Annotated in this window: 31 protein-coding genes and 2 tRNA genes (1 of these 33 only partly in view); 25 read left to right on the top strand and 8 right to left on the bottom strand. The window is 47.5% G+C overall.

The genetic code is table 11. The annotated features are described in order from the left end of the window. Nucleotides 1–4: 4 nt before the first annotated feature. The 10 genes from BM607_RS05130 (at nucleotide 5) to nth (ending at nucleotide 9,485) form a co-directional block, all read left to right on the top strand. Nucleotides 5–80 (top strand) — tRNA-Asn (locus BM607_RS05130). 57 nt (nucleotides 81–137) lie between these two features. After that, a tRNA-Asn gene (locus BM607_RS05125) sits at nucleotides 138–213 on the top strand. 208 nt (nucleotides 214–421) lie between these two features. Next, nucleotides 422–2,326, top strand: a complete 1,905-nt coding sequence (locus tag BM607_RS05120) for a GGDEF domain-containing protein (RefSeq protein WP_071939802.1) — start codon at nucleotides 422–424, stop codon at nucleotides 2,324–2,326. Nucleotides 2,327–2,451: 125 nt separating this feature from the next. Further along, entirely contained in the window at nucleotides 2,452–3,030 is a 579-nt protein-coding gene (gene rsxA, locus BM607_RS05115; protein ID WP_006081543.1) for an electron transport complex subunit RsxA, read from the top strand. Between the two features lies 1 nt (nucleotide 3,031). Further along, entirely contained in the window at nucleotides 3,032–3,646 is a 615-nt protein-coding gene (rsxB, locus tag BM607_RS05110; protein ID WP_006081542.1) for an electron transport complex subunit RsxB, read from the top strand. Then, nucleotides 3,640–6,144, top strand: a complete 2,505-nt coding sequence (gene rsxC / locus BM607_RS05105) for an electron transport complex subunit RsxC (protein ID WP_071939801.1) — start codon at nucleotides 3,640–3,642, stop codon at nucleotides 6,142–6,144. The genes rsxB and rsxC overlap by 7 nt, the downstream gene beginning before the upstream one ends. 26 nt (nucleotides 6,145–6,170) lie before the next feature. Continuing rightward, nucleotides 6,171–7,220 carry an electron transport complex subunit RsxD gene (rsxD, locus tag BM607_RS05100; protein ID WP_006081540.1) on the top strand — a complete coding sequence of 350 codons (1,050 nt, stop codon included), beginning with the start codon at nucleotides 6,171–6,173 and terminating at the stop codon, nucleotides 7,218–7,220. Between the two features lie 56 nt (nucleotides 7,221–7,276). Then, complete coding sequence (gene rsxG / locus BM607_RS05095) at nucleotides 7,277–7,915, top strand: electron transport complex subunit RsxG (protein WP_006081539.1); 639 nt, start codon at nucleotides 7,277–7,279, stop codon at nucleotides 7,913–7,915. After that, nucleotides 7,908–8,606 carry an electron transport complex subunit E gene (locus tag BM607_RS05090; protein WP_006081538.1) on the top strand — a complete coding sequence of 233 codons (699 nt, stop codon included), beginning with the start codon at nucleotides 7,908–7,910 and terminating at the stop codon, nucleotides 8,604–8,606. Before rsxG ends, BM607_RS05090 begins: the two co-directional genes overlap by 8 nt. A gap of 237 nt (nucleotides 8,607–8,843) precedes the next feature. Then, nucleotides 8,844–9,485, top strand: a complete 642-nt coding sequence (nth, locus tag BM607_RS05085) for an endonuclease III (protein WP_006087317.1) — start codon at nucleotides 8,844–8,846, stop codon at nucleotides 9,483–9,485. A gap of 11 nt (nucleotides 9,486–9,496) precedes the next feature. Here nth and BM607_RS05080 read toward each other — a convergent pair whose 3' ends face one another. Then, nucleotides 9,497–9,754, bottom strand: a complete 258-nt coding sequence (locus BM607_RS05080) for a hypothetical protein (protein ID WP_006087316.1) — start codon at nucleotides 9,752–9,754, stop codon at nucleotides 9,497–9,499. A 463-nt stretch (nucleotides 9,755–10,217) separates the two neighbouring features. On the opposite strand from BM607_RS05080, the gene gloA reads away from it, so the two are divergent. Further along, nucleotides 10,218–10,628 carry a lactoylglutathione lyase gene (gene gloA / locus BM607_RS05075; RefSeq protein WP_006087315.1) on the top strand — a complete coding sequence of 137 codons (411 nt, stop codon included), beginning with the start codon at nucleotides 10,218–10,220 and terminating at the stop codon, nucleotides 10,626–10,628. A 158-nt stretch (nucleotides 10,629–10,786) separates the two neighbouring features. Here gloA and msrQ read toward each other — a convergent pair whose 3' ends face one another. Further along, a complete protein-coding gene (gene msrQ, locus BM607_RS05070; RefSeq protein WP_012089125.1) occupies nucleotides 10,787–11,455 on the bottom strand; it encodes a protein-methionine-sulfoxide reductase heme-binding subunit MsrQ in 669 nt (222 codons plus the stop codon). Nucleotides 11,456–11,501: 46 nt separating this feature from the next. Next, complete coding sequence (gene msrP / locus BM607_RS05065; protein WP_006081531.1) at nucleotides 11,502–12,536, bottom strand: protein-methionine-sulfoxide reductase catalytic subunit MsrP; 1,035 nt, start codon at nucleotides 12,534–12,536, stop codon at nucleotides 11,502–11,504. Nucleotides 12,537–12,800: 264 nt separating this feature from the next. On the opposite strand from msrP, the gene rmuC reads away from it, so the two are divergent. From rmuC to recD, 9 genes are all read left to right on the top strand, one after another. Continuing rightward, on the top strand, nucleotides 12,801–14,360 hold the full coding sequence (gene rmuC / locus BM607_RS05060; RefSeq protein WP_006087313.1) for a DNA recombination protein RmuC: 1,560 nt from the start codon (nucleotides 12,801–12,803) through the stop codon (nucleotides 14,358–14,360). Nucleotides 14,361–14,521: 161 nt separating this feature from the next. After that, the gene (locus tag BM607_RS05055) at nucleotides 14,522–16,447 is read left to right on the top strand and encodes a transglycosylase SLT domain-containing protein (RefSeq protein WP_071939891.1); all 1,926 of its coding nucleotides are present in this window, start codon (nucleotides 14,522–14,524) and stop codon (nucleotides 16,445–16,447) included. Nucleotides 16,448–16,686: 239 nt separating this feature from the next. Continuing rightward, nucleotides 16,687–17,391: an EAL domain-containing protein gene (locus tag BM607_RS05050; protein WP_071939800.1), complete on the top strand. Its 705-nt coding sequence runs from the start codon at nucleotides 16,687–16,689 to the stop codon at nucleotides 17,389–17,391. 185 nt (nucleotides 17,392–17,576) lie between these two features. Beyond that, nucleotides 17,577–18,488 (top strand): AAA family ATPase, encoded by a 912-nt coding sequence (locus BM607_RS05045; RefSeq protein WP_071939799.1) that lies wholly within the window; start codon nucleotides 17,577–17,579, stop codon nucleotides 18,486–18,488. Between the two features lie 99 nt (nucleotides 18,489–18,587). Next, nucleotides 18,588–19,685, top strand: a complete 1,098-nt coding sequence (locus tag BM607_RS05040; RefSeq protein WP_006081525.1) for a DUF58 domain-containing protein — start codon at nucleotides 18,588–18,590, stop codon at nucleotides 19,683–19,685. Then, on the top strand, nucleotides 19,682–21,907 hold the full coding sequence (locus tag BM607_RS05035) for a DUF3488 and transglutaminase-like domain-containing protein (protein ID WP_071939798.1): 2,226 nt from the start codon (nucleotides 19,682–19,684) through the stop codon (nucleotides 21,905–21,907). Before BM607_RS05040 ends, BM607_RS05035 begins: the two co-directional genes overlap by 4 nt. A gap of 155 nt (nucleotides 21,908–22,062) precedes the next feature. Continuing rightward, nucleotides 22,063–25,875 carry an exodeoxyribonuclease V subunit gamma gene (gene recC / locus BM607_RS05030; RefSeq protein ID WP_071939797.1) on the top strand — a complete coding sequence of 1,271 codons (3,813 nt, stop codon included), beginning with the start codon at nucleotides 22,063–22,065 and terminating at the stop codon, nucleotides 25,873–25,875. Next, nucleotides 25,872–29,666: an exodeoxyribonuclease V subunit beta gene (gene recB / locus BM607_RS05025; RefSeq protein ID WP_087486478.1), complete on the top strand. Its 3,795-nt coding sequence runs from the start codon at nucleotides 25,872–25,874 to the stop codon at nucleotides 29,664–29,666. Before recC ends, recB begins: the two co-directional genes overlap by 4 nt. Then, nucleotides 29,663–31,897, top strand: a complete 2,235-nt coding sequence (gene recD / locus BM607_RS05020) for an exodeoxyribonuclease V subunit alpha (RefSeq protein WP_071939796.1) — start codon at nucleotides 29,663–29,665, stop codon at nucleotides 31,895–31,897. The genes recB and recD overlap by 4 nt, the downstream gene beginning before the upstream one ends. 10 nt (nucleotides 31,898–31,907) lie before the next feature. On the opposite strand, the gene BM607_RS05015 is transcribed toward recD, so the two are convergent. Further along, nucleotides 31,908–32,366 (bottom strand): GNAT family N-acetyltransferase, encoded by a 459-nt coding sequence (locus tag BM607_RS05015; protein WP_071939795.1) that lies wholly within the window; start codon nucleotides 32,364–32,366, stop codon nucleotides 31,908–31,910. Between the two features lie 413 nt (nucleotides 32,367–32,779). Here BM607_RS05015 and BM607_RS05010 point away from each other — a divergent pair, with 413 nt between their 5' ends. Next, nucleotides 32,780–33,793: a D-alanine--D-alanine ligase gene (locus BM607_RS05010; protein WP_071939794.1), complete on the top strand. Its 1,014-nt coding sequence runs from the start codon at nucleotides 32,780–32,782 to the stop codon at nucleotides 33,791–33,793. Nucleotides 33,794–34,013: 220 nt separating this feature from the next. On the opposite strand, the gene BM607_RS05005 is transcribed toward BM607_RS05010, so the two are convergent. From BM607_RS05005 to BM607_RS04990, 4 genes are all read right to left on the bottom strand, one after another. After that, entirely contained in the window at nucleotides 34,014–36,263 is a 2,250-nt protein-coding gene (locus tag BM607_RS05005) for an EAL domain-containing protein (RefSeq protein ID WP_071939793.1), read from the bottom strand. A gap of 149 nt (nucleotides 36,264–36,412) precedes the next feature. Then, nucleotides 36,413–37,627, bottom strand: coding sequence for an RsmB/NOP family class I SAM-dependent RNA methyltransferase (locus BM607_RS05000; protein ID WP_006081516.1), 1,215 nt, complete (start codon nucleotides 37,625–37,627; stop codon nucleotides 36,413–36,415). A gap of 144 nt (nucleotides 37,628–37,771) precedes the next feature. After that, nucleotides 37,772–39,043, bottom strand: a complete 1,272-nt coding sequence (locus BM607_RS04995) for a sugar MFS transporter (protein WP_012089111.1) — start codon at nucleotides 39,041–39,043, stop codon at nucleotides 37,772–37,774. Between the two features lie 133 nt (nucleotides 39,044–39,176). Further along, complete coding sequence (locus tag BM607_RS04990; RefSeq protein ID WP_071939792.1) at nucleotides 39,177–40,799, bottom strand: alpha-glucosidase; 1,623 nt, start codon at nucleotides 40,797–40,799, stop codon at nucleotides 39,177–39,179. 496 nt (nucleotides 40,800–41,295) lie between these two features. On the opposite strand from BM607_RS04990, the gene BM607_RS04985 reads away from it, so the two are divergent. The 4 genes from BM607_RS04985 to BM607_RS04970 form a co-directional block, all read left to right on the top strand. Further along, on the top strand, nucleotides 41,296–44,022 hold the full coding sequence (locus tag BM607_RS04985) for a TonB-dependent receptor (RefSeq protein WP_071939791.1): 2,727 nt from the start codon (nucleotides 41,296–41,298) through the stop codon (nucleotides 44,020–44,022). Nucleotides 44,023–44,150: 128 nt separating this feature from the next. Further along, the gene (locus BM607_RS04980; RefSeq protein WP_071939790.1) at nucleotides 44,151–45,650 is read left to right on the top strand and encodes a tryptophan halogenase family protein; all 1,500 of its coding nucleotides are present in this window, start codon (nucleotides 44,151–44,153) and stop codon (nucleotides 45,648–45,650) included. Nucleotides 45,651–45,750: 100 nt separating this feature from the next. Continuing rightward, the gene (locus tag BM607_RS04975) at nucleotides 45,751–48,084 is read left to right on the top strand and encodes a glycoside hydrolase family 13 protein (protein ID WP_087486477.1); all 2,334 of its coding nucleotides are present in this window, start codon (nucleotides 45,751–45,753) and stop codon (nucleotides 48,082–48,084) included. Further along, nucleotides 48,081–50,271: the 5' portion of an alpha-amylase family protein gene (locus tag BM607_RS04970; protein WP_071939789.1), read on the top strand. Its footprint extends 83 nt past the window's final position; the window shows 2,191 of its 2,274 coding nt (coding positions 1–2,191); the start codon lies at nucleotides 48,081–48,083; its stop codon lies beyond the right edge, outside the window. The genes BM607_RS04975 and BM607_RS04970 overlap by 4 nt, the downstream gene beginning before the upstream one ends.

The following is a 50,271-nucleotide window of genomic DNA, read 5'->3' as shown; positions in this document are numbered from 1 at the left end:
CGATTCCCCTGTAGTTCAGTCGGTAGAACGGCGGACTGTTAATCCGTATGTCACTGGTTCAAGTCCAGTCAGGGGAGCCAATTTCACACTGAGTAAAGGCAAGTAGGACAAAGCGGTAAAGATAAGTTGTAAACGATTCCCCTGTAGTTCAGTCGGTAGAACGGCGGACTGTTAATCCGTATGTCACTGGTTCAAGTCCAGTCAGGGGAGCCATTTTATTCTTCGTTTTAATCTCAATTCTTTGCTTCTTCTGGCTTCTAGCCAAGCTATTCTTTTCCGTTTTGTTTTTAAGCAAATACAGTTACACTGTTAGCAGCTTGTTGAACAAATTTATGAGTATCTTCACACAGATAGCGGTTTTTAAGTATTCTTAGCTTAAACTTATCTTGTTCGAACTCACCAAAATCTAGAGCGGATTTTTATGGCCATGTCAAAATCATATCCAATTTTTTTACTGCTTATTTTCTTAGGTCTCTTTGCTTGGGTGTATCAAAGCGAAAACAGCCAATTGCAAGTCCAACAGCAGCAAGAACTCGATAGCTTTAAATCTAGCTTAAGCCGCTACCAACAATGGCAGGGTAACGGTGTAGAACTCTTTAAAAAACTTTCTGAAAACTACTCATTCCAGTTCTTCCAATATATTGATGATACCGACGGCCAACTGAGCCATACCGAAGGAAGCTTAGACAGTCAACATCCCCACCCTTTAGCGAGTTTATTTTCCATCGAACTCAGCCACACACAAAAATTGGCATCGGGTCGTTTACAGGTCAAGCTCAGTGCAAACCAAGCCATTGATACTGCAATTAGTAACACTCAAAAACTCGGTGTCATGTTGCTAGTGACTTACCTTATTCTGCTATTAGTGTTTATTCTATTAATGTCGAAACTCAGAGCTGCGGTACGTTATGCTGCTGATTATATTTCAAAAATACCCGAGTTAGGCTTTTCTGCCGTCGCAGCTTCGAAACTGACTGGCGAGCTCACCCCTATTGGTATCTCCCTAGAAGAATGTCGCCTGCAACTTAAAGCCCAAATCGATAAGCTCAATCAAGAAAATGAAAAACTGCATAAAGCAGCCTATCAAGACGCCGTCACAGGTTTTGGTAGTCGCCAACGTTTCACCCAAAAATTAGAAACCATTAGTCATCCCGATATTCCTCAACTTGGGCTGATGGCAATGGTTAAAGCGACTGAGCTGACCCCCATTAATCAAAAACAAGGCCGTTCAGCGGGTGATGATTATCTTTCGAGTGTAGCTAATTGCATCCGCAAAGCCTGTAGCAAATATGCAGATGCTGAATGTTTTAGGGTATCGAGTGCCGATTTTGCGGTGTTTATTCCCGATGTCATGCTAAAAGATGCACCGAAATTTTTAGACCAATTAAAAATTTACCTCGATGAATATCTGCAAATGACAAAAGCAGAATCCGTCGCCCATATAGGCTTAGTCCCCTATCGCCAAGGTACCGAAGCGGTTAATTTACTGACAATTGCCGATACCGCGGTCAGCATAGCTCAGACCCTTGGCCCCAATAGCTATCACATTCAAGAGAAACTCAATGGTGATGAGCAGTTTGGTGACGATCGTTGGAAGATGGCGATTCATGATTTAGTGACACGCCAAGCATTGAAATTCTACCAGCAGCCTATTCAGCCGTGTCGTACCGATGTAGAGGTTTACCGTGAGTTGTTGGCGCGTTTTTACAATAGCGAAGGCAAGTTCTTACCTACCACCACAGTGATTGCTATGGCTGAACGTCACGGTATGAGCTCAGAATTAGATAAACTGGTTGTGATCAGTGCATTAAAGATGCTTAAGGAAAACCCGACTATTACCGGTAACTTTGGTATCAATATCAGCGCATTTTCAGCCCATCAAGACATGTTTGTCGCTTGGCTAAAAGACATACTAGGTAAGCAAAAATACATAGCATCGCGTTTAGTCTTTGAGATCAACGAGTCCGGCATGCAGTCTAACTTAGGGGCGAGTTATAAGTTTGTTCGCGAAGTACACAGTGTTGGTTCACGGGTGTCGATTGAGCGTTTTGGCATGAGCTTTACCTCCTTCAAATTCTTCAGCGAAGTGCGCCCCGATTACATTAAGCTCGATGGCAGCTACACGTCTAACATAGATGAAGACAGCAACAATAAGTTCTTTGTACGTATGATGGTGGATGTCGCCAGACGAATTGGCATTCGGGTCATCGCAACCAGTGTCGAACGCCAAGAAGAAAAATTAACACTCGAAAAACTCTTAGTCGATGGATTGCAGGGCTATTACATCGCACAGCCCCAAGCCATGGCCATTACAGATCAGATTTAATACTTTAATGGGTTAATTCATCGCCAAAATTTACAGTAAAGATGGTTAACCCTGCATTCTATATGTTGTTTATGCATACGGAAAAGTCGATAATACGGCCAAGATCCGTTTAGAAAAGTATTAGGATGACTGAATATCTCCTCTTGTTGATCAGTACAGTGCTGGTCAACAATTTCGTTTTAGTGAAATTCTTAGGCCTGTGCCCTTTTATGGGGGTCTCCAGCAAATTGGAGTCCGCTATTGGCATGTCTATGGCGACCACTTTTGTGCTGACGTTAGCCTCTATTCTCAGTTATCTCGTCAACCAGTATCTATTATTACCCTTTGACCTGAGTTATCTGCGAACCATGAGCTTTATTTTAGTGATTGCCGTTGTGGTGCAATTTACTGAAATGGTCGTGCAAAAGACCAGTGCCGCTCTGCACCGTGCCTTAGGAATTTACCTGCCGCTTATCACGACTAACTGCGCGGTATTGGGCGTAGCCTTATTAAACGTGAATGAGAAGCACGATTTTATCCAATCGGCTATCTATGGCTTTGGTGCTGCGTTAGGCTTCTCATTAGTGTTAATTCTCTTCTCGGCGATGCGCGAGCGTTTAGCGGCCGCCGATGTCCCCTTACCTTTCAAAGGCGGCGCGATTGCGATGATCACCGCAGGTCTTATGTCCCTCGCCTTTATGGGATTCACAGGATTGGTTAAGTAAGATGTCCGGAATTTTAATTGCAGTCATATTGTTGACCCTATTGGCATTAGTCTTTGGGGTATTGCTCGGTTTTGCCGCCCTTAAATTCAAGGTCGAAGGCAATCCGATTGTCGATGAGCTTGAAGCTATCCTGCCACAAACCCAATGCGGTCAATGCGGTTACCCAGGTTGTCGCCCCTATGCTGAAGCCATTGCCAATGGTGATAAAGTCAATAAATGCCCCCCTGGCGGCACAGCCACCATGGAAAAGCTGGCGACCCTAATGGGCGTCGAGCCAGAGCCGCTGAATGCCGAAGCACAATCTCAAGTGAAAAAAGTGGCCTACATTCGCGAAGATGAATGTATTGGTTGCACTAAATGTATTCAAGCCTGCCCTGTGGATGCGATTATCGGTGCCGGAAAGCTCATGCATACCGTGCTGACAACCGACTGCACGGGCTGCGATCTCTGCGTTGAGCCTTGTCCTGTCGATTGTATTGATATGATCCCAGTCACCCCAAATCTTAAAAATTGGAACTGGCGCTTAAATGCTATCCCAGTGACGCTCATCCAAGAAAACAGTATTCAAGAAACCAATATTCAAGAGACAAAGTCTGAAGAGGAAAAGCGGTGTTAACTTTATTAGATCAATTAGATAAAGGAACCCTTTGGCGATCACCCGGTGGAATACATCCTCCTGAAGTCAAATTCCTCTCCAACGCGACGCCGATTGGCCAACTGCCCTTAGCCTCTACGTACTTAGTGCCCGTCCCTCAAGTCGGTGAAAACTGCACGCTTGCGGTGAAGGTTGGCGATAGCGTCTTAAAAGGCACGCCGTTAACGCAAGGCACCTCGATTTGGCATTTACCTGTGCATGCGCCAACATCGGGCACTATTGTTGCTATCGAACCAAGGGCGAGCAACCATGCCTCTGCATTGCCGGTTAACACTTGCGTTATCGCAGCCGATGGCAAAGACACCTGGTGCGAGTTGGTACAAAATCAACTTGATGACTTAAGTCATCAGCAAATCGTCGATAAGGTTCGCTCAGCGGGTATTGCGGGTATGGGCGGCGCAGCGTTTCCGACTCACATCAAGCTTAATCCGGTCAGTGAAATCGATTTAGTCATCATCAACGGCGTCGAGTGCGAACCTTATATCAGCGCCGATGACAGATTAATGCGCGAATATAGCCAAGATATCCTCGCGGGTATTGGCATAATTCATCGGCTATTAACGCCAAAACGCATTGTTATCGCCATTGAAGACAATAAACCTGAAGCAGCCAAAGCCATGCAAGCTGCTGTCAGCCAATGCGGACTCCCAGCGGGCAGCATTCGGGTGACGGTTATCCCGACAAAATACCCTTCTGGCGGTGAAAAGCAGTTAATTCAAATCATTACTGGCCGCGAAGTGCCCTCGGGCGCCATTCCCGCCAAACTCGGTATCGTGGTACATAACGTCGGCACTGCCTTTGCGATTCATCAAGCCGTCACCCAAGGCAAGCCGCTGATTGAACGCGTTGTGACTGTGACAGGCAAAAATGTCAGCAAACCGGGGAACTACTGGTTACCGATAGGCACACCCGTTGATCACGTACTGACTGCAACTGAATTCACGCCAGAGCCTGACCAAAAGGTGATTATTGGCGGGCCTATGATGGGCCATGCGTTAGCGAATATCCAAGTGCCTATTTTAAAAGGTACCAACTGTATTCTGGTGCCAAGCAGCCAAGAAATTGGTAGCACGCCCGAAGAAAAAGCCTGTATCCGCTGCGGCGAATGCGCCACTGCCTGCCCTGCACTCTTGTTGCCACAACAACTCTTTTGGCACGCCAAGGCCGAAGAATACGATAAAGCCGCCAGTTTCAATCTAAAGGATTGTATTGAATGCGGTTGTTGTAGTTACGTTTGCCCGAGTGATATTCCATTAGTCGAGTATTACCGCATTGCCAAATCTGCACTCAAACAAGCCGCCGATGAGAAGCAGCAAGCAGAGCGCGCCAAACAGCGCTTCGATGCCCGCTTAGCGCGTCTTGAAGAAGAAAAACTGGCCCGTGAAGCTAAGGCGAAAGAAGCCGCAGAGCGCCGACAAGCAACTATGACTGGCACGGATAAAAATGCCGTCGCCGAAGCCATGGCACGGATCGCCGCGAAAAAAGCCGCAGCGGCACAATCAGCAACTGAAGTGTTGTCGAATGAAGAATCATCGAATCATCAATCAAACGTCACAAGCACTGATACGACAGACGCGCCCAAGGGTAAAGCTGCCGTTGCCGCAGCCATCGCCCGCGCTAAGGCGAAGAAAGCCGCCCAAGTGAATGCCAATGGTGCTAATACAAATGGTGCTGATACAAACAATGTGGTGAATGTTGATGCCAGTGATGAATCCTTCTTAGCAACAGATGCAATCGCGCAAGAAGCGCCGTTATCTCAGAAGGACAAAGTCGCCGCGGCCATTGCTCGCGCCAAAGCTAAAAAGGCCGCTCAGCAAGCCGATACCGCGCCGCTTGAAACGGCTGACAGCACACCAGAAGCCAGCGCTGCCGATGATAAAAAGGCCAAAGTAGCCGCCGCGGTTGCCCGTGCTAAAGCGAAAAAAGCCGCGCAACAAGCTGAGACAAATACTGAAAATGGTTTAAGCCAGACCGCGACTCCAGCAGTTGATTCCACAGCTAGCGTTCAAGCAGATGTGAATGCTGATGCAAAAACCGCTGTTAATGCAGTCGCTACTGATATTGAAGTTAGCATCACTGACGTTAGCGTTAACGACGCTGAAGCGATTAAAAAGGCCAAAGTGGCCGCCGCTGTTGCTCGTGCTAAAGCGAAGAAAATAGCAGCTGCATCAGCAGAGTCTAAAACTGATGCTGAAATAGAGTCCGTTGACGAGATCCAAACTGAAGATAACGTGGCATCGCCCTCGATAGCAGCAACGCTTGATACTGCAACAACTGAAGCTGATGCCATTTTGCCATCGGTGGAATCCACTGCAGAGCCCATTGAAACGGCGCCTTTATCGAGTGATGAGCTTAAAAAAGCGCGGATTGCTGCGACCATCGCCAAGGCAAAAGCCAAAAAAGCGGCACTCGCCCAAGAAGCCAACGCTTCGAGCGACTCAAGTGTGACTAATGATTAAGAACAGAATGATTAAAAGGGAACACAATGGCGTTTAAAATAGCCTCATCACCCCATGTAACGCGAAACTTGCATACCTCAACGGTCATGCAAAGGGTGATTTTATGTTTACTGCCGGGCCTTGTCGTGCAATGTGCCTTTTTTGGCTGGGGCACACTTGTGCAAGTCCTGCTGGCGATCCTCGTCGCTTTAAGCTGCGAAGCCGCTGTGATGAAACTTCGCAATCGCAATATCAAAGCGAGCCTTAGCGATAACAGCGCCATGCTCACCGCCATCTTAATTGGTGTCGCCATTCCGCCCCTCGCCCCTTGGTGGATGATCGTCATGGGCACCGCCTTTGCGATCGTCATAGTTAAGCACCTCTACGGCGGCTTAGGCCATAACCTATTCAACCCAGCAATGGCGGCATATGTATTGCTGTTAGTCTCGTTCCCTGTGCAAATGACCACCTGGATAGCACCGAGCACCGTTGCACTGCATTCACCCAGCCTTGTTGAAAGCTTGCAACTTATCTTTAATGTTGGCGCGCACGTGAATATGGAGCAGTTCCGCTTAGGCATTGATGGCATGACAATGGCGACGCCACTCGATACCCTCAAAACCGATTTATCCATGGGATTAACCACCACAGAAAGTCTCACCAAAGCCATTTTTGATGGCAGTACAGGCGTAGGTTGGTTCTGGGTGAACTTGGCCTATCTTGCTGGCGGTTTAGTGTTACTTAAACTAAAAGCCATTCGCTGGCACATCAGCACTGGCGTGTTATTAGGGCTCTTTGTGGCATCGAGTATCGGTTTCTTACTGTCACCCGATACCCAAGCCAGTCCACTGATGCATCTGTTTTCTGGCGCGACCATGTTAGCGGCGTTTTTTATCGCCACCGATCCCGTTACAGCCGCAACCAGTCCCCGTGGTCGCATTATCTTCGGCGCGTTAATTGGTGTGTTGGTGTATATCATCCGCACGAAAGGCGGTTACCCTGACGCCTTCGCCTTTGCCGTGTTACTGGCCAACCTCTGTGCGCCCTTTATTGACTATTACGTGCGTCCACGTACCTATGGTCATTCAACGAGCTAAGGTCATGCTAAGCGATAACATCATTCTGCGGGCAACGAGAGCTTAAGGAAAAAGAGTTGAAAAATCCGATGATTAAAAATGGTTTTTTATTGGCATTGTTTGCCTTGATTTGTACTGGGCTCGTCGCCGCTGTCAATCAACAAACTGTTGATAAAATTAAGCAGCAAGAACAGCAAGAATTAATGCGAGTGTTACATCAATTAATCCCTGATGAGATGCACGATAACGAGCTAACGGCTCAATGTACTTTGCTGCTGGATAAAGACGCATTAGGAACCGACAGCCCAATGCCCGCCTATATAGCCACCAGTGCAGGCAAACCTGTGGCCATCGCCATTGAAGCTATAGCGCCCGATGGCTATAACGGCAACATCAAATTGATTGTGGGTATTAGCACTAAAGGTGAAGTCCTAGGCGTTCGCACCTTAGCTCACCAAGAGACACCTGGGCTCGGTGATAAAATCGATCTGCGTAAATCCAATTGGGTCTCTCAGTTTGTCGGTAAAGTGTTAGGCTCGGCAGATGACAAACAATGGTTGGTTAAAAAAGACGGTGGCGATTTTGATCAATTTACCGGCGCGACTATCACCCCGCGCGCTTATGTCAAAGCAGTCAAAAACGCAGTATGGTATTTCAACAATAACCAAGCGCAAATTTTCAGTCTGCCGCTAAATTGTGAGGCCAACCATGACTAATTATCGCGAAATTGCTTGGCAAGGTCTGTGGAAGAATAACCCTGGCCTAGTGCAACTGTTAGGCTTGTGCCCCCTGCTTGCGGTCACAGCGACGATCACGAACGCCCTTGGCCTTGGTCTAGCGACTATGTTGGTGCTGATTGGCTCTAACATTTTGGTGTCACTGGTGCGCGACTATGTGCCCAAAGAAATTCGTATTCCGGTATTTGTGATGATCATCGCCGCGCTGGTGACCACAGTGCAACTGCTTATCAATGCCTATGCCTACGGTCTGTATTTATCCCTTGGGATCTTCCTGCCGTTGATTGTGACCAACTGCATCATTATCGGTCGCGCCGAAGCCTTTGCCTCGCGCAATAACGCCTTTAGCGCCGCCTTTGATGGCTTAATGATGGGACTCGGTTTTACCTTAGTGCTTACAGTACTTGGCGCAACGCGGGAAATATTAGGTCAAGGGACACTGTTTGATGGCGCCGATCAACTGCTCGGCCCGTGGGCGAAATCCTTAACCATCCATTTATGGCAAGTCGATACTCCCTTCCTGCTTGCTATGCTGCCACCTGGCGCATTTATCGTCATGGGACTATTGATTGCACTGAAAAACGTGATTGATAAAAAAGTGAAAGAACGCCAACCTCAAGTCGCCGCAGAGCCAAGTGTCACCCGCGCGCGCATCACTAAGGTTGGTTAGGCTTTCGACATAAAGGCTTAATTCCAGCATAGTACAGAGTATGGTGTTCAACGCTTAATGTGCGCCTAGCGCACTTAAGCGACTGGAATTAAAACATAATATATCAAAGCATAAGCACTCAGCATAAGAACTCAAAGCATAGGAAATCAGCAGGTCTAGGTTTCAAACTCGTTAAATCATCATTAATACCCTATTGATAATGACGAGTTGAACCCAACAACCGCACAGGAATCGTACATGAATCAAGAAAAACGCATCCAGATCCTCACCCGTCTTCGCGATAACAATCCGAAACCTGAAACCGAACTCAATTTTTCCAGTCCTTTCGAACTCTTAGTCGCGGTGACCTTATCCGCCCAAGCGACGGATGTGAGCGTTAACAAGGCAACGGACAAACTCTTTCCTGTGGCGAATACGGCCCAAAGCATTTATGCCCTTGGCGTCGATGGTTTAAAACAATACATAAAAACCATAGGCTTATATAACAACAAAGCCGTCAATGTGATCAAAGCCTGTGAGATCTTGATTGAGAAATACAATGGTGAAGTGCCTGAAAACCGCGAAGCCTTAGAGTCTCTGCCCGGCGTTGGCCGTAAAACGGCAAACGTGGTGCTCAATACTGCGTTTGGTTGGCCGACCATCGCCGTCGACACCCATATTTTCCGCCTCGCTAATCGCACTAAATTTGCGCCCGGCAAGAACGTGGTCGAAGTGGAAGATAAAATGCTGAAAGTCGTGCCTGCGGAATTTAAAGTCGATGTGCACCACTGGTTTATTCTGCATGGCCGCTACACTTGCCTTGCGCGCAAACCTCGCTGCGGCAGCTGTATCATTGAAGACTTGTGCGAATTTAAAGAAAAAATTTATCCTGAAGAGTAAACCCAAGCGAGTTAGCCTTGGCTTTTCTTCTCGAGCAAACTGACTAACTCTTCATATTTCGGCCCTTGCCCGAATTGCGGTAAGGCCACTGCAAAGACCACGAGTCCAAAGGCCATATAAATGGCGAACTCATTGACCCACAAACCAGATATCGTCAGTCCAGTACCCAGCACGACTAATGCAATCACAGCTAACCGCACTTTCTGCGCCATCTGTACTTTTCGCTTAGCCGATGCAATGAATGCTATTTCAGTTTCGCTAAACAACATCTTCAAATCCTTGTTAAGTTTTACGTGCATTAAATCACAGACAAACAAAAAGCCGCAATAGCGGCTTTTTTGCTTAACTTGGTACAAGGTTAACTGAAACTTGTATTGCTAGTTAAAAGATTGAAACAAAGAACGCGCTGAAAAATAAAGCAATTACAAGTGTAGTGCCTAAGGCCATTTTAAGTTCGGTGTTCATCATTCACTCTCCTAGTTGGTATGGCCATATTATCGTCAACCCTGCGGTAAAAACCCATGTTTGTCTCTGTGTTTTGTGAGCGACAGCCAATTTATCGGCAATTTTCTTTTCAAAATTAGCAAAATCGTCCGTCGACAGCCAGCGCATCCCTATCCTAGCCAGCTATGTTGGTCAAGTTCGATAAAAACACAATGGATGACATTTGTAGTCATACGTAGATACATTTTTGATATACTCCTCGCCGTAATCTATTTATAGAGAGGACCTATGTCGCAACTATTACACACTATGATCCGCGTCGGTAACTTAGAACGCAGTATAGCTTTTTATACTGAAGTACTCGGCATGAAACTCCTTCGCACCTCTGAAAACCCAGAGTACAAATATTCTTTAGCTTTCGTAGGTTACGGTGAAGAGTCCACTGGCCAAGCCGTTGTTGAACTGACCTATAACTGGGGCACAGACAAATACGATTTAGGCACAGGCTTTGGCCACTTAGCCATTGGCGATGAAGATATTTACGCCCGTTGCGCTGCTATTGCCGCGGCCGGAGGCAAAGTAACACGCGCCCCTGGTCCAGTCGCAGGCGGCACCACTGAGATTGCCTTTGTTGAAGATCCAGACGGTTATAAAATTGAGTTCATCCAAATGAAATCGGCGACTCAAGGTTTAGGTTAAGTCTTGCCACCTGAGCAAGAAGATTAACTGAGCAGAACAGTTCGCTAAATGAGAAATGCCGAATCTTGATTCGGCATTTTTGTTTTTATAATTTATATCTTGCGTTAGGCACAAAGAAAGGTAACACAAGCCAACGATTCACCGCTCGCACTATGCGTTTAAGCTGATTTAATCGACGTTTTATCTTGTCCACTGGTCGTCTTTTTCACGGTTTTATTCATCCCTTTGCCGCTTAGGATGCGCTTAAGCCAAGGCGTGCGCCATAGCAATAACACGCTAAAACCTAAGATATAAAGACTCGGCTCAATGATTTCCGATTTTACCGACCAGTAAAAATGGATTGGCGCTAATATCGCGACTAAATACACCCCATTATGCAAGGTCTGCCAACGACGTCCCATCTTACGCATCAAGCCTTTAAACGAAGTTATCGCCAAAGCAGTGACGATAAGATAAGCCACAGCGCCGACTAAAATGTACGGCCGTTTTACCACTTCGCTAAACAGTAATTCCCAAGCAAACAACAGATCTAAACTAAAGAATGCCAGAATATGCAAAGTGGCATAGGCGAACACATATAACCCCACCAAGCGACGAGTCTGCATTAATAGCCCTTGCTTGGTCAGCTTGGCAATCGGTGAGATCAATAAGGTCGCCGCTAAGGCATTTAACGCGCCTATACCTGTGTAGTGGATAATGTGCTGCACAGGATCGCCGCCCGCGCGGCCTAACACTACAGTGAGCACCAGGTAGACGATGGGCACTAAACCCAGCAAATGAAATAACGCTTTTAACCAAAACAAGTGCTTAGCGGTTAATCTCAACATAGGTCATCCCCGCTTAATGGCGTATTTCCAAACAGCAAACCAAGCATCAATAGTTTTTCCTCAGATCCATACCGTCATAGAGTGAAGCCACAAACTCGCCGTAACCGTTGAACGGCTGGGTATCAATACGGGTTGCTGAGAATAGTCCGCCCTCGCCAATACGACGTTCACTGGCCTGTGACCAACGAGGATGATCCACCGCCGGATTCACGTTGGCATAGAATCCATACTCGTGTGAGGCAAGCTGATTCCAGCTGGTGGGCGGTTGTTTATCCATAACGCGAATTCGCACTATCGATTTAATGCTCTTAAAGCCATATTTCCACGGCACCACTAAGCGGATCGGCGCACCGTTCTGCGGTGGCAGGGTTTTACCGTACAAACCGACCGACATTAAGGTTAAATCGTTCATGGCTTCGGCTATCGTCAGGCCTTCAACATAGGGATAATGAATACCACCACCCATTAATCGACTCTTCTGCCCCGGCATTTGCTCGGGATCAAAAGCGGTTTCGAAGGCGACATACTTACCCTTGCTAGTTACACCCACTTTTTTCAATAATGCAGCCAGTGGGAACCCCACCCAAGGGATCACCATGGACCAAGCTTCAACGCAGCGCAGACGATAGTTACGCTCCTCAAGCGGGAACATTTTAGTGAGATCATTAAAATCTAAAGTCATGGGCCGTTCGACTTCACCTTCGATACGCAGTTGCCATGGATCGACTTTAAAACCTTGGGCATTATTGAAGGGATCTTGCTTATCCGTACCAAACTCGTAAAAGTTATTGTGCTGCGTCACCTTATCCAACGGGGTTAACACATCAGCATCACCGTATTGCTTATTGGTTTGAAAGGTCAGTGGCGTGGTGATAAATGAAGACTTAGGTTGATCGCCAAATAAATCGAACAATCCGGCCTGCACATAACCGGGCACACTGGCGCCGATAGCACCAAGCCCCATGGCTTTCACAATCTGCCGGCGCGAGCGAAATACCGCTTCGGGCGTCACTTGGTTGTCTTGCATGTGCCACTGCGCTTTTTTAAGAATACCTGGGGTAAAACGGGAATGTTTAGCCAATTGACACCTCTACCATCTAATGATTAACGCCACCGAGTCGCGATAAAAGCTTATCTGGCGCTCGTCTGTATCGCTCACTTCTATGCTCACTTTAATATAGACAGGTAAAAGCCAGAAAAACTTTCCACCCGTGAATAAATTCACCTTAAACGTATAAGACTTGCTCATTCAAGCATTAAGCGCAGATATAGTTGATTAAAGGGCTTGAAGCCTATTGGGCGGCATGCGAACCTAAGCGCCAAAGCTAAAGGAGTGCTATTGATCATGCCATTTTCTCAATCTTTTTCCGTCGCCGAAATCATCGGCCTTCTCGCCATTGCCTTCTTAGGCCTATTGATCGGTGCTCTGCTCAACCAAAGACTCACCCGCCAACGTTGGCAACAACACAAAGATCAACTTGAGCAAGAGATGCGTCAAGTGAATGAAGATGCTGAATTATCCTTAGCACAACAGCAGATTTTGGTTGATGACAAAGAGGCGCAACTGCGCCAATACCAGCAGCGCCTTGAGCTCAAAATTGAACAATTAGGTAAAGCCGAGGCCTTAGCCGAACGTGTCCCCACCTTAGAGCAACAATTGAATGACAGCCAGCGCCGTCAGTTAGAAATTCAATTGGCGCTGTCGAAATCCAATGCCATGCAGCAAACCATTCAAGCCAAGGCCGATGCCCAGCAAGAATCACTGCAGGATAAAATCGCCAGCCTAGAATCGGCCGAAGTGCGGTTACAGACCCAATTTGAAAACCTCGCCAATCGAATCTTTGAAGAACGTAGCGAAAACTTTAAGCATCAAAATGCCAGTCAACTCGAAGGCGTGCTTGGGCCATTGAAACAACAGCTTGAAGGATTCAGACAACAAATTCGTGAATCCTACACCCACGAACAGTCCGAGCGCAGCGCCCTTAAACATCAACTTGAGCACCTGCGAGATCTCAATCTGAAGATGAGCCAAGATGCAATCAACCTGACCAAAGCGCTCAAGGGTGATAACAAGCAGCAAGGTAACTGGGGTGAAGTGATCCTCGATCGCGTGCTGCAGGAAAGCGGTCTACGTGAAGGCCATGAATACCATACCCAGCAAGATCTCAAAGACGACAACGGTAAGCGCTTTAAGCCGGATGTGATTGTGCATCTGCCAGAAAATAAAGACGTGGTCATCGATGCTAAAATGTCCTTAGTCAGTTATGAGCGTTACTTCAACAGTGAAGATCCTGCCCTACGCCAACAGGCGATTAATGAGCATGTGATCTCGATTCGCAGTCACATTAAGGGCTTGAGTCAAAAGGATTATCAAAATCTGCACGGTCTTAAGAGCCTCGATTATGTGTTGATGTTTATTCCTATTGAACCCGCATTTTTACTGGCGTTAGAGCATGATCCTAGCCTAGTCAATTTTGCCCTTGAGCAGAATATCATGTTGGTGAGCCCGACGAATTTACTGGTGGCCCTGCGCACCATTAACAATATTTGGCGCTACGAATATCAAAACCAACACGCGCAAACCATTGCAAAACAAGCGGGTCGAATTTACGACAAGTTATGTGGTTATATTGAAGACATGGAAAAACTCGGTCGTGCCTTAGATAACGCCGAAAAAACCTATCACAGCGCCATGAACAAGCTGTCATCGGGCAAAGGTAACCTAGTGCGTCAAGCCCACTTAATGCAGCAACTCGGGGTCGATACCAGTAAACAGCTGGATAAAATGCTGCTAGAAAAAGCACTCAATGAAGCCCAAGACGACAACGATACACAGGATGATGACGCTGAGCTAACGCTGCCGCCAACGCGCGATCCTAAGGACACAGAACTCGAACCCGCATAATGCCCAAAATGATAGATTGAGTTGATAATTTGAGTTAATAGACTGATTTGATAAACAAAGTTGATAGACCTAATTGATTGATAGAGTTGAACACTCGCTAATAACCTTGAATCGATACGGACATGTCGATTGATACCTTGATGCCCGGAGGCAAACGCTCCATGTGCAAAGCCGTGATGAATGTGATTATATCCAGCGCAATATTGCTCGCAGGCGCCTTGAATGCCCCTTCTGCATTCGCGTTAACGCCAACGCAGAAAACCTTCCTTGAGGCCGAAAAAGCCTTAAAGAAACAAGACTATGAAGTCTATAAACCCCTACGGGCAAAATTGGGCGATTATCCGCTGGCAATTTACTTAGACCATGATATCGACATCGGCGATCTCAATGGTTTGCATGGTGCTGCGGCAAAAAACCTGATTGATAAATATGAAACCACACCTATGTACAACAGGTTAAGGTCTAAATACTTAAACAATGCGGGAACCCAAAAACGCTGGAGTGATTATCTTGCAATAAGTCCCGATGTCCCTTCCGACATCCGCCTGCAATGTTATTACTACGAGGCAAAACTCGCCAAGGGCGAGATAAAAACCGCCTATGCGGCGGCGCAATCACTTTGGGTGTTTGGTAGTTCACGGCCAAAAGAGTGTGATCCCCTGTTCAACGCTTGGACCAAAGCGGGTAAACGCACTCAAGATGTCATATGGGCGCGGATGATGCTGAGTTTTGAGACTGGCGAAACCAGTCTGCTGAGCTATTTATCCCAGAAGATCATCACCCATAACAACGAAGCGAAGCGCTTAGTCGCCGTCTATAAAGATCCAAACAGCCTGCGCCATACAGAAAAGTTTAAGGATAAAAATCCGATTGTGGGTGACATAGTCGCGGCGGGATTAAAACGCCTTGCCCGCAAGGATCTCGACCAAGCGATTAATTTGTATGAACGGTATCAAAAGGCTAATCGTTTCACGCCAGCACAAGCCCAACAACTGGATAAATACTTAGTTCGCCGCATCTTAATCGAACAAGATGATAGCCATAAAAGCTATGTCGACAATGTACTGGCCGAGCTGAAAAGTGACGACTTATTTGAACGCCGGTTAAGATGGGCCATTCGCGATCACGACATGCGCAGCATTGCCCGTTACTTGAATTTACTGCAACCAGAAACCTTAGCAAAGGAACGCTGGCAATATTGGCTCTATCGCACGAATGCTAAAGATGCGCCAGAAAGTGCCACTAAGGCTCTTGCGACAATCAGCAATGAACGTAATTTTTACGGTTTTGCCGCCGCACAGTTTTTAAATAAACCCGTCTCGCTGAATCAAAGCCCTGAGCCTATCGTCGACGCCAGCAGCCAAAAATTAACCGATGATGTGGGTTTTGTGCGCGTGCAAGAGCTAATGGCGCTGGATCGTTATTTCGATGCACGTTACGAATGGATGTCGCTGCTCAGACGCAGTGACAATACTATGCGAGCCCGTTACGGCCGTTATGCCCATGAACAAGGCTGGTATGATTTTGGCGTAGAAGCCAGTATCCAAGGTAAGTTGTGGGATGACATTCCCCTACGCTTCCCGATGGCGCACCAAGAAGGTTTTGAGCACGCCAGTAAAAAGCACAAAGTGAACATAGATGAGATTCGAGCGATCAGTCGCCGCGAGAGCGCGTTTTATCTTTATGCGACCTCAGGCGTCGGTGCCCGCGGCTTAATGCAAATTATGCCTGCGACCGCTAAAGCAACCGCCAAGAAACATGGCGCTAAATATAGCGATCCTAAGGATCTTTATAGCGCAGAGCTTAACCTCAATCTTGGCAGCGCTTACTATGCCCAGTTGTTAAAAGAGTTTAACCAGAACCGTATCCTCGCCACAGCCGCCTATAACGCAGGCCCGTCACGGGTGCGTCGCTGGTTGGCAAACTCGGATGGAAAACTCGATGCTATGGGCTTTATCGAAGCCATTCCCTTCACTGAGACCCGTGAATATGTGCAAGCCGTCTTCAGCTATCGATTGATTTATGAGGCGCAAGAGCAAAAAGCGCAGCCATTATTCAGCGAAGCCGAACTGAAGTTTGCTTACTAACTTGCGACATAAAAAGGAACTCGATACTCAGCAGTATCGAGTTCTTACTTTTCAGCATACCCTAAGGTAATGCTCATGCTTTAACCGCCAAAAATTCTGAATGATATTCTCTAAATTCAAATAATTAGCAAAGCGAATAATTATTCAGCAATCACGCCGTTTTATCGTAAACTTGTTTGCACTGCGAGGCATTAAATGCGAATAATTAGTATTAATGCATTAAGACTCCCATTAGGCCCATGATTAACCTTAGTTCGTTAACGCTCAGCTGCGAATACCAACCCTTTGTCGATCCCCATACGTTAGCCATCGACGGCTATGAAGCCTTAGCGCGTTTTTATCTACCAGATGGCGATGCGGTTGCACCCAATATCGTGTTTGAGCAATTGCATGAATCCACAGAGTTGCTCGCCGCCGTTGAATATCAAGCCAAAGCATTTCAACTCGCTCACGCGCCCAGCCAGCAGCGTATTTTTATCAATGTCGATCCCCACGCCGTCGATGGGCCACATACTGCCAAGCTTATAAAGCTGTTATCGCAGTACCAGCAAGTCACGGTCGAGATCATTGAAAATACCTGCATTAACGATGCCCAGCTTGCCAATCAGCTATTCAGCCAATTTAAACAAGCAAATATCAAGGTAGCGCTGGACGATATTGGTGCGCCCCACTCCATGCTTTGTGTCGATTTGATGATGAATGTGGATTATCTCAAGTTCGATCGCCATTGGTTAACCCACATCAAGCATCCCGAGGGAGTCCAGTTACTCATAGCGCTGATTAACTTTGCCAAGCAAACCAACAAACAGTGCATTCTAGAAGGCATAGAAACCGAAGCCCACTTGGCGTTTGCGCGAGACATAGGCGTCGACTTAGTCCAAGGCTTTTTGTTTAAATCTTGGTTTATTCGCCCCACCCGCAGTCAAGCGCTGTGTCTTGCATAGATCCACGCGCCGCCCTTTGACTTTGCGCCACCAGCACACGCAAGCCTAAACGTCATTCAGTCGAGTAATTGATTTCGCACTAGAAATGCCACTGGATAAGCAGGCGATGATCCGCCATAGTGGTAAAGCTTGTCTGCTTTCGCATGCACTTTCAGTTACGCTTTTAAATGTATTAGGAGTCGCCCGTGGCACAATCTGGGATCAGCGAATTACTACAACAACTCGAACAAGTGTTGCTGGGCAAACCTAGGCAAATTCGGCTTGCCTTGACCTGCATTCTCGCCCGCGGCCACCTGCTGATTGAAGATTTACCCGGCATGGGTAAAACCAGTATTTCCCATGGCATAGCCCAAAGCTTAGGCTTGAGTTACCAAAGAATTCAATTTACCAGCGACATGCTGCCCGCTGATATTCTCGGCGTGTCTATTTTTGATAAACATCAGGCGCAATTTATCTTCCATCCAGGGCCGATTTTTAAGCAGATGATCTTGGCCGATGAAATTAACCGCGCCAGCCCTAAGACCCAAAGTGCCTTGCTTGAAGCGATGGCAGAACAACAAATCTCCGTCGATGGCATCACCCACAGATTACCCAATCCTTTCTTTGTGATCGCGACCCAAAACCCCACCGAACAATCTGGCACATTTGCGCTACCAGAATCGCAGCTCGACCGGTTTATGATGCGTCTATCAATTGGTTATCCAAGCCACGACGCCGAACTTGCGATGCTGAAGAGCAATCATAACCACTTAACCTTAGATCAACTGCCCCAATGCTTGACACCACTGGCCTTGATGCAACTGCAAGAACAATGCGACAAGGTCAGCGCTTCCGATGCCTTACTCAATTACATTCTGGCCTTAGTGAATTTTTCTCGCAGCCAAACTGATAGCGTGGGTTTATCGCCCCGCGCTACCAAAGCCCTATTGCAAGCCGCTAAGGCATGGGCTTTTTTAGAGGGTCGACATTATTTAGTCCCTGAAGATGTACAAGCGGTCTTTTGCTGCGTGGCGGAGCACAGACTGAGAACCAGTAGCCAATTACAGGGTGAAGCCTTATCCGAGCGAATTCTGGCGAGCGTTAACCCCATCATGTGATGAACCGCTGTCATGAACAATATTGCTAAGGCATGCAGTTAATCGAGCAGTTAACCTAGGCATTAAAGCAAGCCATTCAACCAAGGAACTGATACAGAAGTGAAACGACTGATACGCCCTACTTTCGTTCCGACTCTAGTACCGATTTGGCAGCGTTGGTTAGCAAGGCGTTTGCCACCGAGTCCTGAAATCACCTTAAGCCATCGCAGCATTTTTATTTTGCCGAGTGGTTTTGGCTTAGTTTGGCTCGGGTTGGTTTTACTCTTATATCTTTTTGGCACTAACTATCAAAATAACTTAGTCATTGGCCTTAGCATCTTACTCCTAAGCCTCTTTAATACCTGTATTCTCTACAGTTACAAAAATCTTGCTGGTCTACATTTACGCGCCATGACGCCGCCCGAAGTCTATGCGGGAGAGACCTTAACCTTTCCGGTCCTCATCAGCACCCATCACAGTGGCCATAATATTCAGCTTAACTATCCGCATAATCGCACTTATACGGTGCAGAACGTCGGCACAGATGAACAGCAAGCGCTCGTGCCCTTCGAATATCATCAGCGGGGTCAAGTGTCACCGGGTCGGCTCAAAATTGAATCCTTCTATCCCTTAGGGCTTTGCCGCGCATGGTCGCATGTGGATTTAGCCATTAGTCACTTAGTTTTTGCCCAGCCGATTGAAGCGCCGCTACAGCTTGAGGCTGATCATACCCAGTCGGAGCAAGATCCCCTGTTACTCGCGGGTAAACATGTATCGGGGATTGATGAGTTTAAAGGCCTTAAACCCCATGTGCTCGGCGAGTCCCTCAAGCAAGTGGCGTGGAAACAATGGGCGCAGGGTCGCGGTATGTTGAGTAAAGAATTCCAGCAGCCCCAAGGCGATCCCGTCTGGTTAAGACTCAGACCTGATGCTAAACGGCTCGAAACCCAGTTGAGTCAATTAAGCTGGCAAATCAATAAACTCACGCAACTCGAGCAATATTTTGGCCTACATCTGCAAACACCCATGGGCGAGGATATATTGATCGCGCCCTCTATCGGTCATAACCATAGAATCGCCTGCCATAAGGCCCTTGCCTTGTATCCACAGCTAGCGCCGTCAGCCGTTAATTCGTCATCAGCGGCAAAGCACTCAAATAAAACGGCTAAAACCACCAGCAAGAAACGTCATATCCCGACCTCGAGGGAACAGGCATGACATTAACGGCCAGCAGCACGACACCGCAAATTGGCGATAATATCAGCCGTCAGACTTTATTTTGGTTATTGATCACCAATATCGCCGTACTGAGCCCGCTATTTGATAAAACCACGCCTTGGACCTTAGGCATTTGCGCAATTTGCTTGCTGTGGCGTGTGGGGATTTATGTCGGCAAAGTGGCAAAGCCGCCGCGTTTTCTGGTCACCAGTCTTGCGATCGGCGCCGCAACCACACTGGCACTCGTTTCAAAGGAAATAGGCTTACTCAACGCGCTCGTGAATCTGCTGCTGCTAGGTTACGCCTTAAAATACATTGAAATGCGTAACCAAAGGGATGTGCGCGTTGTCGTCCTCGCGGGCTATTTTATTATCGCGCTGACCTTTATTGATCACCAATCCTTACTCAATACCGCGCATTTACTCGTGGTGACTTTGATCAACACCTGCGTGCTCGTGACACTGTATCAAGATAAACACTCCCTAAAACACACGGCGTGGCTCGGTAGTAAATTTTTACTCCAGAGTGTGCCCCTCGCGCTGCTGTTGTTTTTAGTGTTACCGCGTTTTGCGCCGCTCTGGTTAGTGCCCAACATGAAAGAAGCACAAACGGGCTTGTCCGATAGTCTGGCCATTGGTGATATCGGCAAGCTCACCCGTTCGACCGAACTGGCCTTTAGGGCGAGTTTTACCAATGCCGCGCCCATTAATGCTGAGTTATATTGGCGCGCTCTGGTGATGGAAAACTATGACGGTATTACTTGGCGTCAGGAGGAAGGCATTAAAAAGCTGCAAAAAGATGCGCTGCTGTTTCCGCCCTCACGGCCCAGCCCCGCCTTGATGCTTAATAGTCCAGCTTCGACAGTCACCAGTCCTGACACTATGACCAATAGCCCTGATTTAATGACCAATGATCCTGATTTAACAAAGAGCCCCGCTTCGATAAGCAGCGAAGATCAAGATGCTGCAAAACAAGGCAAGCAAAACAACAAGCCGAGTATTCGTTACCAAGTGATTGCTGAGCCTAGCCACCAGCCGTGGTTATTTGGTCTCGATGTCGCCTACAGCCAAGATGATAGTGTGGTCAATATGCCCGACTATCGGCTGTTAGCGCTGCGCAATGTCGATCAACGAATGAGTTATCAAGTGGAGTCTTGGCCCAAGGCGAAGATGGATCTCAGGCTTTCAGCGCGGCAAAGGCAGATTAACCTAGAACTGCCAAGTAACAGTAATCTACGAACTTGGGCGCTGGCCGAGCAATTCAAGACTCAATATCCCGAACCTAAGCCACGATTGTGGGCCATGATGCGCCACTTTAATACCGAGCCTTTTTTCTACACACTCACGCCGCCTCCCCTTGGGCCGCAGCAAGTGGATGATTTTCTATTTGAAAACAAAGCCGGATTTTGTGTGCACTATGCCGCAGCCTTTATTTTTATGGCGCGGGCCACAGGCTTACCTGCACGTATGGTTACAGGTTATCAGGGCGGTGAGTTGAATCCGCAAGCGGGTTACTACAGCGTTTATCAATATATGGCCCACGCATGGGCTGAGGTTTGGCTCGAAGGTGAAGGTTGGGTACGTTTCGACCCGACCGCTATGGTAGCCCCAGATCGTATCGAACAAGGATTCGACGCCCAGTTTGATCCCGCATTGAGTTACCTGCAGGAAAGCCCTTTTAGTAGCTTACGCTTTAAATCCATGCCTTGGCTCAATGAGTTAAGGCAACGTTTTGCCAGCATAGATTATTACTGGAGCGTGTGGGTTCTGGGTTTCAATCAAGATAGGCAGAATCAAGTGCTCAGCGGCATCTTAGGAGATGTGACAAACACTAAAATCGCGGTCTTTATGGGGCTATGTATCAGCCTTATCGTGCTCTATATCGCCTACAGTGCGGGGCTATTACATTTTAGCACTCAGGGCGATCCTATCAGCGCTCGCTATCAACAGGTCTGCAATCGCCTCGCCCGCCATGGTATTAAACGCAATGACAGTGATGGACCAAACCAATTTGCGCAGCAGATTATCGAGCAATACCAACACAGTGCACCACAGCTTTGTGCGCTGATGCATACCTTGACCCAAAGTTATGTGGCGCTGAAGTATCAAGATTTACCGGCTGATGACTACCAAGCGCATTTAACAAAATTTAAAGCGGCGGCGAAGCAACTGAATTGGTTATTGCTCAGGGCTAAGGTGAAAAAGAAGTTCACGCTAGCCTAGCATTTGTAAACGGAGCATTAGCCGGCCAAGTTTCATCGGTTCAAGGCTCAGTAAACACCTAAAATTGCGAGTTAATTCCACAGAAGCAGCAATAGTGTTGAATCTTATAAATCAAACACATAGAATTGTTTTACTGTCACCATGCCGAGTTGCACATGCTAAAGTTAATCCAGTCCAATCAGATGGAAGTGCTCTGCGCCCATTTAGCCGCTTACCTGACCCAACCCCTTGCTTTTGCACGTCTACTGAGTAACGAGCATATTCTGGTGCAGAGTCCTGGCATGTCGACTTGGCTGCGCCTCGAAATCGCTAAACAAAATGGGATTGCCGCCGCATTGGAATTCCCACTGCCATCGAGCTTTACCTGGCAGTTGTGCCATGACTTATTACCCGATGTGCCCAAGGACAACGCCTTCACTAAGGCGGCGATGACGTGGAAGCTGATGCAACTCTTGCCGCGCATGTTGCAAGATGACGCCTTTGGGCCATTGAGACACTATCTAGGTAATACCCTAGAAAATACGCCCACCATAAATACCGCCGACACGAGTGAACATCTCAACACCAGAGATATGACGGCTGACGACATTAAGCTGTACCAACTCTGTGGCCGAATTGCCGATATCTTCGACCAATACTTAGTGTATCGCCCCGATTGGATTTTAGCGTGGGAGCAAAACGAGCATCCCGAATCACTCACCAAGCCGCTGAATGATGACCAACGCTGGCAACCCATTTTATGGCGCGCACTGATTGCCTTTAACCGTGATGAGCTTAATCAAAGCCATTACCACAGGGCTAACCTGCACAGTGACTTGATTGCCGCGCTGAATAACCCCGACACGTCACTCGCCCAATTGCCACAACGCTTATTTGTGTTTGGCATTTCCTCAATGGCGCCGCAAACCCTTGAGGTGCTGTACCATCTGGCAGGCCGTATCGATGTGATCGTGCTGGGTTTAAGCCCGTGTCAACACTATTGGGGCGACATTGTTGATCCCCGTAATCGTGCCCGCATGGCGGTGCAATATGCGGGTAAACGCCAATTAGCCGAACTGTGGGAAGATAAACTCGAAGTGGGCAATCCGCTGCTTGCCAATAACGGCAAGATGGGCCGTGAATTACTCGATATGCTGCTTGAGCTCCCCGCCGAACACTGCGACTTTGGCGACGATGTGTATTGTGAGCCCTGTGACGATCCCAACTCGCCACACAGTCATGCCAGCATGCTCCACGGGGTGCAATACGATATTTTAGAGATGCAAACCTTAGACAGAGTACTAGGGCCAGATGCCGAGCTGTACCAAAATGTCGAGAACAGACGCCTGCTTAAGCGCGACGATGAATCCATTCGAGTCAAGAGTTGTCACAGCCCACTGCGGGAAGTCGAAACCCTGCACGATCACTTGCTTGAGTTACTCAGCAATGATGTCGACCTTACACCCAAAGACATAGTGGTGATGATGCCCGATGTCGCCGCCTACGCGCCCTACATCGATGCCGTCTTCTCGGCGAAGCAAGGTCTGCATTACATTCCCTACGCAATTGCCGACCGCGGCGCGGCGCAGGAATCACCGCTCATCAATAGCTTTTTGAATTTACTTGGGATTAATCAAAGTCGTTTTGGTCTGACCGACATTTTGAGCATACTCGAAGTGCCCGCCATTTTGCGCCGTTTCCAGCTCGATGACGATGAATTGCAACTTATCCGCCGCTGGTTAGATGAAGCGGGCGTGCGCTGGGGCCGCGATGAGCAAAGCCGCCTAAAACAAGGTGTGCCAGCGTTTGAGCAAAACTCCTGGGCCTTTGGTATTAAAAGGCTGATTTTAGGTTACGCCTTGAGTGACGATGCGCCGCTGTACCAAGACCATCTGATCGTGACTGGCATCGAAGGACAATCGGCGCAGGCGTTAGGTAAGTTACTCAATTTTATTGAAGTACTCGATGAAACGGCGCAAATACTCGCCCTGCCGCAAGTGGGCGCCCTGCGTTTGGCTGAATTAACTGAGCTGCTGGATGCTTTTTACGACACAGATGAAGACGAGCGCGAACAATTGCAGGAAATCCGCGATGCCATTGCCGCCCTAGAGCAAGAGTTACTATCGGCGGGTAAGCCATTAGATACAAACTCGTTAGATACAAGTATGTTCGTGACACTAGCCCAACAGAGCATAAGCGGACTGAGCCTCAGTATCGAAGTGCTGCAGCAATGGTTTAATCAACGCTTAACCGAATCTCGGGTCGGCCAGCGTTATCTTGCGGGAAGCGTGAACTTTTGTACCTTGATGCCGATGCGCTCGATCCCCTTTAAGGTAGTGTGTTTACTCGGCATGAACGATGGGGTTTATCCTAGGGTTCAACATCCCGTCGGCTTTGATTTAATGGCGCACTTTGGTGCCCGTAAAGGCGATCGTTCCCGCCGCCTCGATGACAGATATTTGTTTTTAGAAGCCTTATTGTCGGCGCGCGAGCAACTGTATATCAGCTATATCGGTCGCAGCGAACGGGATAACTCTGAGCGTATCGCCTCTATGCTCGTCTCTGAACTGATTGAATATTGTCAGCTCTGCTATTTGCCTGAAACGCTATTGGCTCAATCGCAGAAAGTTTCAAGCCCCATAGACCCAGAGGATGTTGAAAAAGCACTCTATAACGCGATCGTCAGCCACCAGCCGCTGCAACCCTTCGATCCTAAGTTGTATCAAGCCGCAGTAAAAAGTGATGACGAAAATAGCTCAAACATAGATGGCTCAAGCATAAGTAAAAATGAGTCAGGCATAGGCCAAAGTTATAGCCAGCAATGGTGTCCGCCCAATGCGGCGGCAGCGGGCACACATGCTGGCCGCTTTATCGGCGCGCACACTCGCATCATGCTCGAAGCGGATGAGCAAGACTCAATGCCAGATACAGAGGCACAGCCCGCTTCTGTGCGCGAACAACAGCAAAGCAAGCAAGTGGATGTGTCTGCCCTGATCCGTTTCTTTCGAAATCCGGCGCAGTACTTCTTCAACCGAACGCTTAAAGTCGACCTTAGTCTTAATATTCAGGCAGATGATAATGACGAGCCCTTTAGCTTAAATGCCCTAGAGCGCTATATGTTACAGGCCCAGTTACTCGACGATGCCATAGGCCAAGGTCTGACTGAGCCCGATATCGAGCTAATTAAACGCCTCAAAGCCAGCGGCAGTTTGCCGATGCAGCCCTTCGATGATTTGCTGCTACGCCAATATCAGCACGATATTAAGCCTTTGATTGGTAGAACCTTGTTCCTCAAGGGAGAACAAACCAGCAGTCATGCGGATATTAAACTCCTGTTTGACTTGCCCATCACGGCGGGTAAATCCCAGCAAGTGTTACTGCAAGGCCGTATCGATGACATCAGTCCTAAGGGGTTAGTCAATTACCGTCCCGGTAGCGCCCACGGCCGCGATGTGCTGAGGTTATACCTTCGCCACCTGTGTTTAATGGCAATGGGCCACACACATGCAAGTTATCTACTCGACATGGGGCATTTCCACGCCTTAGCGCCAATTACTGCTGAGCGCGCCCATGCGTTACTGGCCGATTTGCTGGTGCTGTTTTATCAAGGTCAGCAATATCCACTGTGTTTTATGCCGCGCACCTCACTGGCCTACGTCAGCTGCGAGGGTGAGCACGATGAGCGTTTGCAGCAAGCGTTACCTGAATGGCTGGATGAGCAGAGTCAATTAGGCGAAGGGAACGAACCCCATTACCAACGCTTATTCAGTTTTCCGCGGGATTTCTCTGAGGAAAGCTTTGGCGGATTAGCCGAGCGCATCTATCGCCCTATGGTGAGTTTATATCTCAAAGACACGCTGGCTCAGCTTGAGGAATTTGCGCTGAACGATGGCATGAGCCAAGGCCAAACTCCCAATGTACAAGCGACTGAAACACAAGCGACTGCAGCACATTTAAACCGCGATAGAGCACAGGGAGAGCAATCATGAGTGATCACAAGCAGTTAAACGCAGCGGCGTTACATTCAGCGGCGCAGGCGCTTGATCCACTCACATTGCCCTTTGGCGGTAGTCGTCTGATTGAAGCCAGCGCTGGCACAGGTAAAACCTACACCATTTCAGGTCTCTATTTACGCTTATTGCTTGGTGATGGTATTCCTGCGCCGCTGACCTGCGAGCAAATTCTCGTAGTAACCTTCACCAATGCGGCCACCGAAGAGCTAAGGGATCGTATTCGCCGGCGTATTCAAGTCGCCTTTAAGTGCTTCTTGGGTTTAACGATTGCCGATCCCTTTGTGCAGGCGTTGTATGACAACACACCAGAAAGTGAACGCGCCATTGCACTTAGGCGGTTCGATCTCGCCCTTAAATCCCTCGACGAAGCGGCAATTTTTACCATCCACGGTTTCTGTCAGCGAATTTTATCGGATCTCGCCTTTGAGTCCTCCCTGCTGTTCGAATCGGACTTTACCTTGGACGACAGCGAGTTTTTACACCATGCCGTGCGGGATTTTTGGCGTGAGGCCTGTTATCCGCTGCCCGATTACTTAGCGCAAATCATTGCCAAGGAATTTGGCGAGCCCGATGGTTTGGTCAAACAATTGCGGCCGCTCCTTGGCGCCAGTCAAGCAAAGCCCCTAAAACCCGCGCTGAAGTTTGATGCCTTGGCCCTATCACTGCGCCAAAGTTTAGAGCGCTTTAAATTAGCTTGGCCACGGGGACGCGATAGCTTATTGGCATTGCTACACAGTTTGCCACTCAACGGCACCCGCTTTGGCAAGGCAACGGATAAGTACCCCAAACTCGCCGCCATGTTCGATGCGCTGGATAACTGGCTCGCCTTCGGTCATGGGTTGCCGCCACTGAAAGAGTTAGAAGCCTTGTCCTTGTCTGAGTTAAAGCTCAACAAGGGCGGCGTGATCCCAAGCGCGAGCGAAGCGCCGCTGATGGATCATATGGAACAGCTCGCTACATTGATTGCCGCTATTAAACCGGCGTTTTTACATAGTGCGAAACTTGGCATAAGCGAGCGATTTGCCCAGCAAAAGCAGCAAAAAAACGTACTGACTCCCGATGACTTGCTCACAACCTTAGCAAGCGCGCTACATGCCAATAATGAAACCTTGCCCAAAGCCGTGGCGACACGTTTCCCCGTCGCGCTTATCGATGAATTCCAAGATACCGATCCGCTGCAATTTGCGATCTTCTCTGGCATCTACCAAGGCCGCTACTCGTTTGAAAAGCAAGGTGTAGACGCTACCGAAAATAAGCTCAGTCTGTTGATGATAGGCGATCCTAAGCAAGCCATTTATGCCTTTCGCGGCGCCGATATCCATACCTATATTGAGGCCCGTCATCATACGCAGGCCCACTATCATCTGGATACCAACTACCGCTCAAGCGCAAACATGGTCGCTGGGGTTAACCATCTGTTTAGTCAGCATCACGATCCTTTTATCAGTCAGTCGATCCCCTTTGATAGCGTGAAAACGCCCAGCAGTGCCAAGGGGAAAACCCTCACTGAAAAAACCGCCAATCCAGCCGCCTTAAGATTAAGACTCTTAAGCGAAAGCGCAGAAAACGGCCTCAACAAAACCACCGCCAGACACTTGCTCGCCGAAGATGCCGCGGCGGAGATCACCCGTTTACTGACAGATGCGGCCAATGGCGCGTGCCACAGCCCGAAAGGGCCTTTGATCGCTAAAGACATCGCTATCTTAGTGCGGGATCGCAACGAAGCGGCTGTGATGAAAACCGCATTGAGTAAACGCCACATAGGCGCAGTGTTTTTAAGTCGTGACAGTGTATTCGATACCCTTGAAGCGCGGGAAATGGCGTTAATTTTGCGATCTCTGGCGAATCCTAAGGATGAACGGGCATTGCGCAGCGCGCTAGCTACAGCATTATTGGGCTATAGCGCCGAGCAAATTCATGCCTTCAACCAAGATGAAGAGCACAGACAGCTGTTATTAGAGCAGTTTTTTAACTTGCACCAAGTGTGGCAAAAACGCGGCATCATGCCCACGCTATTAAGCCTTGCCAATAGCACTAAGCTGATTGACCGTTTACTGCACTCCGCTAGTACGCAAACCGATGCACAGGAGCAAGATGCCACGAATGGCGAGCGCCGTTTGACGGATTTTCGTCACCTTGCCGAGCTATTACAGCAAAAGGCCACCGAGCTTGATGGTATTAGCGCCCTGCTCAATTGGTATGAACAACAACTGATTGATAACACGGGAACCGATGAACAGCAGCTGCGCCTTGAAAGCGAGCAGAATCTGGTGCAGATCGTTACTATCCATAAGAGTAAGGGCCTTGAGTATCCCGTGTGCTTTGTGCCATTTGTCAGCCTAGCCCGCGACAATCGCCGTCGCCCGACGCCTATGCTGTACCACAGAACCAACGATGCAGGTGAGCAAGAACTCGTGTGGGATATCGAAGGCACGGATGAGGGTTGGGATCGCGCCAAACAAGAAACCTTGGCCGAAGACTTGCGCTTGCTATATGTGGCGCTCACTCGGCCTGTGTATTTGTGTTACTTGTATATCGCCAATCACAGTCGTCAGCTTAAAAATGGCCTTAAAAGTCAGCTGCATGAAACCGCCATCGGCTATCTGCTCGGCATAGGCGACTCAGAATGTGACTTTGCCCGTATCTGCAATGCTGCGCAGCAGCTCGCACAAGATGTGGAAGCCATAAGTATTGATAAGGTGCCCGATGACATAGACGAGCGTCCATTGCCCTCAAGCCAAGACATAGCGCAAATACTGAGCGCGAAAACCTTAACCCGCCAATACAGCACGCCGTGGCGAGTCGGCAGTTATTCAGGCCTAGTTAAAAATACCAGCCATGGCAAAGCCGCTCCGGGCGCCGATGATGAAGCATTAGGTACGCTTGAATATATGGCTGCGCAAACACTCTCGATTCCTGATGATCCAAGTCATGAGCTGCAGGATGGCATGCTCAATCGCTTTAACTTTGAGCGCGGCGCTAACGCCGGTAGTTTTATGCACTTAGTGCTAGAAGAGATTGATTTTACGCAGGCAGACAGAGACTTACCGCTGCAACTGCCTAAAGCCATGCTGAAATACGGTATCGCACCCGAGTGGCAAACGGTATTGCACACTTGGTATCTGGATGTGCTGCACGCGCCGCTTGGGCTCATGCCAACGACAATGCCTTCAACATCGGCCTTAGAGAATAATTCCAAAACGCCCAAACCTGAACATCCAGAGCTGTGCTTAGCCAAGTTATCGCCGCAGGATACCTTAGTCGAAATGGAGTTTTATTTACCCCTAAGCGAGCTTAAAGATACTGAGCTCAATGCGCTACTGCAGCAGTTTGGCTATGAGTCGACACTTAAGTTTGATAATCTCAAAGGCATGCTCAAAGGCTTTATCGACTTAACCTTTGAATACCAAGGAAAATATTATATCGCCGACTATAAGTCGAATCATTTAGGCGACAACATCAATGCCTATCATCAGAGCGCGCTGCAAAGTGCCATAACCGATCATAGGTACGATTTGCAGTACATCCTCTACTCATTGGCGCTGCACAGATATTTGAGTTTACGCCTGCCAAGTTATGACTACGACAGCCACATCGGCGGTTGTTATTACTTGTTCTTACGGGGAATGTCGGCTCAATATCCCGGCTATGGTATTTATTACGACAAACCGCCGAAGGCACTTATTTTCGCGCTGGATTCACTTTTTGATGACAATTTATTTCACAGCAGATTAGCTGGAGCAATCGATACAGGAGTCCCGGCATGATGCGCTCAACCCAAGGGCTAAATGCACATTCACTCTCAGCCGCGAAATGGATAGACCATGGCGCAATCCAGCTTACCGCGCCGCTACCAGAGCTGTTGAAACAGTGGGAGCAAGAACGACTGCTCACGCCACTCGATCGGCATTTCGCACTCGAGATGAGTCTCTTACATCCAAATGACAGCCAACAACCCTTGTTTGTTTTGCTATGTGCGCTGTTGAGCCAGCAATTATCTTCACAGCACAGTTGCCTAGTGCTCGCCCATATCGTGCCGCTTAATCCTATGGCCGAGCAAAATAGCCATTGTAAAATCACTTTAAGTCTCGAAGCGCTCACAGAGACTTTACAAAGCTTTGATGCCGTTGGCCAAGCTGGCAGTAACAAACCACTTATTTTTGATAATGGCAGACTCTATCTACAACGTTATCATCAATTTGAAACCTCAGTGGCCGCTTCTTTAATCCGCCTATCAGGGAGCGTATCTAAACACTCTGAAGACGTAAGCCACCAAGAGCAAACTCAAACCGCTAAATTGAGGTCACTGTTAGATCAACTGTTCCCTGCCAATGTGAGCGATCCCCATTCACTCTCTCGCAATGCACTGACTACCAATGTACTGACTAAAAGTGAAGGCACACAAAGCACTGCACCCATTGATTGGCAAAAGGTCGCCACGGCCACAGCGCTGGGTAAAAAACTGTCGGTGATCACTGGCGGCCCAGGCACAGGTAAAACCACCACTGTGACTAAGCTTTTGTTATTGTTGCAAATGGAATCACAACAGGAAATCCGTTTAGTCGCACCCACGGGAAAAGCCGCGGCTCGATTAAGCGAATCGATCAAAGCCTCGAAAGCGCGTCTGGCAAAGGAACTCAGCGCCCATGCTGATGTTATTGATGAAGCTCGTAATAGAAACAACCAAGACTTTTTAACGGCATTGGGGCGTATTCCAGAGGAGGCATCAACCTTACACAGACTGCTCGGGGTGATCCCCAATTCGCCGCACTTTCGCCACCATCAAGGTAATCCGCTGCGGCTTGACTTATTGATCGTCGACGAAGCCTCTATGGTCGATTTGCCCATGATGTATAAATTGCTCAGCGCACTGCCCGAACACGCCAGTTTGATTTTACTCGGCGATCAGGATCAACTCGCCTCGGTTGAAGCTGGCGCTGTGCTCGCCGATATTTGTGCTGGTCTTAAAATACCAGTAGATCCCAATAACCTTGCACAAAACAACATAGCATCTAACAATCCTGCTCTGTGGCAAATGCGCTATTCCAAGGAACAAGCCGAGCGCCTGAGTGCTTTAACGGGTTTTGAGTTGACACCCTTTATCAGCGATAGCCCTAAACTTGGCGATAGCTTGTGTATGCTGATGCACAGCCACAGATTTAAAGGCGATGCGGGGATTGGACTGCTTGCTAGCGCCGTCAATCGCGCGGATCTTCAAGACATATTGCAGGTATGGCAACAAGGCCCTGCTGAATTGAAGTGGTTAGAACACAGCATGGTCGTAAGCCAAACCCAAGCCAAAGTGAGCGAGCCGGCTAATAATCTGGGACTCAATTTACTGCTAGAGCAAGCCTGCCAACAATATGGCGCCTATCTCAGAGCCTTGAATAGCCATGCAAGTAACAATGATGTAAATAATAGTGATGTAGGCACACGTCCAAGCACGGCTGACATCATAGATAGCTTTAACCAGTACCGCATTCTATGCGCCATGCGCTCGGGCGATTATGGGGTCGAAGGCATCAATCAATTTGTGACTCAAGCACTGGCCAATGCCAAGCTGATTAAACCGCTGCAGGAGTTTTATCTGGGTCGGCCGATTATCATCCAAAGCAATGACTATAACTTAGGCCTGTTTAACGGTGATATCGGATTGATTTTGCAGGATGAAGATAAACCCGAACGCTTAATGGCGCACTTTATCAAGGCCGATGGCAGCCTGTTAAAAGTCTTGCCAGCCCGTTTGCCCAGCCATGAAACCTGTTACGCCATGACGGTACACAAAAGCCAAGGCAGCGAATTTAGCCGTGTGGCCTTAGTGCTGCCACCGAGCCCCAGCTTAGCGCAGTGGCAACTGCTGACCAAAGAGTTGGTCTACACCGCCATTACCCGCGCTAAAGTGCACTTTACCTGCTTAGGCACCCAGCACGTATTCGAGCGGGCCAGTAGCCAAGCAACCCAACGCGCATCGGGTCTTGCAGACAGGCTTTGGGGTTAAGTTAGTTCGTTTAGCTCAAGACTAAGCTGTAACGGAAGGAGGTTTTGGTAAACCCTATGCTTTCATAGTATTGCTGTGTGGCAATGCGCTGGGTCGATGTAGTGAGTTCGAGTAACTGACAATTCTCTTGCTTTCCGCGCGCTTTAGCAAAATCAATGAGCTGAGTGCCGATGCCCTGACCTCGCATGTCGGCATCCACCACAATTGCCGTTATGCGGCAGATACGGCTTAAGGCGGGGAAATAATCAAAGAACATCAAGGCCATCACAGCGACAACTTGCCTGTCACCCTGCGCATTGGGTAGCTCACATACTAATAGCTCATCACTGCGGGACTGGGGATTATCTTGGTACTCGGTTAATGTCTGGGCTAACGCGGCGACAGGCAAAGCATAACCTAGCTGCTCAAGTAGCAACTGAATACTCTCTGCATCGTGTAACTGAGCTAACCGAATGTTTTTATTCGTCATACTGATTTCTCCTCATGATTCACCAAAACGCTTTACGATGACATCTGACCATAGTCGTTCAATACAACAATGCCATGCTGAAATGCATCCCGAATGCCGTTACACTCACTGTCGTGTCGTTTGGTCACTGATAATTTGTATCACTGCTAATTTTTTCGCGGCTAAAAGTGATTCCACAGTTGCAAAACATTGGCAGCTAACCCCACAAAAATCAAAATAAACTCGCAAATGCACAAGCCCTTATTTGCAATGCGATTAAATGCGTTAAAATTCACCACTTAATAGCTGTCAGTCAGCAAAACCTTGCACTCATGGGGACAAGAAAACTAAGATGACAGCGGTTGTACTATAGGATGATGTTCGTATTGCCACAGGCCGATATCATCCGATTTTGCTCACTTTGAGGAATCACAATGTCTAAGATCAATCTGCTTTTGCTGTGCGGCGGCGGAAGTGCCGAACACGATATTTCATTAATGTCGGCCAACTATTTTGAAACCTCACTAGCAAAATCTGAGCAGTTTTCCGTGTTGCGAGTCGAGCTGGATAAATTCGGCCAGTACCGCACTGCCGCTGGTGACGACTGTGAGCTGACCAATAGCCGCGAGATTCGCTTCCGTGATGAAAGCAAAACGCCATGGCCAGTCGATTACGTCATTCCTTGCATTCATGGCTATCCCGGCGAGACTGGCGACATTCAATCCTATTTTAATCTGATCCAACTGCCCTATTTTGGCTGTGAATCCGAAGCGAGCAGCAACTGCTTCAATAAGATCACCGCTAAAATGTGGTTCTCGGCCTTAGGTATTCCTAATACGCCGTATATTTTCCTGAATCAGTTCGATGATGCGGCGATTGAGCAAACCCAAGCAGCATTGGTACAATGGGGATCGATCTTCGTTAAAGCAGCATCACAGGGTTCCTCTGTCGGTTGTTACAAAGTGGATGACAGCAATAAAGTTGCAGGCGTGCTTAAGGATGCGTTCGGCTATGCGCCCTATGTGATCGTTGAAAAAACCATAAAAGCCCGCGAGTTAGAAGTGGCAGTCTACGAGTACAATGGTGAAGTGGTGGCGACAGTGCCAGGTGAAATCATCTGTGATACCAACACCTTCTACACCTTCGATGAGAAATACGCCAAAAACAGTAAAGCGCGCACCGATGTGGTCGCGCAGCATGTTTCAGCTGAGATCAGCGAACAGATCCGTGCCTATGCAATCAAGGCATTTAAAGGAATGAAGCTGCGTCATCTGTCGCGCATCGACTTTTTCTTAACCGCGGACAATGAAATTCTATTGAATGAAATCAATACCTTCCCAGGTTCTACGCCGATTTCTATGTTCCCTAAAATGCTGCAAAATCACGGTCACGATTTTACTGAATACTTGAGCCTAGTGATTAACGGTCAGCTAACCGCTAAATCTTAACGCTCGCCAACCTGACTCAATGTGAACGCAGATACTGTATATAGCACCAGTTTTCAGTAATAAAAAGAGCGCCTCTGCGCTCTTTTTATTTTTATATTTCAATTTGTTATATTTAACTCTTGATTCTTACCTTACATCTAAACCCGATATCTAAATCAGACTGTCGCTGATTAAGCCGCCCTCACATCAAGGTCAAATATCAAGGTCAAACGTTAAAACCCTAATGCAGCTCAGCTTGCTTTGCCAACAGCGCAAAGAAGGCGGCTTTTGGCATAGGTTTATAGAAAAGATAGCCTTGAATTTCTTGAATATGATTAGACATCACAAACTTAAGTTGGGACTCAGTTTCCACCCCTTCTGCCGTCACGGTTAAATCTAACGCATGGCTTAACCGCACTATGGCCTCCACCAACGCTTCGTGACGCTTGCCTTCGTCTAATCGGTCGATAAAGCTCTTATCGATCTTAATTTGATCGATAGGGAAATTCGCCAAATAGGACAAGGACGAGTAGCCAGTACCAAAGTCATCCAAGGAAATTTTAATCCCCTTAATCCGCAAACCATTAAGCACATCAATAAGATGTGTATGTTGCTTCATCAGCAAAGACTCAGTGATCTCAAGGGTTAACCTGTCGTAGGGGAAATCTGTCACCTCAAGTTGCTCGATAATCGCGGCAAAGGAATCCACAAAGGCATCTTGCAGTTCATGGGACCAAAACTCAAAGGTCGACACATTCACCGATAAGTTAATCGGCCAATTGTGAGCCTGCATCTCTAAGATGGTTTGCATAGCGCCAAGGCGCACATCTCGACCAATATCAACAATTAAGCCGCTGTTCTCCGCGATGGGAATAAACTCATCGGGGGGAATGAATTGCCCTTCATGCTGCCAGCGCAGCAGCACTTCGGCGCGAACAATCAAACCTGTGGTCGCATTCACTATGGGCTGGTAATAAAGCTCAAAAGTCTGTTGATCCAGTGCCTGCTTGAGTTGATTATGAAGGCTGGCAATGCGCTCGGCATTGAGCTGCATTTGCTCAGTAAAAAAATGATAACGATTACGACCATTAGCCTTAGAAATATACATGGCCTGATCGGCGCAATTTAACAGCTGCTCGAGATCGAGGGCATCTTCTGGAAAACGCGCAATCCCTATACTGACCGAGCTATAAACGCCTTTGCCATCGGCAAGTACATAACGTTTCGCCACATGCTTATTAATTGTTTCAGCGAGTTGCGCCAACTCTTTCTGGTTGACTATCCCAGGTAACAGTAAGGCAAACTCATCACCGCCGAGGCGCGCAAACACCATAGTGTCATTGAGGCACTCGCAAATCTGCCGCACCACTTGCACTAATAACGCATCGCCTTTGTCGTGACCATGGGTGTCGTTAACTTGTTTAAAGTTATCTAAATCCATCAGCATAAAACTAAATCCGGGCGTCAGACTGTCGGAGGTAATTAAGGATTGGATCTGTTTAAACAAGGCATTACGGTTAGCAAGCCCAGTCAGCGAGTCATTATTAGCCTGATACTTAATCAGCTGCGCCGCTTTTTTACGCTCACTAATATCTGAAAATAGCCACGCAAAACAAGGCTGTAATCCGTTGGGCTCTCTAAATGTGGTGACGATAAGATCTAGATAAAACTCCTCGCCATTGCCCCTTAAGCCAACCAATTCCCCCTGCCACATTTTATCCTGCGCTAAATGCTCGAATAAGCCGACTAACTCATTGGGTTGAGACGCAGATAAAAACATCTTTGGATTAAAGTTATTTATATCAATATTTTGTGGGAGAACGATGTGTTTAAAAGCGGGGTTAGCATAGAGAACGGAATCATCGGAATTGGAGATAACCAGTGCCAAAGGTAAGCGGTCAAAAATTTTCACTGCTAAACGCTGAAACTCCATTGCCCGACTGCGTTCAATGGCCAAGCTGGCTAATCGTGCTGCCTCTGAAATAAGCTCTAAATCAAGCTCTGTTGGGGACTTTATCGTATCGTAGTACATAGCAAATGTGCCGAGCACTTTGCCTTGAGTATCTTTGATAGGTTCAGACCAACAAGATTTAAGACCGGCGCGCAGTGGCAGTTCTTTATAATTTTCCCAATAAGGATGTGTAGCGATGTCTTCAACGATAACCCGCTTTGCGAAATATGCCGCCGTTCCGCAGGAGCCAACATTGGGGCCAATCTCGACCCCATTAATCGCTTGGTTGTAACTGTCGGGCAAATGGGGCGCGGCACCTAACAACAAACGTTTGCCATCACCGCTGAGCAGTAATATAGATCCACGAGTGCCTATCTTTTGCGCTTCGATTTTTAGCACTAAGGCGTGCAAGATTTCATGTAGCGGTGCGCCATTAAGCAGCATAGAGAGAATACTGCTATAGCAAGCTATGCTGACATTGTGGGCGAGTTTAACGTCAGCATGGTCGAGCAGATCTGGAAGATTAACGCCGTACGCCATAATTCCCTTAGAAACAAAGTTGCAATATAAATACACATTCACAATGTTAAAATATTTATAACTTATAGGAAATTCTAGGCACTAATGTTAACTAAGTAAACCCTGTATCAATTCAATAAAGGGCTTACTTTAGTCTTAACTGCAAGGCTTTATTCTTGAATACGTTCAAGTTTTGCAAGGTAAAAACCATCAAATCCGCTATCGGCTGGGCTGATACTTTCATCCTCAATCAAACGGAAATTAGGATTCTCGGCTAAAAACGCATCGACTTGACCACGGTTCTCGCAGGGGAAGATTGAACAGGTCGCATAAACCACTATGCCACCAACTTTCACCATGCGGCTGTAGCTAGTCAAAATGTGCTTTTGCAGCTCCATTAGCACAGGTAAACGCTCAACAGTATCGCGCCATTTTGCATCTGGATTACGCTTTAATACGCCCAAACCTGAGCATGGCACATCGAGTAATACCCGATCGGCACTCAGTTTTAAGCGTTTAATGGTTTTACTGCTGGCGATAACGCGGGTTTCGACATTGTGCGCGCCATTGCGACGGGCACGCTCTTTGAGTTTGTCGAGTTTCCATTGCTCCACATCCATGGCCAACAAGCGCCCTTTGCCCTGCATTTGCGCGGCTATGTGTAAAGTTTTGCCACCCGCGCCTGCGCAAGCATCAATAACTTTCATGCCTGGCTTGGCATCAAGCGCCGCCGCCACGCGCTGAGAGCCCGCATCTTGCTGCTCGAATAAGCCATCTTTAAAGCTTTGGGTACGGAACAAGGCAGAATCGGAGGTCACTTCAAGGGCAGAATCGACCCCATCAACGCTCAGCGTGCTCACAAACTCAGCGGCAAGCTTAGCGGCCAATTCATCACGCGTCACTTTTAAACCATTTGCGCGTAAAAAACGCTTCGGCGCGGTACTTAACGCGGCGCGCTCTTTTTCCCAAGACTCGCCTAATTGCTCACGGCCCATCGCATCGAGCCACTCAGGGCAACCGTCCCACAGTACTGGCTTAGTTTTCGCCTGCTCGGTACGCTCGGCTAAACGCGCCTCATCGACTTGCAGCGAATATTGCATTTTAGGCAGTTCAAGCCCGTGGAATAAATGCCACGCATTAAGCAATTTAGAGCCAAAGCGCTCCATCTCATCTGGACTGATTTCCGCCAGATAACAATATAAATTTAAGCGACGTAGGATATCACCCGTCGTTAATGCGATACGCGCCTGTTCGGCGGGTACCAATTGCAACCCAGAAAAATGCTGAGAATAGGCCCGATCTAAGGGTTTTCCTTGGCTCAGCACCATAGTTAAGATACTGATCACTAATTCGTTCGAGCTGGCAGAAAGCGGAGAATTCAACATTTAAAAGGTCACCATGAATGATAAAACCGGAGGATCATAGGAGGTCAGGCCCTAATACGCAAGCACGCTGGCGCTGAGTTAAGGTTAAAGCCATAAAAAAAGCGATCCAAATGGATCGCTTTTAAGTGTCAGCCAGTTAACCCGTTACATTTTTGAGCCCTTAGAGCCGTAGAACAGGATAAAGCCATAACAAATCACGGGCAGAATAAAGGCGAGTTGCACGCCAAGGTTATCCGCTAGCATGCCTTGGAATAAGGGTAGAATCGCCCCACCCACAATTGCCAGACACAGAATGCCACTGCCCTGTGAAGTGTGTGGACCTAAATCACGCAGCGCTAGGCTGAAGATCGTTGGGAACATAATCGAGTTAAATAACCCCACTCCAAGGATTGCCCACATAGCAAGGCTGCCACTGGTGGTCATCGCCACAACCACAAGTAGCGCCGCCATAAAGGCATTAAACGCAAGCACTGAGCCAGCAGGCACTTTTTGCATGACCACAGAGCCAATAAAACGTCCCACCATAGCGCCGCCCCAATAATAGGCGATGTAATGGGCGGCTTCAGCTTCTGGCATACCGGCAATATGGCTTTCACCTAAGAAGCTGACCAAGAAGCTACCGATAGACACTTCTGCACCGACATACACGAAAATACCCACAGCGCCGAGCACTAAGTGCTTGCTTTGCAAGGCACTGGTTTTACCTAGATGGGTTTGGACTTCACCTTGAACACTTTCATCATGCTCGCGGATCACAGGTAAATCTAACTTCGCAAAAATCAGCGCTAAGATAGCCAAGGCGCCAGAAAGTAACAGGTATGGCAGTTTTACCACTTCGGCTTCAGCGCTCGCGTGGGCTAAATCGCTTGATACAGAACTGGCGACAGAAAGAATTAACATGGCACCAAAGAATGGTGCGACTGTTGTACCTAATGCATTGAAAGCTTGCGTTAAATTTAAACGACTCGAGGCAGTTTCGCTACTGCCTAAGGCGTTAACATAGGGGTTGGCTGCCACTTGTAGGATAGTGATGCCCGATGCTAAAACGAATAACGCGCCAAGAAACAGATTATAGGTCGCTAGCGTGGCCGCTGGATAAAACAGCGCACAGCCAATACTCGCAATCACAAGACCGGTAACAATCCCCTTTTGATAACCCAGCTTTTTCACTAAGTTACCGGCGGGGATCGACACTAAGAAGTAAGCACCGAAGAAACAAAATTGGATCAACATGGCTTGAGTGTAATTCAGCGAAAACACCGCTTTAAGATGCGGGATCAGAATATCGTTCAAGCAAGTGATAAAACCCCACATAAAAAACAGTGAAGTCAATGAGATCAAGGCAAAACGATAACTGCCCGACCCATTTTCGCCAGTGCTGCTCGTGTAGCTACCGGTATTAATTGATGACGCCATAGTTATTCTCTCTGTATGTTTTTATTATCAGGAACTCAGTAAGGTTACATTCCCCAGTATGCCCGTGGGCGGCTTTACGTCGAATAGTGGGCTTGGGTATATAACACCTCAGCCGAATAAAAATGAATCATTTTCAGTTTAAAACTGCATAAAAGCTGGCAAATGCCGAAAACTTCAGCTGATTGTTTTCTATTTGTGCGATTTTCAGGCCGTGTCCCGTTAATATTTCACCCAATTCCAACTGTGATAAATCCAACTCAACATTGGTATCGCCTAAGTTGAATCCGACGAATATTTTGAGCTCTCCTAAGGTGCGGATAAAGGCCAAGATGGGCTCGTTGATATCCACAAATTGGATATCGCCTTCAACCAGCACTGGGTGTAATTTACGCCAAGCAAGAAAACGTCGATAACCGTTAAGCATGGAATCTGCATCTGATTCTTGTACATCCACCGCTAACGCTTGATGCTCAGGGGCGATCGGCAACCAAGGCGAAACCTCACTAAAACCGCTAAAATCGGCGCCTTGCTGCCACGGCATTGGCGTACGGCAACCATCGCGGCCTTTAAACATAGGCCAGAAGGTTTTGCCAAAGGGATCTTGCAACTCATGGTATTCAATCGGCGCTTCGGTTAAACCGAGTTCTTCACCTTGATAACTACACACACTACCGCGCAGTGAACTTAGCATGGCATTGAGCATTTTGACCATGTCTGAATTCTGCTTGCCCTGCCCCCAACGGCTCGCCACGCGCTGCACATCATGATTACCGATAGCCCAACAAGGCCAGCCATCACCTATGCTCGCTTCTAATGCTTCTACGGTTTGGCGAATATAAGCGGCGCTGTAATCGTCGGTTAATAGCTCAAAACTGTAGGCCATGTGAAGGCGATCTTCACCCTTAGTGTAAGCCGCCATCACAGCTAAAGAGTCTTCTGCCGACACTTCACCTAAGGTCACCGCACCAGGATAACGATTGATAAGCTTTCGTAAATCTTCGATAAACGCGATAGTTTGCGGACGGTCATTATTGTAGTAATGATATTGATAGGCGTAAGGGTTATCTTCACTGAAACCTCGGCCCTGACGTTTATCCTTAGGTTTTGCCGGATTGTCCCTGAGCTGTTCATCGTGATAACAGAAGGTAATCGCATCTAAGCGGAATCCATCAACGCCTTTTTTAAGCCAGAATTCAACATTATCAAGCACAGCTTGGCGCACGTCAGGATTATGGAAATTAATATCGGGCTGGCTACGCAGGAAGTTATGTAAATAGTATTGTTGTCTACGCGGTTCCCATTCCCAAGCACAACCGCCAAAAATCGCGAGCCAGTTGTTAGGCGCTGTGCCGTCTTCCTTAGGATCGGCCCACACGTACCAATCCGCTTTGGGATTCGTTCGGCTCTCGCGGCTTTCAACAAACCACGCATGCTGATCAGAGGTATGACTTAATACTTGATCGATAATGACCTTAATGCCTAAGCCGTGGGCTTTTTCAATCAATTCATCGAAATCATGCATAGTGCCAAAAAGAGGGTCAACTTCACGGTAATCACTGATGTCGTAGCCAAAATCTGCCATAGGCGATTTAAAGAAAGGCGAAATCCAGATGGCATCGACATTGAGGCTCGCAATGTAGTCCAGCTTAGTGATAATGCCGCGTAAATCACCAACGCCATCACCATTTGTATCTAAAAGGCTACGCGGATAAATTTGGTAAATCACCGCACCACGCCACCAAGTTAACTCACTCATTGTTGCCCCTTTATCGTTATTCTACAGCGATCATTCCCTAACACACTCACGCAAACAGTTATCGTTTTGTTACTGCAGAGTAAAGGTATCGCGGCTTATTTTGTGTCACCGAGCATACGTGAAGAGGGAAATAAGGTTCAATACACCTGCATACGTATGCAGAAGACTGCGCCAGAAACCACATTGAGCATTAACTCACTTTATCATTCATTAACAGCTACTTAACTGCAAGGTAAAATCATTTTATTCCATGAGATTTCCCTCAATTAACGGCTATTCTTAACTCAACGAGGCATTGAATACGTATGCACTCTGTTGTTCCGCTAAGAAGCTCGGGAGTAATATCTTCACCGTTGCATAACAATTTGGTCATAAACGCAGCACTTATGCAGTCAATTAAGCGCCCAGATACCAAAAAAAAGGCCGCAAACATAACGCGGTGATAACGATAAAACGCTCTACAAAGCGATAAAGCGACTCCAAGGGGAAGAGAGATATGATGCGATTTAAACCCAGTTTGCTAACCTTAGCGCTCATTGCCGCAGGTGCGAGTATGCACTCCTATGCGGCAGATGAAGCGGCGACAGATAAGACAGCTAAAGATGAAAATATTGAAGTGATTCAAGTCACTGGTATTCGTCGTAGCTTGCAAGAATCCCAATCACTTAAGATGTCATCTTCTTCTATCGTTGAAGCCATTTCAGCGGAAGACATAGGTAAATTACCTGATGTCAGTATTGCAGAATCTCTAGCACGATTACCTGGCGTATCGGCACAACGACTCGATGGTCGTGCCAACGTAATTTCTATCCGCGGTATGGGCCCTGACTTCACTACCGCCACATTAAATGGTCGCGAACAAGCCTCTGTAAACGATAACCGCAGTGTGGAATTCGACCAATATCCATCTGAGTTATTAAATCGCGTTGTGGTTTACAAGACACCCGATGCCTCTGTGATGGCACAAGCCATCGGCGGTACGGTTGATATGCAAACAATCAGTCCTTTAGCCCACGGTGAACAAACGATTGCCGTTTCGCTACGCGGCGAAATGAACGATTTAGGTTCATTAAACAGCGGCTCAAGTGACACAGGCTACCGCGGCAGTATCTCTTATATTGACCAATTCGCCGATGACACTATTGGTGTCGCCATTGGTTATGCTCGCATGATGTCACCTAACCAAGAAGAACGTTGGCAAGCTTGGGGTTACCCAACCAATGACAATGGTGATAGCGTTTTAGGTGGTGCAAAACCTTTCGTTCGTTCAAGTGAATTAGAACGTGATGGCGTACTCGCCGTATTTGAATATGCGCCAAATACCACTTACCACTCGACCTTAGATATTTACTACTCAAAATTTACCGATGATCAACGCCTACGAGGCATTGAAATACCTGGTGCTTGGGGCACAAACGGTGGCGTAATTCCGACGACAACTGATAATGGTTTAGTCACAGAAGGTGTCATCAAAGGCGCTGAAGTCGTTATCCGTAACGACGTGAACAAACGTGATGCGGATTCTCTGTCTATTGGCTGGAATAACAAATTCAACATCAATGATAACTGGAATGTTGAAGCCGATATCTCCATGTCTAGAGCTAACCGTACTGACATAGGTATGGAAAGTTACTCAGGAACTGGCCGCGGTACAGGTGTGGGTGCGGTTGACGATTTAGGCTTTGCTTACAACGGTAAAGGCGGTTATGTATTTGACCATAACCTCGATTATTCTGATAAAAACCTGATCAAACTTGGCGATCCACTCGGTTGGGGTAGCCCGCTAGGCGCTAACACTCAAGACGGCTTTATCAACAAACCTGAAATTGAGGATGAGCTAAAATCCTTCCGTTTAAGCGCTGAATATGTGCTTGATGGCGGTGCCGTTCGTAGCGTTGAGTTTGGTGTGAATCGTACTAATCGCGATAAAACCAAATTAGATAAAGGTTATTACCTGACACTCAAAGGTTATGACGGTTCTGCCAATTACACTATGGCAGTACCAGATCAATACTTACTTGCACCAACGTCACTCGACTTCTTTGGCATGGGCAATGTATTAAGTTACGACTCGTTGGCTTTCTACAATGACGGTAACTATACAGAAACTGACGTCGCTGATGTGGATCTTTCCCGCGCTACTAACTCTTGGGCTGTACAGGAAAAAGTGACAACGGGCTATGTGATGGCCAACCTTGAATCCGAAGTATTTGGTATTCCTTTGACTGGCAACGCAGGCTTACAAGCGGTTCATACCGATCAATCCTCTGACGGTACAGTGGCAACGGTTGAAAATGGCTTAGTGATGTTAACACCGCGCACAGCGGGTGATTCCTATGTTGAATGGCTGCCAAGCGTTAACTTAAGTTTCGAAGTCGCCGATAGCCAAGTGGTTCGTTTAGCCGCAGCGCGCACGTTAACCCGTTCACGCATGGACAAAATGAATGCCAACCTAAACTACACTTATTCAGCTAACCCAAGTGGTGGCAACGTTAACTGGAGTGGTAACGCAGGTAATCCTGAGTTACGTCCATGGTTAGCCCGTCAATATGACTTAAGCTATGAAAACTATTTCAGCGACCAAGGTTATTTCTCGGTAGCGGTATTCTACAAAGATCTTGAAAACTTCGTTTACGATCAACATACAGACTTTGATTTCAGCACCCTATTCCCACAAGGGCCTACTGATAACCCAATTGGCGATGTCACCCAACCACAAAACGGTGAAGGTGGTTATGTTCAAGGTGTTGAAGCCTCTGTATCTGTCGACTTTGGTATGTTTGCCGATGTGTTAAGTGGCTTTGGTACTGTTATTAGCGGCTCGTACAACGACAGTGAAGTGAAGGAAACCCCGACCAGCAATCCAACAACCTTGCCAGGTCTGTCAGAAAAAACCTTAAACGCGACGATCTACTATGAAAACTCAGGCTTTGAAGCACGCATTAGCTCACGCTACCGCAGCGACTTCCTCGGTGAAGTCACAAAGATCAGCCTGCAACGCGAAAACGTGAACATCAAAGCTGAAACAGTGGTCGATGCACAAATCGGTTATGACTTTAGCGAAAGCGGTATCGAGTCTCTGTATGGTTTATCAGTTCAGTTCCAAGTGAACAACTTAACCAACGAGCCTTTCACCTCTTACACTAGCGATGATCAACGTTTAGTCCGTGATTACCAAAACTATGGCCGTAACTTTATGTTAGGCGCGAACTATAAGTTCTAATCCTGCACGGCTTAAAGCCTCTGTAACCTGTTACAGAGGCTTTTTTACTTTATCATTTCAAGCCACTAGGCTAGTCATTCATCTGCGTTAATTGATCACCACTAATCATAAAATGAAAGGCTTATATCATGAATAAAATCAAAGATATCGTCATTGTCGGTGGCGGTTCTTCAGGTTGGATGACGGCGGCCATGTTGGCAAGATTGTTTAAATCAACACTGAATATCACCCTGATTGAATCTGAAGATATAGGCACAGTGGGCGTGGGTGAAGCCACCATTCCACCACTGCAAATATTCAATAACGTCCTTGGGATTTCCGAAGCCGATTTTATCAATGCCACCCAAGCAACGTTTAAATTGGGTATTCAATTCGAAAATTGGGGCAAACCGGATGAAGCCTATATGCATGCTTTTGGCAATGTAGGTAAAGATATAGGTTTTACTCAATTTCATCATTACTGGCTCAGCACCTCCCCAAAAGAGGTCAATTCGTTTTGGGATTATTCGGTTAATTACCAAGCGGCAAAACACAATAAATTTCAAGTACTCCAGCAGATCCCAAACTCTCCCCTTGCCGGCTTAACTCATGCTTATCATTTCGATGCAGCGCTCTATGCCCAATTTTTACGACGTTTCAGTGAGCAACTCGAAGTAAAGCGTATCGAAGGCAAAATTACGGCGGTTGAACTCACGCCAAACGGCGATATTGAAAGTGTAATCTTAGGAACAGGACAAACCGTAAAAGCCGATTTCTTTATAGATTGCTCGGGCTTTGCCGCGCTACTGATAGAAAAAGCGCTCAAGGTTGGCTTCGATAGCTACCAACACTGGCTCCCCTGCGACAGCGCCTATGCCGTACCCTGCGAAAAAACGCCAGCAATAGTGCCTTATACACGTTCTATCGCCCATGATGCGGGTTGGCAATGGCGGATCCCGCTGCAGCACCGCACAGGCAATGGGTTAGTCTATTGCAGTCGCTATATCAGTGATAACGCCGCCAAACAGCTTTTACTCAATAATTTAGATGGTAAGCCGTTGGCTGAACCTAAGAAAATCAATTTCACGACCGGACGACGAATCAAGCAGTGGCATAAAAATTGTGTCGCCATCGGCCTTTCGAGTGGATTCTTAGAGCCTTTAGAATCCACCAGCTTGCATTTAGTCCAATCAGCGATTATTCGCTTGAGTAAACTCTTTCCACATCAAGGAATTGCACAAGCGAATGTCGATGAGTTTAATCGCCAGTCCCAACTTGAATTTGAACAAATCCGCGATTTTATTATCTTGCACTATCATTTAAACCAAAGGGAAGATGCTCAGGAAAATGGGTTTTGGCATCAATGCCGAACCATGGTTCTGCCAGAGAGTTTGCAGCAAAAAATCGCCCTATTTCGTGCCACAGGCACAGTGTTTAGACATCAAGATGAACTCTTTACCGAAGCCGCATGGATTCAAGTCATGTTGGGGCAAGGCATTAGGCCTCGGGATTTCAATCCATTAGCGGCAACCATTCAACCGCAAGCACTGAGTGAATTTCTGCTCAACATGCGCACCATTATTGATAATACCGTCACTAAGCTACCAACCCATGACCAGTATTTAGCGCACTTATCGACACATAAATAATAAATACGGCTTAAGAGTTACGACTGACGTTAAGAGTGTACTAACTCATCGATTTATAAATTGAATTTGCAGTTTAAATTTGAATCAACAAGGAAAGAATATGATATTAAACCTGCTGACTCTTACCACTTCCTTAGTGATTATGCTTAGCCTAGGCGCCTCTGCCCACACAGCGCAGGCAAGTTCAAGCAGTCTCTCTTCACCACTTCAAGACACATCAAGCCAGCCTCAAGACCTGAAACTTGAACCCGCTTTTTGGTGGGCGGGGATGCACAATCCTGAGTTACAGTTGATGCTGTATAGCCGCGAGCTGCCTAGCTTACCGCAGCAGCTTAAGGTTGATATCCAAGGGCACGGCATCACGCTGAAAAGCCTTGAACACACTGATAACCCTCACTATCTGTTTATCAATTTAGATCTGAGCCAAGCTGCGCCGCAAACCTTTGAGCTGGTGATTTCCAACACTGACTCGGCTTCACAAACCAACACGCCTCTTTATCGCCTGCCCTATACGTTGCAAGGGCGTGCTAAGGGCAGCCGTGAGCGCCAAGGATTTAGCAATAAGGATGTGATTTACCTTATCACCCCGGACCGATTCGCCAATGGCAACACGAGTAATGACAATCAAGCCGATATGCTAGAGCAAGTTGCGGCTAACTCTCCTAGCCATCTTAGCAATCCCAGCACCCCCTATTATCCCGATGCTCGCCATGGCGGCGATATCGCAGGGATCAGCCAGCACTTAGCGTATCTGGCAAAGCTCGGGGTGACTCAGTTATGGGTCAATCCGCTGCTTGAGAATAATCAAGCCCAGTATTCATACCACGGATACTCAATTACTAATTTATACCGCGTTGATCCCCGCTTTGGCAGCAACGAGGATTATAAAGCCTTAGTCGCTAAGGCTAACAAGCTTGGCCTTGGGGTGATTAAAGATGTTGTCGTGAATCATATCGGCTCTAATCATTGGTGGCTCAACGATTTACCTAGCCAAGACTGGCTCAATGACGCCACAAAAACGCAGCTACATAATCGCGAATCCAAGCCTGACTTGATTCAGTCTACCGCTACTAAATCCAGTGCTATGAAATCCAGCGTTACCAGCCCCCGTTTCACCAGCCATAGGCGCACTACAGTGCAAGATCCCTACGCGGCAGCGCAAGATCATATTGATTTTGTCGATGGCTGGTTTACCGACACTATGCCGGATCTGAATCAAAGCAATCCCAAACTGGCAACCTATCTTATCCAAAACAGTATTTGGTGGGTCGAGTACGCAGGACTTTCAGGGATCCGCGAAGATACTTATTCCTACGCAGACAAAGGGTTTCTCGCTAAATGGTCTAAGGCCGTAATGGCTGAGTACCCTAATTTTAATATTGTGGGCGAAGAATGGACCGCAAACCCCATCACAGTGTCCTATTGGCAAAAGGGCAAAATCAATGCCGATGGCTATACCTCAGATTTACCCAGTTTGATGGACTTCCCGCTATATGAAAAATTAATTGCCAGCCTTAATGAGCCAGAAACTTGGGACACAGGTTTTATCAAGCTTTACGAGATGTTAGCCAACGATGTTGTGTATGCCGAACCCAGTCAACTAGTGCTATTTGAAGGCAATCACGACACCAATCGTATCTTCAGTTTAGTGAAAGAAAATATAGACTTATACAAGATGGCACTCACCTATGTACTGACCGCCAAACGCATTCCGCAGCTGTTCTACGGTACAGAAGTGTTAATGACCAGCCCGACAGAAGGCCGTCACGATGGTGTTGTGCGCAGTGATTTCCCCGGTGGGTTTGCCAACAGTGCCACTAACGCCTTTACCGGCCAAGGACTGAGTGAATCCCAGCGACAAGCACAGCAATTTGTCAGAACCCTACTGAATTACCGTAAACAATCTCCTGCGCTACAATCGGGCGATTTACTGCACTTTGTACCGCAAGATGGTGTCTATGTGCAATTTCGTTGCGTATTAAATGCGCCATTATCAGCTGAACAGAAAGCCGAGGCACTTAAGTCACTGATACAAAAGAATTCTCTAACCCAACACAATGCCTGCACTCAGCCCTCGGCCGACAAAGTCATGGTGATTTACAATAAAAATGACAAGATAATCACGCTAGATGTAAACCGCTTTGCCAGTGTCCTTGGCGATAGCGGCGCCGCTACTGACATCATCAGTGGCAAAACCGTTTCACTCAATCAAGCGATAACATTGCCCCATGCAGGGGTCACTATCCTCGAGCTTAAGCCTAATTCTAAGACTAAATCTAAGTCTAAGACTAAGTCGCCGCTGAATGCTGGCTTGCCGAGCCGCCAAGATTCAATGCTCACTAGGAATCAAGCTAACGCTTTAACGCGCGCTCATACTAACAACACTGCTATCAACCTAGCCAAAAACTCAACTCAAAAAGGAACTCAGTCTTGAGCTTTTTATCGCCTATCGATTCCAGAGTGACTCAGAGCCAACAAGCGGCTAAATTTCCCATCGTGGCTTTACTGACCAAAGCAGCAAAAGCCCCGCAGCGCCGACAGTCGTGGCACTCATCACTCAGTTTATGTGTACAGTCTTTGTTTAATGCCTCTTTATCTAGTGCAGCTTTATTAACTGCCTCGCTTTTTTGCTTATCGGCTAATGCAAATGCATCGGCGCAGGCGCTTGATAATGAGTTACAGCCAAAGTCTGAGAGTGAGGTTATGACGCTAAAACCTGTGGTGTATCAGATTTTTACTCGCCTCTATGGCAATAAAAACCCAACGAATAAACCTTGGGGAACAATTGCCGACAACGGTGTCGGCAAATTTAATGATATCGACGATGTTGCACTCAATAGCATCAAGGACCTAGGCGTCACCCATGTGTGGTACACGGGCGTTCCGCACCATGCCTTGATTGGTGATTACAGTGAGATTGGCGTAAGTACTGATGATCCCGATGTGGTCAAGGGACGCGCAGGATCACCCTACGCAGTCAAAGATTATTACAACGTTAACCCCGATCTGGCGGTCAACCCCGCCAACCGTTTAGCCGAGTTCGAGGCGCTGATTGCCCGTACCCATCAACACGGCTTAAAGGTGATTATCGATATTGTGCCAAACCATGTGGCGCGCCATTATCAATCCGTCAGTAAACCCCAAGGCGTGCGCGATTTTGGCGAAGATGATGATACCAGTCTGGAGTACGCCAAAAACAACAACTTCTATTACGTCGTTGATAACAGTGTGAAGGGAACGAAAGGACAAGCGCATGCCTTTGAGGTGCCAAGCTTACCCGCAGAGCTTAAACCGCTGGGCGGAGAAGCTCACCCCTTAAGTGACGGTAAATTCGACGAATTTCCCGCAAAGTGGACCGGCAATGGCTCACGCTTAACCAAGCCCGATGCTAATGATTGGTATGAGACGGTTAAAATCAATTACGGTGTACGCCCAGATGGCACCTATGACTTCCCTCGCCTGCCAGCCAAATTCGCCACTTTCACTGAAGCGCAGCATTACGCTTTCTGGCAACAACATTTAGCCGAGATCCCAAGCTCTTGGATTAAATTCAATCAGATTGCCCAATATTGGCTTGCAAAAGGAGTCGATGGGTTTCGATACGATATGGCCGAAATGGTGCCAGTGGAGTTTTGGAGTTACCTCAACAGCCAGATAAAACACACTAATCCCGATGCCTTTATCTTGGCCGAGGTCTATAACCCTAAGTTGTACCGAGATTATATCCAGCTTGGAAAAATGGATTATCTGTACGATAAGGTCGATCTTTACGACACCCTAAAAGCCGTGATGGCGGGTAAAACCAGCACAGCTAATATCGCGGCGGATCAGGCAAAAGTGCACGATATTGAATCCCACATGCTGCACTTTTTAGAGAACCACGACGAGCAACGTATTGGTAATGCATCATTTTTAGCATCGCTACAAACAAATAAACCAACGAATAGCTCCCTAGAGACCCAAGCCGTAAATCCACACTACGCCCTACCCGCTATGGTGGTGTCAGCAACGATAGGCACTTCACCAACGTTAGTGTATTTTGGCCAAGAAGTGGGAGAAGCCGCCATCGACAATCCAGGCTTTGGTCATGCATCACGCACCAGTATTTTTGACTATGTTGGTGTCCCCGCCCATCAGCGCTGGATGAACAATGGCAAGTTTGATGGTGGACAATCAACGGCGCAAGAAACATCGCTGCGGGCTTACTATCAAAAGCTATTGAATCTAAGCACAGGCCAAACGGCGCCTGCACTGTTAGGCCAATATTATTCACTCGATGCCGCGAATCGCAGTAAGAATGATGCGACTGAAAGTAACAGCACTCAAAATATGAGTACTCAAAAGAGCACTGCAAACGAAACAGGCTATGACGACAGCAACTTCGCCTTTGCCCGCTTCGAGGTGATATCTCCGACCTCAAAGCAGACTCAAAAGTTGATTGTAGTCAGTAACTTCAGTCAGACCGAATCAAAAGCCTTACAGCTCAAGCTCCCCAAAGAGCTCATCCGTCAGTGGCAATTAAAGGACGGCGTATATCCGCTTAAGGATTTACTCGAAGATCATCAAACAAGCCAACTGCAGCTTGAACAAGGTGAAGGCAAGATAGCACTCACCCTAGCCC

The organism is Shewanella sp. SACH (genome assembly GCF_001887095.2).
Lineage (GTDB): Bacteria > Pseudomonadota > Gammaproteobacteria > Enterobacterales > Shewanellaceae > Shewanella > Shewanella baltica.
This window is presented reverse-complemented; position numbering and strand designations above follow the sequence as displayed.

Bases quoted from the DNA above. Each gene is read 5' to 3' on its own strand.
- BM607_RS05120 (WP_071939802.1), top strand. From the start codon at position 422: ATGGCCATGTCAAAATCATATCCAATTTTTTTACTGCTTATTTTCTTA.
- rsxA (WP_006081543.1), top strand. From the start codon at position 2,452: ATGACTGAATATCTCCTCTTGTTGATCAGTACAGTGCTGGTCAACAAT.
- rsxB (WP_006081542.1), top strand. From the start codon at position 3,032: ATGTCCGGAATTTTAATTGCAGTCATATTGTTGACCCTATTGGCATTA.
- rsxD (WP_006081540.1), top strand. From the start codon at position 6,171: ATGGCGTTTAAAATAGCCTCATCACCCCATGTAACGCGAAACTTGCAT.
- BM607_RS05090 (WP_006081538.1), top strand. From the start codon at position 7,908: ATGACTAATTATCGCGAAATTGCTTGGCAAGGTCTGTGGAAGAATAAC.
- nth (WP_006087317.1), top strand. From the start codon at position 8,844: ATGAATCAAGAAAAACGCATCCAGATCCTCACCCGTCTTCGCGATAAC.
- BM607_RS05080 (WP_006087316.1), bottom strand. From the start codon at position 9,754: ATGTTGTTTAGCGAAACTGAAATAGCATTCATTGCATCGGCTAAGCGA.
- gloA (WP_006087315.1), top strand. From the start codon at position 10,218: ATGTCGCAACTATTACACACTATGATCCGCGTCGGTAACTTAGAACGC.
- msrQ (WP_012089125.1), bottom strand. From the start codon at position 11,455: ATGTTGAGATTAACCGCTAAGCACTTGTTTTGGTTAAAAGCGTTATTT.
- rmuC (WP_006087313.1), top strand. From the start codon at position 12,801: ATGCCATTTTCTCAATCTTTTTCCGTCGCCGAAATCATCGGCCTTCTC.
- BM607_RS05055 (WP_071939891.1), top strand. From the start codon at position 14,522: ATGTGCAAAGCCGTGATGAATGTGATTATATCCAGCGCAATATTGCTC.
- BM607_RS05050 (WP_071939800.1), top strand. From the start codon at position 16,687: ATGATTAACCTTAGTTCGTTAACGCTCAGCTGCGAATACCAACCCTTT.
- BM607_RS05035 (WP_071939798.1), top strand. From the start codon at position 19,682: ATGACATTAACGGCCAGCAGCACGACACCGCAAATTGGCGATAATATC.
- recC (WP_071939797.1), top strand. From the start codon at position 22,063: ATGCTAAAGTTAATCCAGTCCAATCAGATGGAAGTGCTCTGCGCCCAT.
- recB (WP_087486478.1), top strand. From the start codon at position 25,872: ATGAGTGATCACAAGCAGTTAAACGCAGCGGCGTTACATTCAGCGGCG.
- recD (WP_071939796.1), top strand. From the start codon at position 29,663: ATGATGCGCTCAACCCAAGGGCTAAATGCACATTCACTCTCAGCCGCG.
- BM607_RS05015 (WP_071939795.1), bottom strand. From the start codon at position 32,366: ATGACGAATAAAAACATTCGGTTAGCTCAGTTACACGATGCAGAGAGT.
- BM607_RS05010 (WP_071939794.1), top strand. From the start codon at position 32,780: ATGTCTAAGATCAATCTGCTTTTGCTGTGCGGCGGCGGAAGTGCCGAA.
- BM607_RS05005 (WP_071939793.1), bottom strand. From the start codon at position 36,263: ATGGCGTACGGCGTTAATCTTCCAGATCTGCTCGACCATGCTGACGTT.
- BM607_RS05000 (WP_006081516.1), bottom strand. From the start codon at position 37,627: ATGTTGAATTCTCCGCTTTCTGCCAGCTCGAACGAATTAGTGATCAGT.
- BM607_RS04995 (WP_012089111.1), bottom strand. From the start codon at position 39,043: ATGGCGTCATCAATTAATACCGGTAGCTACACGAGCAGCACTGGCGAA.
- BM607_RS04990 (WP_071939792.1), bottom strand. From the start codon at position 40,799: ATGAGTGAGTTAACTTGGTGGCGTGGTGCGGTGATTTACCAAATTTAT.
- BM607_RS04985 (WP_071939791.1), top strand. From the start codon at position 41,296: ATGATGCGATTTAAACCCAGTTTGCTAACCTTAGCGCTCATTGCCGCA.
- BM607_RS04980 (WP_071939790.1), top strand. From the start codon at position 44,151: ATGAATAAAATCAAAGATATCGTCATTGTCGGTGGCGGTTCTTCAGGT.
- BM607_RS04975 (WP_087486477.1), top strand. From the start codon at position 45,751: ATGATATTAAACCTGCTGACTCTTACCACTTCCTTAGTGATTATGCTT.